The following is a 57,223-nucleotide window of genomic DNA, read 5'->3' as shown; positions in this document are numbered from 1 at the left end:
CGATCACGACAAGCCTGGGCTTGGCCGTTCGGATGCTGCGCTTTCGAAGGTTTTTGTGCCGAGCCTGGAAGGTGCGGGCGAGGGCGGAGTTCTCTTGTCCATGCCGGCCGAAGCGGTCGAGCGGTTCGGGGCGCCACGCCAGATCGCCGTGGAATTTTCGGCTGATGACAGTGCCCTGCAACTGCGTCTCTCACTGCGCGACAAGCCGGCCAATCGCATGCCGGAGGCGAGTTTCCTGTCGTTCACGCCTGATGGCGCAAAGGACTGGGCCTTCAGGAAGATGGGGCTGTGGCACCGGTCCGGCAATTTCGCCGGGTCCGGCGGCGCGCAGCTACAGGCGGTCAATGCTGTCAGCGGCGAATTTGGGGATGCAGGAGCGCTCGTCATCGAGCCCCTCGATACGCCGCTGGTTGCGCCGCAGAGCTGGGATTTCATGTCCTTTTGCAAAGGCTTGCCGGATTTCGACGATGGAATCCGCTTCAACCTGCATAACAACAAGTGGGGAACCAACTTCCCGATGTGGTGGGAAGGTGATTTCTCCGCTCGGTTCAGGATCACTCTGGATTAACCGGTGCGCGACAGCCTCTGGCGTGGGGTGGCGGTAACTGCCGGCCTGGGTGCTTGGGGCGTTTTCGGGAATTTGACGAGGACTTCATTGCCATCCGTCGAGGCACGCGTACGTTCCAGCCGTTCGCGTTCGGCTGTTGCCTGGAGCCAATGTTCGGCATCGCGGCCATACGGCCTGCCTTCCATTTCCCAGATTGCGTAGGCTCGCTTGCATATCCACTCATGCCGGGAGGTGTTGCTCATCGTTCCGTCCTTCTTGGCCGATCTTTTCCCTCCAATCGATTCCACACGGATGGCCTCCGCCGAAGCGGTACCTCAAGCTCATCTTGTAGAAGGGGTCGGCAATCTGCCGGCATTTTCGATGGGGGCGGCATGGCGTTTTGCCATGCCTACCGGAAGAACGATTTCACCTGACATGTGTTCCCGACACATTTTGTGAAATTTTGTCGCAGAGCGCGGAGACGATTGTCTGGGCCTTGCCTCATTCGCTGATGCGATCTGGTAACATTGGTGGACGGCGTTTGGCGGCCATCAGCAGGTCCAGTTCGACCGAGGAGGGGCCGAAGCGGGTGTACAGGCTTTCTGCCTGCTCGTTTCTCAAGCCATATTTGGCGGCGAATTCGTTAAGACTGTAGGGACGTCCGCGCAGCGTCCGGCTGCGTCGTTCGGGTTGGCGAATTTGCGTCATTGCATTTCTCCCCAGGCTGATTGCCGAGGTAAAACCGACCAGCACGTTAAAGGTTCCAGATTTGGCCTTCCGGTAGGAGCCTAGAGCTGAAAATGCCGGTTTTGCGCGCTGCGACTGCAAAAAAATGACTGTAAGTCTCAATGAATTTCAATCGGTTAGATGTTGCGGCCGGGTGGGGTGGGCAGAAATGGCTTTATCACACGTGTGTTACTCTATAAAATGAATCGTGTATCCGGTCCGAAGGAGGAGCCGAGCGTTGTTTCCGCGTCGATCCGGACCGGATCTTGAGGAAGCTGGCTAAATCCATCAGAGGAGACAGACATGATGAATGCACTGCCGCCACTTCACAACGGACATGCACCGTTTACCCTGCAGCAGCTCTTCCGTGAGGCGCTTTACGCCTATGAGGAATGGGACAGCGAATTGACGGAGCCGATCGTCACCTATGAAGGTAGGGTCATCCCTATCAGCTTCGTTTTCGAAGCCATGCGCGAATGCACCGATATCGTCCCAGCCAATATCGTCAGCGCCGTCACGGAACGGCTGACCAAGCCCTGGGAAGGCGAGGGACCACTGGACCAGATGACCTTCTCCACGGCGGCGCGCGTCATGCGCGTTCTGGTGCGCAAGCGCCTTCTTGCCAATGGCACGCCTGATATCGTCGCGCTTTCGGCGCGCGCATCCGAAGCGGAACCCCGCGAATAGGCATTCGGGATCGCGGCATTGGCCGCGATCCTATTCCTCGCGGGGAACCCTGCTCATTTCCAGCCGTTGAAACAGGCAGAGAAGGAATGAGCACCATGTTGAGATCCATTCTACACGAAATTATGGGAACGGGCGTTCGCGAGGCGCATCTGCCGCGATCGCTGGAACAGTTTCTCGGTGAAAAGAAAGTTCTGATCGTCTTTGCGGATGCCGAGGACGACAGGCCGATCGTTCAAGACGAATTGCTGCGCAAATCACAGATGCGGCTAATCGAAGATGATATCGAGGTTTTCACGATCGCCGGCGGCGGCGCATTCTCGTTTTTCGAGGATGGGGGCGACCTTGATGCCGACGAGCTGCGCGATGAGCTTCAGGGGCCGCTCAGCGGCGAATTCGGGCTCGTGCTGGTCGGCATTGACGGCAAAGTGAAGATGCGCTCCAGCGAGCCGATGAGCGTGGAGGATATCAGCCGCGCAGCTGATATCTCGCCGCCGAGCCACTGAGCTATCAGAGTTCGAATGCTTCCTTGAGGCCGAGGCTCTTGCGTTCGCGCAGATCGAGGTCCGCCTCGATATGAGCAATATGGTGAAGCATCAGATGGCAGGCACGGTCGAGCTCCTTGCTCTCGATCGCGTCGATGATATCGCCGTGTTCGGAATGGCCGCAGCTCGAGACCGTCGACTGGCCGTAGAGGGCAATGACCAGCGACGAGCGGGCGACCAGTTCTTCCATGAAGCGCTGCATGATGGCGTTGCCGGAGATCGCGGCGAGTGTCAGGTGGAAATCGCCTGATGCCTTGATTTCGGCCCGTCTGGCGGTCTGGCCGCGCTCGCTCATCAGCCGGCCCTCTTCCAGAAGCAATTGCTTGAGATGCTGGATATCCGAGGGAGTGATGCGGGCGGCCGCGTCCCGCAGGATGCCGGGCTCGACCAGACGGCGGGCTGCAAAAATCTGCCGGGCCTCTTCCGGTGAGGGATAGGCAACGAAGGCACCGCGGTTTTTCTCCACGCTGACGAGACCTTCGTAGGCAAGTGCCTGCAAGGCGGCGCGCGCCAGCGTGCGGCTAACATTGAAGAGATTGCCGACATCGCTTTCCGACAGTTTCGTGCCGGGTGACAGGCGCCGCTCGACGATAGCCTCCCTGATTGCATCGCGGATCTGCGGGACGCCCGTTTCCTGGGTGTCGTCGTGGCTCATGGCGCTGGCGGCGGATTTCATGAAATCGGTTTCCTTGATGTCAGCAAACCATAGCCGCCTTCGTCTCAAAAGTTAAATAGAATTTGTTCTCATAACAGAGGTCAAATTGTATACGATTTTCTGCACGAATTGAGGACGAAAGCCCATTTTGTGTGCAGTGCGAAAAGTGCCCGAGATTTCGCCGATCGGCATGCTGTCATGAAAAGTTCATGATTTGCAAGGGTTTGAGATGCGGTGATCAAATTGGCACGGCAGATGCATCGTCTTTCTCGAACAGGGGAAGACACGATGTCGAAAGCGGCAGAGATCGATATAGCATCCGTTTCCAAGGTCTATGGCGCGACCACGGCGGTCCATGCCATCAGCCTGAAAATCCCGGCCGGTTCTTATTGCTGCTTCCTGGGTCCGTCAGGCTGCGGCAAGACCTCGACGCTGCGCATGATCGCGGGTCACGAGAGCATTTCATCGGGCGATATCCGTCTCGGCAATGTCGTTGTCACCGATTTCCCGCCGGCAAAACGCGGCACGGCGATGATGTTCCAGTCCTATGCGCTGTTTCCGCATCTCGACCTCATCGACAACGTCGCCTTCAGCCTGAAGATGAAGGGTGTCGACAAGGATGAGCGCCGCGCCAAGGCGCTGGAGATGCTGAAGCTGATGCAGATGGAGGCCTATGCCAGCAGGCGGCCGGCGCAGCTTTCCGGCGGCCAGCAGCAGCGTGTCGCATTGGCGCGCGCACTGATCACCGATCCGGAGGCGCTGCTGCTCGATGAGCCGCTTTCCGCACTCGACCCGTTCCTGAAGATCCGCATGCGGGCGGAACTGAAGAAGCTGCAGAAGACGCTCGGCATCACCTTCGTGCATGTGACGCACAGCCAGGAAGAGGCGATGGCGCTCGCCGATATCATCGTCATCATGAATGACGGCAAGATCGAACAGGCGGCGTCACCGCGGCAAGTATTCGAAAAACCGGCAACCGCCTTCGTCGCCCGCTTCATGGGCGATCACAACGTGCTCTCTGGCCGCGTCACATCGAGCGAGAATGGCGTGATCGTGATGACGGTGCCGGAAGGGCAGAGCTTTTCCGTACGCGGGACGGGCAGGGAGGTCGGCGAGCCTGTTGATATCGGCATCCGCACCGACCGCGTACGCCTTCAGGTGGCGACCGAGTGGACCCTCGGCTTCAACGGCATCGTCTCCAATATCGAATATCGCGGCTCCTCGGTGAAGATCACCGTCTTTGGGGCTGGCAGCGACGATTTCACCGTCATCGCAAGCGACAGCGATTACTTCGCCAACCCGGTCTCGGTCGGCGATGCGGTGTCTTTGAGTTGGGCTTTGGAGGATGCCGTCCTCCTTGGCCGCGTTTCCGCATGAACTTCAGTATCAAGAAAAGGGGAACTGCCATGACGACTGAAACGAAAACCACCAAGGCGGAAAAGGGAATTTCCCGCCGCTCGCTTCTGAAGACGGGTGCTGCCGCCGTCGGCGCTATCGCCGGTTCGGGCGCCATCACCGGCTTCCCGACCATCTGGGCGCAGTCCAACATCACGCTTCGCCAGTTCGGTACCGGCGTTTCGAACATCAATGCGATCGCCGAGAAGTGCAAGCAGGACCTCGGCATCACGCTGGAAATGACTGCGACGGATTCCGACGCTGCTGCCCAGCGCGCCGTCACCCAGCCTGACAGCTACGACATTGCCGATATCGAATACTGGATCTGCAAGAAGGTGTTCCCGACCGGCGTTCTGCAGCCGATGGACGTCAAGAAGCTCAAGTATTTCGACAAGGTCGTGCCGATCTTCACGACCGGCAAGCTGAAGGCGGACAGCACGATTGCCCAGGGCACGGCGCCGCACACCGTCGGCTTCGTCGAGGCGCAGGACTCCAAGAAGTTCGCCAAGGAGCAGACCCAGTGGTTCACGATGATGCCGACGATCTACAATGCCGATACGCTCGGCATTCGCCCTGACCTGACCGGCCGCGAAATCACCTCCTGGGCCGACATTCTCGATCCGGCCTATAAGGGCAAGACGGCCATCATCAACGTGCCGTCGATCGGCATCATGGATGCGGCAATGATCGCTGAAGCCTCCGGCAAGATCAAATATGCCGACAAGGGCAACATGACCAAGGAAGAGATCGACAAGACGATCGAATTCCTGATCAAGACCAAGAGCGATGGCCAGTTCCGCGCCTTCTGGAAGAGCTTCGACGAGTCGGTCAACCTGATGGCTTCGGGCGAGGTCGTCATCCAGTCCATGTGGTCGCCGGCCGTTGCTGCCGTCCGCTCGAAGGGCATTGCCTGCACCTTCCAGCCGCTCAAGGAAGGCTACCGCGCATGGGGCGGCGGTCTCGGCCTTGCTGCGCACCTCAAGGGCGCGCAGCTCGATGCCGCCTATGAGTACATCAACTGGTACACGTCCGGCTGGGTCGGCGCCTATCTCAACCGCCAGGGCTATTACTCGGCCTGCCTTGAAACCGCCAAGGGTTTCATGACCGCCGACGAGTGGGGCTACTGGATGGAAGGCAAGCCGGCACAGGGCGACATCCTCTCGCCGGAAGGCAAGGTCATGGAGAAGGCCGGCTCGGTTCGCGACGGCGGCTCCTTCGAAGACCGTATCGGCCACATCGCCTGCTGGAACTCCGTCATGGACGAAGACCGCTACATGGTCCGCCGCTGGAACGAGTTCATCGCGGCGTAAGCGTCTGCCGCTTTCCCCTCCCTAACCCTCCCCACAAGGGGGAGGGAACTTGTCGAGGGTGCGGCACCGTTCTCCCTCCCCCTTGTGGGGAGGGCTGGAGAGGGGTCTTTCGATCCCTCTCATTCGGACAGGACAGATTTCCGAAGGGGGAAGAATGGCCACGATCGCTTCAGAGCAGACGATACCGGCAGCGGAGGCGCCCAAACGCTCCTTCCGGCTTGCGCCATGGGTGATCTCCTATCTGCAGGCGACGCCGCTGATCGCCATTCTGGGCTTCTTCTTCATCCTGCCGATCCTGATGATCGCGGTCGTCAGCTTCTGGGACTATGATTTTGCCGGTATCTATCCCGACTTCCTGACCATGAATTATACCGACACGCTCGGTTCATGGGTGACGTGGAAGACCTATCTCAACACGCTGAAATTCACGGTCATCGTCTGGGGGCTAACGCTCTGCATCGGCTTCTGGGTCGCCTATTTCCTGGCCTTCCATATCCGCAAGACTTCGACGCAGATGATCCTTTTCCTCGTCTGCACCGTGCCCTTCATGACGTCGAACATCATCCGCATGATCTCCTGGATTCCTGTGCTCGGGCGCAACGGCCTCGTCAATTCGGCGCTGGTGGAGATGGGCATCGTGCCGCAGCCGGTGGAATGGCTGCTCTATTCCGATTTCGCCGTAGTGCTCGCCATGGTGCATCTCTACACGCTCTTTATGGTCACGCCGATCTTCAACACGCTGATGCGCATTGACCGCTCGCTGTTCGAAGCGGCGCGTGATGCCGGTGCTTCCGGCTGGCAGGTGCTGTGGAATGTGGTGATCCCGCTTGCCAAGCCCGGCATGGCGATCGGCACGATCTTCGTCGTCACACTCGTCATGGCTGACTTCTCCACCGTGCAGGTCATGTCCGGCGGGCAGAGCGCCTCCGTGGCGCTGATGATGAAGAACCAGATGTCGCTGCTGCAATATCCGGCCGCTGCCGCCAACGCGGTCGTGCTCCTGGTGGTCGTGCTGATGATGGTCGCTGCGATCCTGCGCGTCGTCGATATCCGCAAGGAGCTCTGAGATGAACCGAGAAAAACGCTCCCTCGAATTCTACGTACTTGCCACCTTCTTCGGCCTTTTCGTGCTCTTTCTCTACGGGCCGCTTTCGGCGATCGTCATCCTCTCCTTTCAGGGGCCAGATGGCGGTTTGACTTTCCCGCTGAACGGCGTTTCGACGCACTGGTTCTTCAATCTCTTCGAAAAGCAGGCGGTCGGTGATTTCGGTGCCTCCTTCCAGCGATCCTTCATTCTCGGCCTGATGGTGATGGTGGTAACCGTCGTCGTCTCGCTGATGGCGGGCCTTGCATTTCGGCGGCGTTTTCGCGGCTCGTCGGTATTGTTTTACGCGACGGTTGCAAGCCTCGTCGTGCCATCGATTATCATCTCGCTCGGCATCGGCGTGGTTTTCCAGCAGGGTGGAATACGGCCCGCCTGGTATTCCTCGGCCTTTGGCGCGCATCTGACCTGGACGCTGCCGTTCGGCGTTCTGATCATGTTTGCCGTCTTCAATCGCTTTTCTCCAGCCTATGAGGAGGCCGCGCGCGATCTCGGGGCGACCTCCTGGCAGACCTTTCGCCATGTCGTGTTGCCGATGATCGCGCCGAGCCTGATCGGCGTCGGCCTGTTCGGCTTTACGCTCTCCTATGATGAGTTCGCCCGCACGCTGATGACGTCCGGCACCTACAATACGCTGCCGCTCGAAATCTACGGCATGACCACGAACGTCACGACGCCGGTGCTCTATGCGCTCGGYACGGTYACGACGCTCTTCTCCTTCACCATCATTCTCGTCGCACTCGGCATTATGACGATGCTTGGCCGGCGGCAGGCAAAGACCCGCTGACATGCGCATATTGATCGTTAATCCCAATACGACTGCTTCCATGACCGAGAAGGCAGCGACCGCCGCGCGTGCGGTCGCCGCTGTCGGCACCGAGATCATCGCCGCGACCTCGCGCATGGGGCCGGTTTCCATCGAGGGGCATTATGACGGGGCGCTTGCGATCCCCGGCCTGCTGACGGAGCTGAAAGAACGGCAGGAGGCCGGTTACGATGCGGCGATCGTCGCCTGCTTCGACGATACGGGGCTCGACGCCGCGCGCACCTTCGCTGATGTGCCTGTTCTCGGGCTCTGCGAATCCGCTGTCGCTACCGCAGGCTTCCTTGCCCAGCGCTTTACGGTGGTGACGACGCTGGAGCGGTCCCGGGTGCTGATCGAGAATCTCGTGCGCCGCTATGGTATGGGCAGTCGTGCGAAGGTGAGGGCATCGGATATTCCGGTGCTGGAGCTGGAAGATGCTGCGTCTGGCGCGATCGGCAAGCTGAGAGCGGAAATCGAACGGGCGCTTTCCGAAGACGGTGCGGAGGCGATCGTGCTCGGCTGCGCCGGCATGACGGATCTGGCGCGCGAGTTGCAGGATATCTACGGCGTGCCCGTCATCGATGGGGTCGCGGCCGCCGTCAAGCAGGCGGAAGCGCTTGTGTCGCTCGGTCTTTCGACCAGCAAGCGCGGCTCCTATGCCTCGCCGCTGCCGAAACATTTCACCGGCGCAATGAGCGGTTTTGCGCCGATCCGGGCGGTCGGCTGAGCATCGCACCGATGCTCTTGACGATGCATAGTGCCAAGTTTCTGCTTTACTTTTCCCCCTTGCGTGAGAATTGTCACAGCCGATCATCACGCTGAGAGGAGAGCCTTGCCATGTCGATCGACGAAGATCTGATCCGTATCGCGGAACAGGAAAAGGCACTGAGCTTCGATGCCTTCGATCTGACGACTGCATGGCAGCTTGGCAAGCTCTTGCAGGAACTCGCTACCGAGCGCGGCCTCGGCATTGCCATCGATATCACGCTGCATTCCATGCCGGTCTTCTATGCGGCCCTGCCGGGTGTGACCCCTGACAATGTCAATTGGGTCCGCCGCAAGCGCAACATGGTGTTCCGCTATTTCCGCAGCAGCTATGCCTCCGGCCTCAAGCTCCAGAAGGAAGGCAAGACGGTTGAGGACAACGGGCTTCCTCCCGCTGATTATGCCCCGCATGGCGGCAGCTTCCCGATCAATGTCAGGGGCACGGGCTGCATCGGCGCCGTCACCGTATCCGGCCTGCCGCAGCGCGACGACCACAATCTCGCGGTCGAGGCCCTGGCGCTGATCCTGGCGAAGGATCTCGAAAGCCTGCGGCTTGCGTGAAGCCTGCCGCATTTTTGACAAATAAAAGCCACGGAAACTGCAAGATCGCGATCCGTTCCCGGTGACGGTCGTATTTCGTGACGATAAGGTGCGCCCGGTTTTGTGACTTGCTGCCGGGACATCATGTTACGTTTTCTCTTTGCCTTTGCTGCCATTGGTTTCAGCCTTTTGCTCGCCTCCTGCAATACGCTTTCGAAGGAAGAATGCGTCGCCGCCGACTGGCGGGTGATCGGTGAATCCGACGGCGCTGCCGGCTACGAGCCGCAGGAGCGTTTTGCCGCGCATGCCAAATCCTGCGAGCGGGTGAAGATCGTGCCCGATCAGACGATCTGGTATCAGGGTTATCAGGCGGGTCTCGTGCGCTATTGCACGCCGATGAGCGGCCTGATGCACGGGCAGGCGGGTCACGGCTACTCCAATGTCTGCCCGCCGGAGACGGCAGCAGGCTTCCTGCGCGGCTATACGCTCGGGAACCGCCAGCATTCGCTACAATCACGGCTAAGCTCGCTGCAGGGCGACTACGGATCGAAGGAAGCCGAGATCGACGACCTGTCGCGCAAGCTCAAGGATGCGCCTGATGCGGACCGGCATGATATCCGCCGGCGGATGGATGATCTCGAAGACGATATGCGCCGCATTCGCAGAGAGCAGCGCGACGTTGAGGACGAACTCGATGACGCGAGCGCTGAGGTGCAATGGTTCCAGCAGAACCCGAACGCAGCGCCGCCGGTCGCGCCCGGCTATTGAGGCTTTCGCCTCAGAGCTTGCCGCCGGCTTCGCTGATGCCCTTGGTCAGACTGCCCGTTGCCGGGAAGAGCGGGATGAGGCAGGCCTGCAGGGCGTGGTAGATGTCGCCCTTGCCGGGGAAAAGCGAGTGTGAGGGCACGAGGTCTTCCGTCAGTTCCTCGTGCCAGCCGCCGTTCTTGTGGTCGATGAAGCTGCGCTCGATCACGTTCCAGATCTTGCGGTAGCATTCTTCGTGATAATCGCTCGGCAGGTGCTCGTTGAGGAAGTGCGCGGCAGCCGCACCCTCGCAGGCCGGCCACCAGAGCTTGTTGCGCTTAGCCGGTTTATCGGCCCAGTCGAGCGTATAGAAGAAGCCGCCCTTGTGGTTGTCCCAGCCGAGCACCATGGATTGCTCGAAGAGGGCTTTTGCCGCATCCGGCATCCATTCTATGCGCTTGCCGCCGAGCGCCCAGAGCTGCAGGATCAGGCGGGTCCATTCCAGCCAGTGGCCGGGTGTCGTGCCGGCCGGGCGGAACATTTCGTTCGGATGATAGTAATCCTTGTCGAGACTCCATTCGACATCGAAATGTTCGGCGACGCGCCAGCCGACGGAGCCAGCCGAGCGGCGGATGACGAGGTCGGCGATGCTTTCGGCCTTGGTGAGGTAATCCCGATCGCCAGTCGCTTCGAATGCGGCCATCAGCGCTTCGGTGAGGTGCATGTTGGAGTTCTGGCCACGATAGGCGCCGCCATCGAGTGGCTGCCAGTCGGCGGTGAATTCCTCGGCGATGGCACCGTGCTTGGCTTCCCAGAACTTTGTGTTCAGGACCTCGGTGATATCGGCGAGCATGCCGTCTGCCAGGGGATGGCCGATCGTCTTTGCCGAGGAGGCTGCGAGCAGCACGAAGGCGTGGCCGTAACCCTGCTTGTTGGAATCAACCGGGCCGTCATTGTTCAGCGACCAGAAGTAACCGCCATTCTTGCGGTCGCGGTGGTGGTTCCAGAGATAATCCATGCCGTGGTCGACGACATCGGCGGCACCGGGGCGGCCGAGCAAGGTGCCGATCGAGAAGCAGTGGACGGCGCGCGATGCGATATGGATCGGACGCACCTGTCCCTCGGCATTAAGCGGCTTGCCAGCGTCGTCGAGATCGTAGAAGCCGCCTTTGGGATTGATGGAGTTATGCTGGAAGAAATCAAAGAGGCCGTTGGCCTGCGAAAGCAGCCAGCCGCGATGATAGGCGCGGGTGGACCAGTTGCCGAGTGCAGGTGCCATGATACTCCTCCGAATTCGTGCACAATGCCTTTAGGAAAACGCCTATATAGAGGTCGGGCGAGTCTGTCATCCGCCAAGGCTTGCAATGGCCTAAACCGATAGGCATATGTTGACATAAAGATATCTTTATGTGATTTGTCGTTTCCGATCTTATGATCCTATGATGTCAAGGAGCCTTCCCGTGTTCGATAATCTCTTTGGTCCCGAAGGGGGCAAGCGTGATGGCAGTGAAGTGTTTGCGGCGCTGAGACAAGCTGCCAGCGAGCGCATCCTCGTTCTTGACGGCGCCATGGGCACGCAGATCCAGGGGCTGGGCTATGATGAAGACCATTTCCGAGGCTCGCGTTTCATCGGCTGCGCGTGCCATCAGAAGGGCAATAACGACCTGCTGATCCTGTCCCAGCCGGACGCGATCGAGGAGATCCATTATAAGTATGCCAAGGCCGGCGCCGACATCCTCGAAACCAATACCTTCTCCTCGACCCGCATCGCGCAGGCCGATTATCAGATGGAAGGCGAGGTCTATGCGCTGAACAAGGAAGGCGCGGAGATCGTTCGACGTGCCGCCCAGCGCGCTGAACGCGAAGACGGCAAGCGCCGCTTCGTTGCCGGCGCCATCGGCCCGACCAACCGCACCGCTTCCATTTCGCCCGACGTCAATAATCCGGGCTTCCGCGCCGTCACCTTCGACGACCTGCGCGATGCCTACGCGGAACAGATCGACGGTCTGATTGACGGCGGCGCCGACATCATCCTGATCGAGACGATCTTCGATACGCTGAATGCCAAGGCTGCGATCTTTGCCTGCGAGGAGCGTTTCGAGGCCAAGGGTATCCGCCTGCCGGTCATGATCTCCGGCACGATCACCGATCTCTCGGGCCGCACGCTGTCCGGCCAGACGCCGAGTGCCTTCTGGAACTCGGTGCGCCATGCCAACCCGTTCACCATCGGGCTCAACTGCGCGCTCGGCGCCAATGCGATGCGCCCGCATCTGCAGGAGCTTTCGGGCGTTGCCGACACCTTCATCTGCGCCTATCCGAATGCCGGCCTGCCGAACGAATTCGGCCAGTATGACGAAACGCCGGAACTGATGGCGGCGCAGATCGACAGCTTCGCCCGCGAAGGCCTCGTCAACATCGTTGGCGGCTGCTGCGGCTCCACGCCGGAACATATCAGGATGATCGCGGAGACGGTGGCCAAGTACAAGCCGCGCCCGATCCCCGAGCATCGCCCTTTCATGTCGCTGTCGGGTCTCGAACCCTTCGAGCTGACCAAGGATATTCCCTTCGTCAATGTCGGCGAGCGCACCAACGTCACCGGTTCGGCACGCTTCCGCAAGCTGATCACCAATGCCGATTTCACGGCAGCGCTCGATGTTGCCCGCGACCAGGTCGAGAATGGCGCGCAGGTGATCGACATCAACATGGACGAAGGGCTGATCGATTCCGAAAAGGCGATGGTCGAGTTCCTGAACCTGATTGCTGCCGAGCCCGATATTGCCCGCGTGCCCGTGATGATCGACAGTTCGAAGTTCTCGATCATCGAATCCGGCCTGAAGCGCGTTCAGGGCAAGCCGATCGTCAACTCGATCTCGCTGAAGGAAGGCGAGGAGAATTTCCTCGCCCAGGCACGCCTGTTGCACAATTACGGTGCGGCCGTGGTCGTCATGGCTTTCGACGAGACGGGGCAGGCGGACAGCTACCAGCGCAAGGTGGACATCTGCACGCGCGCCTACAAGCTTTTGACGGAGAAGGTCGGCTTCCCGCCCGAAGACATCATCTTCGACCCGAACATCTTCGCTGTCGCGACCGGCATCGAGGAGCACAACAACTACGGTGTTGATTTCATCGAGGCGACGCGCACGATCCGCAAGACCATGCCGCTCGTCCATATCTCCGGCGGTGTGTCGAACCTTTCCTTCTCCTTCCGCGGCAATGAGCCGGTGCGCGAGGCGATGCATGCCGTGTTCCTCTACCACGCCATTCAGGCGGGTATGGACATGGGTATCGTCAATGCCGGCCAGCTGGCCGTCTATGACCAGATCGATCCAGACCTGCGCGAAGCCTGCGAAGACGTGGTGCTGAATCGTCGTCCTGACGGAACCGAGCGGTTGCTGGAAGTGGCCGAGCGTTTCCGCGGTGCTGCCGGCAAGGAAGCCAAGGTGCAGGATCTGTCCTGGCGCGAGTGGAGCGTAGCGAAGCGTCTCGAACATGCGCTGGTTAACGGCATTACCGAATATATCGAGGCCGATACCGAGGAAGCTCGCCTGGAGGCGGCTCGTCCGCTGCATGTCATCGAAGGCCCGTTGATGGCCGGCATGAATGTGGTCGGCGATCTCTTCGGCTCGGGCAAGATGTTCCTGCCGCAGGTGGTGAAGTCCGCCCGTGTCATGAAGCAGGCCGTTGCCGTGCTTCTCCCCTACATGGAGGAGGAGAAGCGCCAGAATGGCGGTGAAGAACGCAAGTCTGCCGGCAAGATCCTGATGGCGACCGTCAAGGGTGACGTGCACGATATCGGCAAGAACATCGTCGGCGTCGTGCTCGCCTGCAACAATTACGAGATCATCGATCTCGGCGTCATGGTGCCGGCAACGAAAATCCTCGAAACGGCTATTGCCGAGAAGGTCGATATCATCGGTCTTTCCGGACTGATCACACCGTCACTCGACGAGATGGTGCATGTGGCGGCCGAAATGGAGCGGCAGGGCTTCGACATTCCGCTTCTGATCGGCGGGGCGACGACCAGCCGCGTGCATACGGCCGTCAAGATCCATCCGGGCTACAATAAGGGCCAGTCGATCTACGTGACGGATGCCAGCCGCGCCGTTGGCGTCGTGTCCTCGCTGCTCTCGCCGGAAAATCGCCAGGGCTATATTGACGATATCAGGGCCGAATATGCCAAGGTTGCTGCCGCTCATGCACGCAGCGAAGCCGAAAAGGTGCGCCTGCCGCTTTCGCGTGCCCGCGAAAATGCGCAGAAGGTCGATTGGGCAGCCTATAAGCCGACCAAGCCGAGCTTCCTCGGCGCCAAGGTATTCGAAGACTACGATCTGGCCGAGCTTGCAAAGTACATCGACTGGACACCGTTCTTCCAGACCTGGGAGCTGCGTGGCCGCTATCCTGCAATCCTCGAGGACGAGAAGCAGGGTGAAGCCGCGCGTGCTCTCTGGAACGACGCCCAGGCGATGCTGAAGAAGATCATCGACGAGAAGTGGTTCCGGCCGCGCGCCGTCATCGGCTTCTGGCCGGCTGGTACCGTCGGCGACGATATCCGCCTCTTCAAGGACGATGCGCGCAAGGAGGAGTTGGCGACGTTCTATACGCTTCGCCAGCAGCTTTCGAAGCGCGACGGCCGCCCGAACGTGGCGTTGTCGGATTTCGTGGCGCCGGTCGATAGTGGTGTGCAGGACTATGTCGGCGGCTTCGTCGTGACGGCCGGCTTCGAGGAGATTGCCATCGCCGAACGTTTCGAGCGTTCGAACGACGACTATTCCTCGATCCTCGTCAAGGCGCTCGCCGACCGCTTCGCCGAGGCCTTCGCCGAACGCATGCATGAGCGCGTGCGCCGCGAATATTGGGGTTATGCCAAGGACGAGACGCTCTCCAACGAGGATCTCATCACCGAAGCCTATGCCGGCATCCGCCCGGCGCCCGGCTATCCGGCCCAGCCCGACCACACCGAGAAGAAGACGCTGTTTTCTCTTCTCGACGCGGAAAATACCGCTGGCGTGAAGCTGACCGAGAGCTATGCGATGTGGCCCGGTTCGTCGGTGTCAGGCATCTATATCGGTCATCCTGACTCTTACTATTTCGGTGTTGCCAAGGTCGAGCGTGACCAGGTGGAAGACTATGCCAAGCGCAAGGGCATGGACGTCACCGAGGTCGAGCGCTGGCTCGGACCGGTGCTCAACTACGTGCCGCGCAAGATCAATGAAGAGATCGAAGACGCGGCCTGAATTCTGAGTCTTTCCCGTCTCTTAAAGCGGCAGGCTCAGTGGTCGATTCAATGAATGGAAAAGCCGGGAAGTGATTCACTTTCCGGCTTTATCTTTCTGAATTGAAATGAAAAAATTAGCCCGCTCCAATCGTCAGCTCGGCGACGAAGTCATAGGCATCGCCACGATAAAGCGAGCGGGTGAATTCTACCGCCCGGCCGGAACCGAGATAGGAAATACGCTCGATGGAGAGCCCGGCCTGGCCAACGGGGACGCCGAGCAGATGGGCGTCGGCTTCCTTCATGTTGGTGGCGGATATGCGCTGGACGGCGCGCACCGGGCGCACGCCCCGTCGTTCCAGCTCGGCATAGAGCGAATTGGTGACGGCAGAGGGATCGGGCAGGAATTCGCCTGACACGCTCGCATGTTCGATCGCCAAGGGCTCGTCGTCGGCTATGCGCAGGCGCGAGAGGCGCGAGACCTTGATGTCGGTGCCGAGGCCGAGGATCATCATCTCGTCGGGCGAGGGGGTGTGGATGCCCTTGTGCAGCCATTCGGAGCGGGCGGTCATGCCGCGCCGGGCCATGTCCTCGGTGAAGGAGGTGAGCTGCGACAGGCGCTGTTCGACTTTCGAAACCGGCTTTGCGACAAAGGTGCCGGAGCCGTGGCGGCGCACGAGCAGGCCGTCGGCCACGAGCTCGTCGATTGCCTTGCGTACGGTCACGCGGCTGACGGCGGCAAATTCGGCGATGTCGCGTTCGGGGGGCAGGGCATCGCCATGGGCGAGCGTGCCGGTACGCACGGCATCTTCGAGTGTGCGGCGCAGCTTCACGTAAAGTGGGCCGGTGCCGCCGGCCTGCAAGCGTTCGGGTGAAAGGATGGAGGCGAGATCGTCGGTCATGCCACACCTCTCTGCCGTTCGTTCCGAAGCTTTACGGCAAGGTCGACGGCGCCCTGCAGCGCATCGGCCTTTGGTTCTACGAGAAGGGCCTTGTGCCGATCGGCAAGCCACGGATGGTAGGCTTTGGCCAGTCCGCCAAGCAGGCAGATGGACGGGCATTCCGCCCATGAGAGTGCATCGAGGCTTTCACCGATGGCGCGCGCTGCATCCTTGACGATCTCGATTGCGGTGACATCGCCGGCCTGAGCGCCTTCGAAGACCATCGGCGCAAAACGCGCGAAGTCCGTCGGCCGGGCTGTGTGGGCAAATTCGACGACGCGTTCCGGATCGTTGCCGTATTCGGCCATGACCTTTTCCGTCAACGGTGAGGCAGTGCGAACTCTATCATAGGCAAGCAGGGATTTTTCCAGGAGATCGCGGCCAAGCCGGGCGCCGCTTGCCTGATCGCCGACGATCGAACCCCAGCCGCCGATCCCGTGCAGGTTGCCGTCCCGGCGGGCATTATAAACGGAGCCGGTTCCGAGAGCGCCGATAATGCCGTCGCCGTCTCCGAGCGCGCCCTGCAGCGAAATCAGCGCGTCGGTGACGACCTGGCCGTTTCTGAAGGGAAGAGCCTTTTCGATGCGCTTGCCGTAATCGCCGACATTGGCACCGGCGACACCGATGACCGCAGTGGCGGTGGAAACGGTTTCATTTTTAAATCCTGCATCACGCAGAGCCTGACGAGCGGATTCGACGATATTGACGAGAGAGTTTTCCAGATCGGAAAGGATGTTGGCAGGGCCGGCCTTGCCGCGGCCGATGACATTGCCCATTCTGTCCGCAACTGCGGCCCGGCAGCTTGTTCCACCACCATCTATACCGATTGCAAGTTCCGTCATCGGACCTCCGGATACGCCGTTCCCTTGTGTTTTTTAATACAATACCAAAAAAATACCATTTACCAAGCAGAAATGACCGGGAAATTCTTTGTTTTTAACATATTGATTTTAAACAATAAAATTTTTTTATGAATTTTCTCAGGTCCAGAAGTTAATTTCGGCTGGACAATTGGTATTTTTTTGGCCTTAATTCCGCAAAAGGGAACAGCGTATCGAGGCATGTGAAAACCGGCAAAGAAAAACAGCGCCGGCCAGGTTTCGAGAAAGGTGCAGGCAACGATCCGCAGGAGCCGACATGGCTCGCGGAAGCGCGCGGCATCCTTCCAAGTTTTCCCTTATTTTCTGGCGCCCGGTTCAGTGTATCGGGAGGGCGCACCGTCCGGCCGGAGGCTATCGTCTTCCGTCTCGACAGAGCTTCGGGGCCGGCAATCTTGGCGGCTCTAAAAGGGGCGTTGGGTGTTTCCTCAGACACGCCAACTGCTTGTTTCAGATCGAAAACAGCGCCTAGCGGCGCTCAAAACAGGAGAGGGAAATGAAAAACACTGCTCTGAAAAGCCTGCTGCTTGCCTCCAGCCTGCTGTCGTCAGCTGGTCTCGTTCATGCCGCCGATGTCACGCTGACGATCGAAAGCTGGCGTAACGATGACCTGCAGATCTGGCAGGAAAAGATCATCCCGGCTTTCGAAGCCAAAAACCCGGGCATCAAGCTCGTCTTCTCGCCGACCGCGCCGACAGAATACGATGCTGCAACCTCTGCCAAGATCGATGCCGGCAGCGCCGGTGACATCATCACCTGCCGCCCCTTCGACAAGTCGCTGGCGCTGTTTAAGAACGGTAATTTGACGAGCTTGAACGATCTGCCGGGAATGGAGAACTTTTCGCCGGTGGCGAAGGCCGCCTGGACGACCGACGACGGCAAGTCGACCTTCTGCGTGCCCATGGCTTCGGTCATCCACGGCTTCATCTATAACAAGGATGCCTTCGACAAGCTCGGCATCGCCATTCCGAAGACAGAAGACGAATTCTTCGCAGCCCTCGACAAGATCAAGGCTGACGGCACCTACATCCCGCTCGCCATGGGCACAAAGGATCTCTGGGAAGCCGCAACCATGGGCTACCAGAATATCGGCCCGAACTACTGGAAGGGCGAGGACGGCCGTGAAGCTCTGATCGCCGGCAAGCAGAAGCTGACCGACGCCGACTGGGTCAAGCCCTATGAAGAGCTTGCCAAGTGGAAGCCCTATCTCGGCGACGGTTTCGAAGCCCAGACCTATTCGGACAGCCAGAACCTCTTCACGCTCGGCCGCGCCGCCATCTATCCGGCCGGCTCTTGGGAAATCTCGCTCTTCAACACGCAGGCGCAATTCAAGATGGGCGCCTTCCCGCCGCCGGTTCCGAAGGCCGGCGACCAGGGTTACATCTCCGACCATCCGGATATCGGCGTTGCCCTGAACGCCAAGAGCAAGCACCAGGAAGAAGCCAAGAAGTTCCTTGCCTGGGTCGCTTCGCCCGAGTTTGCGGATATCTACGCCAATGCGCTGCCGGGCTTCTTCAGCCTGAACTCCAACCCGGTCAAGATGACGGACCCGCTCGCTCAGGAATTCGTTTCCTGGCGCGGCCCGTACAAGTCGACCGTCCGCTCGACCTACCAGATCCTGTCGCGCGGCACGCCAAACCTCGAAAACGAGACCTGGGTTGAATCGGCTAACGTCATCAATGGCACGGACACTCCGGCCGTTGCTGCCGAAAAGCTCCAGAAGGGCCTCGACAGCTGGTACAAGCCGGCCAAGTAAGCTGAAAGCATGAGAGGAGGGCGGCAGTCCGATTGCCGCCCTCATTCCTGTCTCCTCGGGCTAGCCCGAGGGATGTCATAGGAATCTAGCCACGCAAAGTCTTTCGCGTGAAAGAGTCTCCCGCGCCGCCGAGGCGGCGCTGCTCGATCCCTGTGACAAGTAGGGATGAGGGAGAGAACGAAGCCAAAAGCGAGCCAAGCGATGACCGATCAGACATCGGCAATTCCTGAACCGATCAAGCGTCCCATACGCTGGCATATCGGCATCTTCCTTCTCCCGGCATTGATCGTCTATTCGGCGATCATGGTCCTGCCGCTGATCGAAACGCTCCGGCTTTCCTTCTACAACACGGTCGATGGCGCACCGACGTTTGTCGGCTTCGCCAATTACAAGGTTCTGTTCGGCGACCAGCGCTGGGCGCACGACTTCTGGAACGCGCTCGTCAACAACCTGATCTTCTTCGCCATTCATATGTGTGTGCAGAATCCGATCGGGATTGCGCTTGCCGCACTTCTTTCGACGCCGAAGCTGCGCTTCGTCGCCTTCTATCGTACGGCGATCTTCCTGCCGACGCTGCTTTCCTTCGTTATCGTCGGTTTCATCTGGAAGCTGATCCTCTCGCCGATCTGGGGCGTTGCTCCCTGGCTGATGAGCCTTGTCGGTGCGAAGTGGCTTTTTGCGCCCTGGCTCGGCCAGTCCGGTCCGGCGCTGGTGGCTGTGTCGCTGATCTCCAACTGGCAATATATCGGCATTCCGATGATGCTGATTTATGCCGCGCTGCTGAGCATTCCTGAAGAGGTGATCGAGGCCGCGGAATGCGACGGGATCACCGGCTGGGCGCAGTTCTGGAAGATCAAGCTGCCGCTGATCCTGCCAGCGATCGGCATCATCTCGATCCTGACCTTCGTCGGCAATTTCAACGCCTTCGACCTGATCTATACCGTGCAGGGCGCGCTTGCCGGCCCCGACATGTCCACGGATATTCTCGGCACGCTGCTCTACCGCACCTTTTTCGGCTTCCAGCTGCAGCTCGGCGACCGCTCCATGGGCGCGACGATCGCAACGGTGATGTTCCTCATCATCCTTGCCGGCGTCTCCTTCTATCTTTTCGCCATTCAGCGGCGCATGCGCCGCTACCAGTTCTGAGGAGTGTGAGCCCCATGTCGAACAGAGCGCGCACATCCCCCATCCGCACCGGCCTCGTGCATCTGGCGCTGATCGGTTACACGCTGATCGCCATCTTCCCGGTGTTCCTGACGATCATCAATTCGCTCAAGGACCGCAACGCGATCTTCCGGTCGCCGCTGCAGGTGCCGACGCCTTCCACCTTCAGCCTCGTCGGCTATCAGACGGTGTTGGGGCAGGGTGACTTTGCCACCTATTTCCAGAACAGCTTCATCGTGACGATCGTTGCGATCTTCCTTGTGCTGCTGTTCGGGGCGATGGCCGCCTTTGCGCTGTCGGAATACCGTTTCCGCGGCAATACGGTGATGGGCCTCTACATGGCGATCGGCATCATGATCCCGATCCGCCTCGGCACGGTCGCCATCCTGCAGGGCATGGTCGCGAGTGGCCTCGTCAATACGCTGACGGCGCTGATCCTTGTCTATACGGCGCAGGGCATACCGCTTGCGATCTTCATCCTGTCGGAATTCATGCGCACCGTCTCCGACGACCTGAAGAATGCCGGCCGCATCGACGGGCTCTCGGAATATTCGATTTTCTTCCGCCTCGTGCTGCCGCTGGTGCGGCCGGCTATGGCGACGGTCGCCGTCTTCACGATGATCCCGATCTGGAACGACCTGTGGTTCCCGCTGATCCTGGCGCCATCCGAAGCCACCAAGACCGTGACGCTCGGTTCGCAGATCTTCATCGGCCAGTTCGTCACGAACTGGAATGCGGTTCTGGCAGCACTGTCGCTCGCGATCCTGCCGATCCTCGTCCTCTATGTCATCTTCTCGCGGCAGCTGATCCGCGGCATTACCTCGGGAGCCGTCAAGTGAGCCAATCCGAAAAGCCGATCCGCGTTCTCGTTGCCGGCCTCGGCAATATGGGCCGCAGCCATGCGCTCGCCTATCACAACAATCCGGGCTTCGAGATCGTCGGCCTCGTCAACCGCTCCAAGCCGTCGCAGCTCGCGCCCGAGCTGGATCAATACACGATCCATCCGGACTTCATGACGGCGCTTGCCGAGCTGAAGCCGGATCTCTGCTCGATCAACACCTATTCCGACAGCCATGCCGATTATGCCGTGGCTGCCTTCGAGGCCGGCTGTGACGTTTTCGTCGAAAAGCCGCTGGCAACGACGGTTGCCGATGCGGAGCGTGTCGTGGCTGCGGCGAAGAGGGCCGGCAAGAAGCTGGTCATCGGCTATATCCTCCGCCACCATCCGTCGTGGAAGAAGCTGATCGAGGAGGCAAGGAAGCTCGGTGGTCCCTATGTCTTCCGCATGAATCTCAATCAGCAGTCCAGCGGCCCGACCTGGGCGACGCACAAGTCGCTGATGCAGACGACTTCGCCGATCGTCGATTGCGGTGTCCACTATGTCGACGTCATGTGCCAGATCACTGATGCCAAGGCGGTCGAGGTGCGCGGTATGGGGCTGCGGCTGTCGAACGAGATTGCGCCCGACATGTATAATTACGGCCACCTGCAGGTGCTCTATGAAGACGGTTCCGTCGGCTGGTACGAGGCCGGCTGGGGGCCGATGATCTCCGAGACCGCCTTCTTCGTGAAGGATGTCATGTCGCCGAACGGCGCCGTTTCGATCGTCATGGACCCGAAGGCGAAGTCCGACGATATCGACACGCATACCAAGACCTCCGTCATCCGGCTGCATACGGCAGAGACCGGCCCGGACGGCAAGTTCATCCGTCCCGATCAGGACATGACGATGGAAGGCGAGCCCGGCCATCAGGCGCTTTGCGACCTGGAACAGGCCTTCGTGCTGCGCGCTGTCAGCGAAGATCTGGACCTTACTCGCCATATGGATGACGCCGTGGCCTCGCTGCGCATCTGCCTTGCCGCTGACGAAAGCGTGCGCACCGGCCGACCGGTTAGACTATAAGGAAAGACTAGTGGGATCGCTTCAACTCAAATCCATCCGCAAGGCCTATGGCACGCATGATGTGCTGAAGGGCATCGACCTCGAGGTCAAGGACGGCGAATTCGTCATTTTCGTCGGCCCTTCCGGCTGCGGAAAATCAACCCTGCTTCGCAGCATTGCCGGCCTGGAAGACGTGACCTCGGGGGCCGTCATCATCAACGGCCGCGATGAGACGCTGACGCCGCCGGCCAAGCGCGGTATCGCCATGGTGTTCCAGTCCTACGCGCTCTATCCGCACCTGACGGTCAAGGACAATATGGGCCTCGGTCTCAAGCAAGCCGGGACGGCCAAGGACGAGATCGAGAAGCGGGTGAGCAAGGCGTCGTCGATGCTGTCGCTCGAACAGTATCTGGCGCGTCGTCCGGCTGAGCTTTCAGGTGGTCAGCGCCAGCGCGTGGCGATCGGCCGTGCGATCGTGCGCGAGCCGGAACTCTTCCTGTTCGACGAGCCACTCTCCAACCTCGACGCGGCGCTGCGTGTGCAGACCCGCCTGGAGATCGCCCGCCTGCACCGCAGCCTCAAGGCGACGATGATCTATGTCACCCACGATCAGGTCGAAGCCATGACGCTCGCCGATAAGATCGTGGTGCTGAATGCCGGCGCAATCGAGCAGATCGGTTCGCCGATGGAACTCTACAACCGCCCGGCCAATACATTCGTCGCCGGCTTCATCGGCTCGCCGCAGATGAATTTCATTGCCGGCGACAAGGTCGGCGATGCGGACGCAAAAACGGTTGGCATCCGCCCCGAACACCTGACGCTGTCTCGCGACAACGGTACCTGGAAGGCGAAGACTGTACATGTCGAGCATCTCGGCGCCGACACAATCGTCTATCTGGAATCCGACCAGTGCGGCCTGCTGACCGCGCGTCTCTTCGGCGAACACAAGTATGAACCCGATGAGATTGTCTATGCGACGCCTGATGGCGGCCACGTCCATCGCTTCGATGCGAACGACCAAGCGATCCGTTGATTGCCACCTGAATGAAAAGCCCCGCCATCGAGCGGGGCTTTTTCTTTCGAGCGACAGGTAGATGGGTCAACGCCGAAAAAGCCGTCCATCGATGATGATCAGGCTCGTCATGATCAGGATCATCCCGCTGAACTCGAACGTTTCCAGTCTTTCGCCGAGAAAGACCGTGCCCAGCAGGATCGCGCTGACGGGCACCAGCAGCGTCACGAGGGAAGCATTGGTCGCTCCGGCCGAGGCGATGAGGTTGAAATACAGAATGAAGGCGAAGGCGGTTGTCAGGATCGCGAGAACCAGTACGGCCATCCATATCGGAACAGACGGCGTGACGATGTCGGCCGGGCTGTAGAAAAAGAAAACGATCGGCAGCATGAGGATGGTCGCGCCTGTCAGTTGGCCGGTCGCGACCACCGTCGGGCTTATGCCTTTGAAGCGTTTGGCGTAGACAACGGCGAAGGCATAGGAGACAGCGGCTCCGATGACTGCGAGTTTTGCCCATGTGGGTCCGCCAAGATTGGAAAGAAGTCCAGGGCCGATCATGACGGCAGCGCCTGCGATGCCGATCGCGACGCCTGCGATCTTCACGGTTGAGATCTTTTCATCCGGTGTCAGAGTATTTGCTACGAGGATCGTCCAAAGAGGTGTTGTTGCGTAGAACACCGAGGCGAGGCCGGCGCCGATTTCCGTTTGGCCAGTGAAGATCAACGAGAAGGGAATGACGTTGTTGAGCAGGGCGAGACACAGAAAAGAGCCGGGCCGGGCGAGAACGGGCGCGAAGGAAATGCCGCGCAGCTTCAACCAGAGATGCATGACCAGCGCGGCAATCGCCACGCGATAAAGCACGAGGGCCAAAGGCGGAATTTCGGATACGGCTATGCGGGCGAAGAAGAACGACCCGCCCCAAAGTGCGCCCAGGAGCGCGAGCTGGCCCCAATCCTTCGCCGACATTGATTGTGTCATCGCTTCGGTGCGCAAAGCCGTCATCCAATAGATGGAGATATGCCTTGCACTCTATCCCCGGCTGGGGCGGCCGACAGCAACGGAACAATCCGGATATCCGAATTCTATGGAATCTGGTGCTGTCTTATCCCGATCGGCCGGATTGATATGTCTGGACTGAATTCCGGGGGATCAGCCGAGAACCGGGCGCATGAAGCTGCGCTCATAGCTGATGATGCTGCGGTTGCGCTTGTCGAGCTCGAAGGCGGCCTGGCATTCCGGGTCGCTTGCCATACGGGTGCGATAGTCCTCATAGGCGGCAAGGCTCGGGAAGGAAAACAGCGCAACTGCAATGTTGTTTGCGCCCTCGGACGGCAGGAAATAGCCGTGATGGGCACCGCCCATCCTGTTGACGATGGGGATCCAGAGCCGGGCGTATTGTTCGAATTCGGCAAGCTTGTAAGGGTCGATGACGTATCGCAGATGGCAGGTAATCATTGAAAGACCCCGTTGTGGAACGACCGAGCGGATGGCCGTCCGGTCTGTATTGCTTGCCCGGATTCGAGGCAAGCCGTTGGTCAGTTCCTTTACGCTGCCTTCCGTTTCGATGCTATCTCCCTGGCCTGGATATTCAGAGGGGCAGGGGCTCATGAAAATTAGGTAGCAGGCATGCAAAAGGCGCCGCGTTGGCGGCGCCTTCGTTTGATTTCAGTCTCTTCCGATCAGTCGCGGATGACGAGCAGGTCGGCAGCCATGAAGCGGAGCGTCACGGTTTCGCCAGCGGCCGGCGGGGTGACGCCGGGGCTGTTGAACATGTCGAAGGAGATGACGTTGCCGCCGACATTCATGCGGGTGCGGATGACCGAACCCAGGAAGTGCGCGGAGACGACCTGACCGGTCAGCGCAGTGTCGCTCTGGGTGCCTTCGGCGAGCGAACCGGCTTCCGGGCGGAGCGCTAGCTGAACGGTGTCGCCCGCCTTGTATGTCTGGACCGACTGTTTCAGCGTCACACCCTGATCGCCGATCTGGATACGATTGCTATCCGGGTCAACCACCTTGGCTTCGATGAGGTTCAGCGTGCCGACGAAGGAGGCGACGAAGCGCGTTGCCGGCGTGTTGTAGATCTCGAAGGGCGTGCCGATCTGGTCTGCCTTGCCGCCATTCATGACGACGATGCGGTCGGAGATCGAAAGCGCTTCTTCCTGGTCATGCGTGACGAAAACCGTGGTGATGCCAAGCGACTGCTGGATCTGGCGGATTTCTTCGCGCAGCGACACGCGGATCTTGGCATCGAGAGCCGAGAGCGGTTCGTCGAGCAGGAGCACCTGTGGCTTGACGGCAAGCGCACGGGCGAGTGCGACGCGCTGCTGCTGGCCGCCGGACATCTGGTAGGGGAAGCGATCTGCCAGGTGATCGAGCTTGATGAGGCCGAGCATTTCCTTGACTCTGCTGTCGACCTCCGGCTTCGGAGCACCCGCGACCTTCATGCCGAAGGCGACGTTGTCATGCACCGTCATGTTCGGGAACAGGGCGTAGGCCTGGAAGACCATGCCGATGTTGCGCTGGTTCGGCTTCAGCGCACGCTGGTCCTTGCCGTTGATCGTCAGCGTGCCGCCGGTCGGCGTTTCAAAACCAGCGATCATGCGCAGGACGGTCGTCTTGCCACAGCCCGATGGTCCGAGGAAGGAGACGAATTCCCCTTTCTCGATGTTCATGTTGAAGTTTTTGACGACCTGCGTCTGGCCGAAGGATTTCTGAATGTTGGTCAGCGTAAGAAAAGACATGAGCCAAATACCTTATACCCTAGCCGGGCGGGCTTTGCCAAAGCGGGAAACGAGATTGAGCAGGCCCATGCTGAGCCAGGTGATCGAAAATGCGATGACGGCGAGCGCCGAAGGCTCATAGGCCTGGTTGGCGCCGACACGCTGCAGGTAGGGGCCGAAAGCAGGGCGGCCGAGCAAGGCTGCCATGGTGAATTCGCCCATGACGATCGCGAGCGTGATGAAGGCGCCCGAAAGCACGCCGCTCATGACGTTCGGAAAAATGCACTTGAACATGATCGTCGTCCATCGCGCGCCAAGGCTTTCGGCTGCTTCCGTCAGCGTGCGGACGTCGATGGCGCGCATGGCGGTATCGACGGCGCGGTACATGTAGGGCAGCGAGAGCGTGATGTAGGAGAACATCAGCAGGATGTTGGTGCCCGTCGTGGAGCCGGTCAGCGGCAGGTACGAGGAGGACTTGTACATTTGAATATAGCCGAAGACGATGACGATCGCCGGGATGACGAGCGGCAGCAGCGTGATGAATTCGACGACCTGACGCATCTGCGGCAGGCGTAGGCGCACCCAATAGGCAGTCGGTACGACGAGCAGCATGCCGAAGACGATGGTCAGCGCGGCCATCATCATGGAGTAGCCGAACGTCTCGCGGAAACTGGCATCGGAAAAGACAGACTGATAGGCGTCGAACGAATAGGCGTCACGACGCTTGCGCAGGGAGAATTCCAGCGTACCGAGAAGCGGGACGATGAAATAGGTTGCACCGATGATGATGGCGATCCAGGCGCCGATACGTTGTCCCTTCATTTTTGCCACCGTTCAGCGCGCATGCGCAGCATGAGATAGAGAACATTCGAAACGCCGGTGATGACGATCATGCCGAGCGCGATCGCGTAGCCGAGATTGGCGTTGTGAAGCACGTCGCCCTGGATCTGTGCGTAGAGCAGGATCGGGACGATGTTGAGCGACGAGCCGGTCAGCGCATAGGCGGTTGCAATGGCGCCGAAAGCGTTCGCAAACAGAAGCAGCGTGGTACCGAGCAGGCTTGGCCAGAGGATCGGCAGGGCAACCATTGTCCAATACTGGCGGTTGGTGGCGCCGAGGATTTGTGAAGCTTCGCGCCATTCCTTCTTCATGCCGTCGAGCGCCGGCGTCAGGATCAGCACCATCAGCGGGATCTGGAAATACATGTAGGTGATGGTGAGGCCGAAGAAGGAGAGAAGGTTAAAGCCGGTGCCGTAAAGGTTGAAGCCGAACCAGTCGCGCAGGAAGAGCGTCACAAGGCCGGTGCGGCCAAGCGTTGCCAGGAAGGCGAAGGCGAGCGGCACGCCGGCAAAGTTCGAGGCAACGCCCGAGAATGTCAGCAGCGTCGCGCGGACACTGCTCGGCAGGCCGCCGAGCACGACTGCCCAGGCGAGAAAGAAGCCGATCAGCGCACCACCAAGAGCGGATGCGACCGAGACGCGGATACTGATCCAGTAGGCGCTCATAATGGATGGGGTGAAAAGATCGCTGATATTTTTCAGCGTTAAATCGCCATCGGGCGTCAAAAACGCGCCCGCCACAAGATACAGAGTGGGGATGATCAGGAATAGCAGAGAAAAAATAATAAAGGGTGCAATGCCCAGCCAGTCGATCACACGATCTTTGTTGATCAAGGGGGCAGTGCTTACCATAGGCGTTGAAACGGTGCTCATGGAAAAGCTCATCCTGGGGCGTCGGAGTGAGAAAAGCCTCCCCGCCTTGGTAGGCGGGGAGGCGAGGTCAGATATTACTGAACGTTGGCGCCGACGACGCTATCCCACTTGGTGGTGATTGCGGTCTTGCCCTTGTCCTGCTCGTCGAGCGTCGGGAAGACGGCCTTTGCATAGCCTTCAGCCGGCGGCAGCTTGTCGAGCAGTTCCTTCGGAACCTTGCCCTTCTGAGCGAGGTCGTTGAAGCGGATCGGGTGGCAGTAGCCCTTCAGCCAAGCGAGCTGGCCTTCGTCCGAATAGAGATATTCCATCCAGAGCTTGGCAGCGTTCGGGTGCGGAGCGAAAGCGGAGATCGCCTGAACGTAAACGCCTGCGACAACGCCGGTCGACGGAACGACGACTTCAACCGGCGGGTTGCCGGCAAGGCTGTCGCGCCATGCGAGGCCGTTGTAGTCCCATGCGACGACGATCGGGGTCGAGCCCTGAGCGAGCGAAGCGGACTTGCCGATAACCGGAACGAGCGCGCCGGCCTTGTTCAGCTCTGCGAAGTAAGCGAGACCAGCTTCACCAGCCTTCGTTGCGTCCTTTTCACCGGTTGCAAGACCGGCAGCGTAAACGGCCTGAACAGCCTGGTTCGAAGCGCGCGGGTCGCCCGCGAGCGAAACCGTGTTGGCATATTCCGGCTTCTTGAGGTCAGCCCAGTCCTTCGGGACGTTCTTGACGATATCGGTGTTCACGACGAAGGAGAGAACGCCGTAGTAATCGCCGTACCAGTAGCCTTCGGCATCCTTGGCGCTGTCCGGAATGGAATCCCAGGTGGAGACCTTGTAAGGCTGGATCAGGCCGTCCTTCTTGGCAGACGGACCGAAGGAGAGGCCGACGTCGATGACGTCAGGCGCCTGCGGGCCGGTGTTGCCCTTGTTGGCCTTGATTGCTTCGACTTCGTCGCCCGAACCTGCATCCGGGTTCAGTTCGTTGATTTCGAGGCCGTACTTGGCCTTGAAGCCTGCGATGACGTCGCCGTAGCCGCACCAGTTATGCGGGAGAGCGATCGTGGTCAGCGTGCCTTCCTTTTTGGCGGCAGCGATAAGATCAGCGCTCGGCTCAGCTGCTGCGATCGCAGTCGAAGCAACGATCATCGCAGTAGAAAGCGAGAGCAGTCGAGAAATGTTAGAGATCACTGTTGTTCTCCTTCGGGTTTTCAGTGTCCGATGTGCTGTTACTGGCGTTAGATGAAGCTTGTATGACAGTTGAATGACGTTAATTTTCTCATGAATAGCAGGTGCTTGCGCCAATGTTTCATTTGCGACAGGCTGTCCTGTTTCCGCGAAATCCGTCATTGTTTTTGCCCTTTTTTTAGTTGTCCCTCCTAACCGGGTTTGCGGAAAAGCCGGGTCTGTTCGAACAGGCCTTCCAGCGTTTTCATGCGCTCCTTCGTTTCGTCCCAGGTCGAGTTCTGCACCGCCTCGATGAGCGCCTCGACGATAAAGAGTGTGACAACGGAGGAATCCCAGGCCGACGGCGCCTCGATCTGCACGCGAAAGGCGTGACGGGCGAGCTTGGCAGCGGGCGAAGCCCACTGGTCGGTGAAGACGATGATTTCGGCTCCGCGCTTACGGGCGGCAGTGGCGAGGCTCACCATTTCCTGCTCGTAGCGGCGGATATCGAAGATGATGAGCAGGTCACCCGGATTCATATTGAGGACGTATTGCGGCCAGCTCGACGAATTGGAAGAAAGCAGCGCCGTGTTCGGGCGGATGACCTGCATATGGGTGAAGAAATATTCGGCAAGTGCGCCGGTGATGCGTCCGCCGACGAAATAGAGCGTGCGCTTGCGGTCCGAGAGCAAGGCTGCGGCGTTATCAAAGGTAGCCGTATCGAGATCGGAGAGCGTCTGGCGCAGATTGCCCATGATGGCATCGGCGAAGCGGTTCAATATATGGGTGCCCGGCGCGTTCTGGGCCCAGCGGTCGTGCTTGGCGATCGGATTGGAAATCGTCGCCTCGACTTCCTGATGCAGATGCTGCTGGAAGTCCGGATAGCCCTTGTAGCCAAGCTTCTGGACCATGCGCACGACCGTCGGCGTAGAGACGCCGGCATTTTCAGCAATCGTGGTGATGCTGCCGAGGCCGGAGACGGGGTAGTTGTCGAGCAGGCTTTCGGCCAACTGCTTTTCGGCGCGTGTGAGCACGCCGAGATGTGAATGAATGACGTCCGAAACGGTCTTAGCCGCGACACTCACGTGATTTTGCTCCCCGGGATGGTCTGATGCCACTTTCCCACTGAAAGTTAACAACGCTGTCACAATCCATGTCAACAAGTGTCATGAAAAGAAATTTTCAGAACGCGCTTGACACTGTCGAGAACCTGAAGAATTCTTTTCTTGTAAAGATTTTATTAAGCGATGGAGAGGTGCTGTTGGTGCTGGCTCAGCCCCGAATTCTCAGCGAAGCGGACGGCGATTGCGTCGCAATCGAACGCGTCCACGGCAAGAGTCCCGTGCTCATCATCTGCGAGCACGCATCCCGCACGCTTCCTGAACATTTCGGTAATCTCGGCCTCTCCGAAGAAGCGCTTTTAAGCCACATCGCCTGGGATCCGGGCGCGCTTGCCGTTGCCCGCGGCATTTCGGCTGCTCTCGATGCGGCGCTCATCTACCAGCGCTTCTCCCGGCTGATCTATGACTGCAACCGGCCGCCGAGCTCGCCGGGCGCCATGCCCGAGGTCAGCGAGATCTACACGATCCCCGGTAACAAGGATTTGACCGGGGAAGAGCGCCTTGCGCGCACCGAAGCGCTTTACCAGCCGTTCCACGATGCTGTTCGCGCCWTGATCCGTGACCGCCAGGCGAGGGGGCAGGATAGCGTCATTGTGACGATTCACAGTTTCACACCGGTCTATAATGGCCAGCAGCGCGCCGTCGAGCTCGGCATCCTCCATGACGAGGACAGCCGCCTTGCCGACCGCATGCTGGTATCAGCGGCCGAGGCGCCGCTCTACCGCACCGAACGCAACGAGCCCTACGGGCCGGAGGACGGCGTGACGCACACGCTGATCCTGCACGGCATTTCCAACGGGCTTCGCAATGTCATGATCGAGGTCCGAAACGACCTCATCGCAGACGATACCGGCCAAGGGGTCGTGGCCGACTATCTCGCAAGGCTCATCCAGGAAAGTCTGGACGCCTGAATAAAACATAAGACCCCGGGGAGCAGTTTAACTGCGAACAGCCCGCAAGGCGAAAAGCCACGGGCACTATTGGCACTGGATCGGCCGCAATTCCGCGGGCGATTGTCAACAGGGGGAAGTCATGTCGGACTATACCGAAAGTGATAAAAAGCAGGATGTGCATATCCTGCATTCCATGGGCTATGCCCAGGAACTCGAACGGCGGATGAGCTCGTTTTCGAATTTCGCCGTTTCCTTTTCGATCATCTGCATCCTCTCCGGCGGTATCAACTCGCTGGCGCAGGCGACCTCGGGCGCGGGCGGTGCCGCCATCGGCATCGGCTGGCCGATCGGCTGCTTTGTTTCGCTCGTTTTTGCCGTCGCCATGGCGCAGATCAGCTCCGCCTATCCGACTGCGGGCGGCCTCTATCACTGGGGTTCGATCCTCGGTAACCGTTTCACCGGCTGGCTGACCGCCTGGTTCAACCTGCTCGGCCTCGTCACCGTTCTTGGCGCGATCAACGTCGGCACCTATTATTTCTTCATGGGCGCCTTCGGCACGAGCTATCTCGGCCTGACGGACACGACGCTGGTGCGGATCGTCTTCCTGGTGATCATCACCGGCGCACAGGCGCTTGTGAACCATATGGGCATCGGGCTCACCGCAAAGCTCACGGACTTCTCCGGCTACCTGATCTTTGCAACCGCGATCGTGCTCGCAGCCGTGTGCCTGCTTGCCGCACCCTCTTATGAGTTCGGCCGGCTCTTCACCTTTGCCAACTATTCCGGCGAAGTCGGCGGCAATGTATGGCCCACGACATCGGGCGCCTGGGTGTTCCTGCTCGGCCTTCTGCTGCCGATCTACACCATCACCGGTTATGACGCTTCCGCGCATACTTCGGAAGAAACCGTCAAGGCGGCGCATTCCGTTCCGCGCGGCATGGTCGCGTCGGTCCTGTGGTCGGCGCTTTTCGGCTACATCATGCTGTGCGCCTTCGTGCTCATGCTGCCGAACATGGACGACGCGGCAAAGCAGGGCTGGAACGTGTTTTTCTGGGCGATGGACAGCCAGGTGAACCCGATCGTCAAGGATATCCTGTATCTCGCGATCTTCGTCAGCCAGTGGTTGTGCGGCCTTGCGACCGTCACCTCGGTCTCGCGCATGATCTTCGCCTTCTCGCGTGACGGCGGCCTGCCGGCCTCCAAGGCGCTGTCGAAGGTCAGCCCGAACTACCGCACGCCGGTTGCTGCGATCTGGACGGGCTCGATCCTCTCGGTGCTCTTCGTCTGGGGCTCGTCGCTCGTCTCGATCGGCGACACGCCGGTTTACACGATCGTCGTATCCTGCACGGTCATCTTCCTGTTCTTCTCCTTCGCGATCCCGATCGCACTCGGCCTCTTTGCCTGGGGAACCTCGAAGTGGGACAAGATGGGTCCGTGGAACCTCGGTGAAGGCGTGTTCAAGCTCTTCGCGGTTCTCTCGATCCTCGCGATGATCCTGATCTTCGTTCTCGGCATTCAGCCGCCGAACAGGCCGGCGCTCTACGTCACGGTAGGGTTCCTGGTGCTGACGGGCATCGTCTGGTTCGGCTTCGAAAGCCGCCGCTTCAAGGGCCCGCCGATCGGCGACGAAGTGGCAAAACGCCAGGCCGAGATCGCAGCGGCCGAAAAGGCCGTCGGCGAAAGCTAAGAACTGAGGCTTCCCTCTCACATGGCGGGGCCGCATCACGCGGCCCCCTCACGGTTCAACGAAAAGGCATCGGGCGGGTTGATCCCGGCGGTCGCATGCCGTTTCGTTTTCCCGATTTCTCAGGTTCAATTTCAGGCGGATACATCATGAGCAGCTATACTCTCGACGATCTCAGACAGGACGTTGCCGACGGGCGCATCGATACGGTGCTTGCCTGCCAGGTGGACATGCAGGGGCGCCTGATGGGCAAGCGTTTCCAGGCGGAGTTTTTCCTCGAAAGCGCCTGGAAGGAAACGCATAGCTGCAACTACCTACAGGCAACCGACATGGAGATGGAAACCGTCTCCGGCTACAAGGCGACGAGCTGGGAAAAGGGCTACGGCGACTATACGATGAAGCCGGACCTTTCGACGCTGCGCGTCATTCCCTGGCTCGAAGGTACCGCGCTCGTTCTCTGCGACGTGCTCGACCACCATACGCATGAGGAAGTGGCCCATTCGCCGCGCGCGATCCTGAAGAAGCAGGTCAAGCGCCTGGAGGACATGGGCATGAAGGCCTATATGGCCTCCGAACTCGAATTCTTCCTGTTCGACCAGACCTACGAGGCGGCACAGGCGTCCGGATACCGAAACCTGAAGCTCGCCAGCGCCTATAATGAGGACTACCACATCTTCCAGACGACCAAGGAAGAAGAGGTAATGCGGGCGATCCGCAAGGGCCTGCAGGGTGCGGGCATCCCGGTCGAAAATTCCAAGGGTGAGGCTTCCGCCGGCCAGGAAGAAATCAATGTGCGTTATGCCGATGCGCTCACCATGGCCGACCGGCATGCGATCATCAAGAACGGCTGCAAGGAGATCGCCTGGTCGAAGGGCAAGGCAATCACCTTCCTTGCCAAGTGGCATTACAATGCCGCCGGCAGTTCCTCGCATATCCATCAGTCGCTCTGGAGTCTCGAAGAAAAGCCGCTCTTCTTCGACCATGCCGGCCATCACGGCATGACACCGCTGATGCAGAACTATATTGCCGGTCTGCTCAGCCACGCGAGCGAGATCACCTATTTCCTGGCGCCTTACATCAATTCCTACAAGCGCTTCATGGCCGGTACCTTCGCGCCGACCAAGGCGGTCTGGAGCAAGGACAACCGCACGGCGGGCTACCGCCTCTGCGGCGAGGAAACCAAGGCGATCCGTATCGAGTGCCGTGTCGGCGGCTCCGATCTCAATCCCTATCTTGCCTTCGCGGCCCTGCTTGCCGCCGGCATCGACGGCATCGAGAAGAAGCTGGAACTGGAGGCGCCCTATGTGGGCGATGCCTATTTCGGCAAGGACATCCGCGAGATCCCGCGCACGCTGCGCTCCGCCACCAAGGCCATGACGGAATCGGAGATGCTGCGGGCAGCCTTCGGCGACGAGGTGATCGATCACTATACCCGCGCTGCCGAATGGGAGCAGGAAGAATACGACCGCCGCATCACGGATTGGGAAGTGGCGCGCGGCTTCGAGAGAGCTTAAGAACGTATCCGAAGCGGAAAGCCGCCCGACTGGATTCTCCCTGCGGAAGACAAGTCGTGTCGTCTTTCCCTGCGGCTCAGAAGAAAACAGGATTTAGATCATGACAATGATCCAATGCATTTCGCCGATTGACGGCTCTGTTTACGCGGAGCGTCCGACGCTTTCGCTTGAAGCGGCAAAGGAAGCCGTGGCGCGTGCGCGCAAGGCGCAGAAGGCCTGGGCCAAGCGCCCTCTCGAAGATCGCGTCCAACTGGTGTTGAAGGGTGCCGCCCGTCTCAACGAGATGTCCGATGTCGTCGTGCCCGAGCTTGCCTGGCAGATGGGCCGGCCGATCAAGTATGGCGGCGAATATCGCGGCTTCAACGAGCGCTCCAATTACGTCGCCTCGATCGCGGCCGATGCTCTGGCTCCGCTCGTCGTCGAGGAGAGCGACAAGTTCGAGCGCCGTATCGAGCGCGAAGCCCATGGCGTCGTCTTCGTCGTGGCGCCCTGGAACTACCCCTACATGACGGCGATCAACACGATCGCGCCGGCGCTGATGGCGGGCAATACCGTCGTGCTGAAGCATGCCTCGCAGACGCTGCTCGTCGGCGAGCGGTTGGTGCAGGCTTTTGTCGAGGCCGGTATTCCAGAGGATGTGTTCCAGAACGTCTTCCTAGACCATGAGACGACCTCGGCGCTGATCGCCGCCGGCAGCTTCAACTTCGTCAATTTCACCGGTTCGGTCGAAGGCGGTCGCTCGATGGAACGCGCTGCGGCCGGCACCTTTACCGGTCTTGGCCTCGAGCTCGGCGGCAAGGATCCGGGCTATGTGATGGAGGATGCCGATCTCGACGCCGCCGTCGACACGCTGATGGATGGCGCGACCTATAATTCCGGCCAGTGCTGCTGCGGTATCGAGCGCATCTATGTGCATGAATCGCTCTATGACGCGTTCGTCGAGAAGTCGGTCGCCTGGGTTTCGAACTACAAGCTTGGCAACCCGCTCGATCCGGAGACCTCGCTCGGCCCGATGGCGCACAAGCGCTTTGCCAAGGTGGTGCGCGAGCAGATCGCCGATGCTGTTGCCAAAGGCGCCAAGGCGCTGGTCGATCCGAAGCTTTTCCCGGCCGATGACGGCGGCGCCTATCTGGCACCGCAGATCCTCGTCAATGTCGACCATTCCATGGCCTTCATGCGCGAAGAGACCTTCGGCCCAGCCGTCGGCATTATGAAGGTTAGGAATGACGACGAGGCATTGGCGCTGATGAATGACAGCCAGTACGGGCTGACTGCTTCGCTCTGGACCAAGGATGCGGAGCGGGCAGGACGGCTCGGCCGTGAAATCGAAACAGGCACTGTCTTCATGAACCGCGCCGATTATCTCGATCCGGCTCTGTGCTGGACCGGCGTCAAGGAAACCGGCCGCGGCGGCTCGCTGTCGATCATCGGCTTCCACAATCTGACGCGCCCGAAATCTTACCATCTCAAGAAGGTTACAGCATGAGCAGCGCCAACATCACCGCAAACTGGAGCTATCCGACATCAGTCAAGCTCGGCCGCGGCCGCATCAAGGAACTGGCCGACGCCTGCAAGAGCCTCGGCATGAAGAAGCCGCTGCTCGTCACTGACCGCGGCCTCGCCTCGATGGCGATCACCAAGAACGCGCTCGACATTCTCGAAGATGCCGGCCTCGGCCGCGCGATCTTCGCCGATGTCGATCCGAACCCGAACGAGAAGAACCTCGAAGCCGGCATCAAGGCCTTCCGCGACGGCGGCCATGACGGCGTTGTTGCCTTCGGCGGCGGTTCGGGCCTCGATCTTGGCAAGTGCGTGGCCTTCATGGTCGGCCAGACGCGCCCGGTCTGGGATTTCGAGGATATCGGCAACTGGTGGACACGGGCGAGCGTCGAAGGTATCGCGCCGATCGTTGCCGTACCGACCACGGCGGGCACCGGCTCGGAAGTCGGTCGCGCCAGCGTCATCACCAATTCCGTGACGCATGTGAAGAAGATCATCTTCCATCCGAAGTTCCTGCCGGGCGTCGTCATCGCCGATCCGGAACTGACGGTCGGCATGCCGAAGATCATCACGGCCGGCACCGGCATGGATGCCTTCGCCCATTGCCTGGAAGCCTATTCCTCGCCCTTCTACCATCCGATGTCGGCCGGCATCGCGCTGGAGGGCATGCGGCTCGTCAAGGAATTCCTGCCGCGCGCCTATAAGGAAGGCACGGATCTGGAAGCCCGCGCCAACATGATGTCGGCAGCCGCTATGGGCGCTGTCGCCTTCCAGAAGGGTCTCGGCGCCATCCATGCGCTCTCGCATCCGATTGGCGCCGTCTACAACACCCATCACGGCATGACCAATGCCGTCGTCATGCCTGCAGTGCTGCGCTTCAACCGCTCGGCTATTGAAGAGAAGATCGCACGTGCGGCAGCCTATCTCGGAATTTCGGGCGGCTTCGACGGTTTCTATGATTACGTGCTGAAGCTGCGTTCCGAACTCAACGTCCCTGACAATCTGACGGCGATGGGAATCACCCCCGACCGGCTCGACGAACTGGCGGCGATGGCGATCGAAGACCCGAGCGCCGGCGGTAATCCGGTTGCATTGACGCTTGAAAATACCAAGACCCTGTTTGCGGATTGCTTCTGATCAGATAAAGGCGGACCTATCAACTGGCCCGGAAAACCTTGGTTTTCCGGGCTTTTTTGTTTTTAGCGCATGCTTATTTCTGATGATGCGAAAAATGCAGGCCGCAATTTCAGCGGGTCCGTTTAACGGTTTGTTAACCACGATTGGCAAGGATGAGTTAACCGCACGATGCTCCGACAGTGCGATTAACAACGAGCGATGCCGGCTCGCGCCATTTCCCTTCGAGGACTAATAATATGCCAGTCATCACATTCGCAAATACCAAGGGCGGTGCCGGCAAGACCACAGCCGTATTGCTGCTTGCTACCGAACTTGCCCGTCAGGGCTACCGCGTCACCATCCTCGATGCCGATCCGCAGCACTGGATTTCGCGCTGGCACGAAATTTCCGGCCATGTGGCAAACATCAGCGTCATCGATTTCGTAACGACCGCCTCGCTGCCGCAGCACATCAGCGAAAACAAGCAGAATACCGACTACTTCATCATCGACCTGCCGGGCGCGCGCAATCCGCTGCTGGCAACGGCCGTCGGCCTCTCCGACCACGTGCTGATCCCGATCCAGGGCTGCGCCATGGATGCACGCGGCGGCGCCCAGGTTCTCGAATTGCTCCAGTATCTGGAGGAGAAGGCAGGCATCAAGATCGGCCATTCGGTCGTGCTGACCCGCGTCAACTCCATGGTCACTACCCGCGCGCTGCAACTCGTCAAGGCGCTGCTGAACGAGCGCCACGTGCCGGTTCTCGATACGGCGATCATCGAACGCTCGGCCTTCCGCGACATCTTCGATTGCGGCGGCACGCTGCATACGATGGATCCGATGCGCGTCAGCAATCTCGACAAGGCTCGTGAAAACGCCCTCTGTTTCGCCGAGGAAATCATCCGCAAGGTGCCGGGCCGGCTGCCGGTTGCCATTCGCCTAGCAAACGCCATGGTCCGTGCTGCCTGATTAGACTACCGGGGGGTAGGGAAATTGATGCCTCGGCTTCGACCGGGGCATTTTCCATTTGAAATTACATTTGCTCACTGGTGTAATGGTTATCAGGTTGTAAAAATCTCTTCACGCGCGAAGCAACGCATGAGCATTACCCGGCAAGTCGACGACAAGCTCATCGATTCCATCTACGGAATCGTTTTTGGCGAAGCGCGATGGGATACGTTTCTGACGGAGTTGAACGGGCTGTTGCCGGGGGCGGGAACCAGCCTTTTCTATCACGACGCTGCGCGGGCGGAAGGTTCGTCGCAATTCCACATCAACATGGATCAGTCGTGGATCGACACCTACACGCGCTATTACTGCCGGCTGAACCCGTGGATATCCGGTCTGGATAGGACACCCACCGGGCAGGGGGCAATCGGCGAGGATTTCATATCCTATGCGGAGCTTTCCAAGACCGAGTTCTTCAATGACTTCTGGCATCGGCATGAAGGTCACGGCGCTGTCGGCATGGCGATCCTGCGGGAGGGGAGCCGGTCGTTCAATCTTTCGATCACCACGACCCGCTGGACCGATCCGAATGAGAGCCGGGCCTGCGCTGCGCTTTTGACAAGGATCGGGCCGCATCTGAGACGGGCCTTCATCGCGGTCGAATCCGGCGGCCGGCAAAAGAGCCATTCGGAGATCAACGGACGACTGTTCGATGCCATTGGCGTCGGTGTGCTCCTCCTGAATTCAGAGCGGCGACTGGTGTCCACTTCTGGCTTGGGAGAGGCGGTGCTCGAACAGGGAACAGGTGTTTGGCTTTCACCGCTCGGAACCCTGCATCTCGCCGACAAGGATGCTGATGACCGTCTCACACTGATGCTGCGGCATGGATCGGAGGCGGAGCGCCAGCAGACGGTTCTGACCGATGGCCGGAAGATCACCTTGCTCAAGCTTGAAAAAAGCCACCAGCCACGCTTCTTTGAAAGGCCTGTTGTCGCCATCCTGATTGAGCCCAAACAAAGGCTCGCGGGGCTGAGTGATGAAAAACTGCGCAACGATTTCGGTCTTACGCAGGCTGAAATCAGGGTCGTCAGGGCGCTGGTTTCGGGAGGCTCGGTTGCAGGGCTGGCTGCCGAAACCAGCCGTTCACGAGAGACGATCCGCTCGCAGGTGCGGTCCGTCTACATGAAGACGGGTGCCAGGAAGCAGGTGGAGCTCTTGCGTCTCATCCAGTTCGGCGAGCGCCCGGCGGAGACACCGGGCGAATAGTGTTCCTCAGTCGACGAATTCGACCGTCACGCCGGGCTTGACCATCTTGGCAAGCTCCGTCGCATCCCAGTTCGTCAGGCGGATGCAGCCATGGCTCTGGGTGCGGCCGATCCTGGAGGGGTCGGGCGTGCCGTGAATGCCATAGGTGGGCTTGGAAAGCGCCATCCAGACCGTACCAACCGGGCCGTTCGGGCCTGGCGGGATGTCGAGGATCTTGTCGTTGGCGCCTTGCTGGAAGTTGACCTTCGGATTGTAGGTGTAGCCCGGATTGAAGGCGACGCGCTCGACCGTCACCGTGCCTGACGGAGAGGGCGTGTCGGTGGAGCCGATCGAGGCGGGGTAGGCGGCAACGAGGTTGCCGGCGTCGTCATAGGCGAAGACCTGCTTGCGGCCCTTGTCGGCGAGGATCTTCGCGACTGCGCCCTTCTTGTTCTCGCCGGGATTGACGACCTTGATGACGGTGCCTGGAATCGTGAAATCCGCGCCGGGGTTCATTTCCTTCAGGAAGTTCTCGTCCATATGGAAGCGTTCGGCGAGCGCTTCGGTTACGGAGGTGTAGGCGAGGGACGGCAGGAGCGCCTTCTGTGAATAATCTTCCGGGATCTGTGCGACATAGGGACCGGCCGCATCCGCATCCGTGATCGTGTAGTTGACGACCGGCAGGCCGCCATTCATGCGCAGTTCTTCGAGGATCGCATCCGTATTGTTTGGATCGAGCTTGGTGCCGGTCATCTGTTCATAGGCGTAGACCGCCTTGGTGACATTGGAGCCCATATGGCCGTCGATGACACCGGGCGAAACGCCGGAGCGATCCAGAAAGACCTGAAGGGCCACGATCTCGGGCTTCGACTTGTCCTTGAGGGTGATCACAGGTTCCTGCGGCACCTGACGCGGCTCATCGGCGGGTGGAATCTGCTGATCGGGCTCGATTGCGGCATAGTCGTCCTGACCCTGCTGATCGCCGGGGTAGGGCTGATCCTCGAGTGGCCGGCGCTCTATGGCAGCATCCTGCGGAATGGAACCGGTTACCGGGCCGCGCTCGGAATAGCGCGTGTCGCCGTGGCGGTTGTCGTCAGGATAATAGGGATCGTTATTGTAGGCGTCGTTGTAGACTTCGCGATTTGTGCGCGGCGAATAATAGCCGCGGGCGCGCATCTCTGTGGCGATGATGTTGCCGTAGCGGTCGACCAATACGCGATTGCCGCTGTAATCACGGGCATAGACGAAGCCGCGGCCGGGCGGGACATAGTCGAGAATTTCGCCGCCTGGCGTCACCAGCACGATATCGCTCCGGTTTCGGCCATATTGCTGGGCATCGGCCTGTGGCGCGACGGCAGCGAGCGCCAACAGCATGGCCGAAAAAGAAAAGGCCGATTTCATAAAGCGATTCACGTCTCACACCTCGATCAGTGGCTCGGCAGACACACACCTGCGAATTTTGACGCTAGTGTGGAATTTCTTAAGCCGTGCTGAACAAAACATAAAAACAACGGTGTTTTGCGTTTACTCATAAACGCTTGCGCGAAGATGACGTTCCTGTGAAGTCGCCGGTTGCGGTGCTCCCTGACCATTTCACCGGTGTCGATTGACGAGGGTGATCGCACGACCTAACCCTACCGCAACCAAGATTCCCCGGGAGGACAGCCGATGATCGAATTTGCCGCCGCAAGCGGGCCGCGCCTGATGCTGGACGAAACATCGGTGCTGGATATCGCCGGCTGCATTATCGAGGGCGTGGATATCGCGCCCAAGCGGGCCATTCCCGACGATGGCGACCCGCGAATCGATCACTCGCTGGAAGGCTTCCTCTTCACTTGCGGTCCTGATCATATCCGCCACCGGCAGCCCATTCCCGGCACTGATGGCAAGATCTATCCGCTGCACGGCTCTGCCTCCGGCCATCCGGCCAAGGTGCTGTGGACGAGGTTGGAAAACGGCGATGCCGAATGCCGCGCCGATATCGACATCACTACGGTCGAGGGCCTGCCGCAGCGCATCGAGCGGCTGTGGCGGATCGACGGGGTGACCGGCGAGGTCTCGCTCGAAGATCGCGTCGTCAATACGAGCAGCGAGACGGTGCCGACCTTCCTGATGTACCATATGAACACCGGCGGCAAATGGCTCGACGCGGCGACACGGCTCGAAGGCCGGATGCTTGATGGAGGTGGCTTTCCCTGGACCTTCGGCGAGGAGCCGGGCGGCATTTTCTGCGTCGAGGCTCCGGCCACTGAAGACGGTTTCGCCGAAGTCCGGCTCGGGCCGATTGCTGCGATCGGCGGCAAGACGCTGAGGGTGCGTTTCCGCGCCGATACGTTGCCGCATCTGCAGATCTGGCGGAACCAGAAGGCGCCGGCGCATATTATCGGTATCGAACCTGTGTCGCACCGGTGGGTGCTGCGCCATGAGCTGGAAGCGGCCGGTGAGTTCAACTGGCTGAAGCCGGGTGAAAGCCGCAGCTACGGCCTGCGTTTCGCTTTCGTCTAATGAAGGGGCGTTCGGCGAAGACGTGTTGACGCCTACGGGAGTGCGTCGTAGACCTTCAGCCCACCATTTTCGAGGAGATTGAGACGATGGATATCCGCCAGATCGACGATGAATACTCCGTTTCCGGCCAGATCACGGTTGACGAACTCGACCAGATCAAGGCGCTCGGCTTCAAATCCATCGTCTGCCATCGTCCGGACGGCGAAAGCCCGGACCAGACGCCTTTTGCCGTCATCGAAGCCCGTGCCAAGGAGCTTGGCCTGCAGGTCACCCATGTGCCGGTTGGCCCGATGGGCGTGACCGAGGAAGCTGTGCAGGGCATGGTCGACGCACTCGACGAATTCGAGCGCCCGATGCTCGGTTACTGCCGCTCCGGCGCGCGCTCGACGGCGATCTATCAGAAGACGCACCACATTCGCGCTTAGTCTTCAGTTTGGAAGGCTGAATATTCCGATGCCGCCTGAAGGCGGCGTCTTTCATTTGATGAACAGGAGAACACGATGAGCATCAAGCGTATCGACATCGGCGCCCGCATGAGCGGTGCCGTCATCCACGGCAACACCGTCTATCTCGCAGGCCAGGTCGGCGAAGGCGAAAGCGTTACGGATCAGTGCAAGTCGGCACTCGGCGAAGTCGACCGTCTGCTCGCCGCTGCAGGCAGCAGCAAGTCCAAGATCCTGCAGACGATCATCTATCTCTCCGATATCGCTTACTTCGCAGAGATGAACGCCGTCTGGGAAGGCTGGATCGACCCCGCAAACCCGCCAGCCCGCGCCACCAGCGAAGCCAAGCTCGCTGCGCCGAAGTACAAGGTCGAGTTCATCGTCACGGCTGCTCTCGACTAAGAGCGCTCAAGAGCGACCAATCAAAGCCGGTGAAGTGTGAACCAGATTGGTTCACGGCCTCACCGGCTTTTTGTTTGGGCGATTTCCGAGAGAGTGCGGGTCGGCGTGATCGCTTCGGGATCAAGCTTGATTTCGATGATCGCCGGCTTTCCGCTGTCGCACGCCCGCTCGAAGGCCGGTGCAAAATCCTCGGTCTTTTCCACCGTCTCGCCATGGCCGCCATAGGCGCGGGCAAGGGCTGCAAAATCCGGATTGGTGAGGTCGGTGGCGCTGACCCGGCCCGGATAGTCGCGCTCCTGATGCATGCGGATCGTGCCGTAGATGCCGTTGTTGACCACGACCGCTATGATCGGCAGGTCGTAGCGCACGGCGGTCGCAAATTCCTGTCCGTGCATCAGGAAACAGCCGTCGCCGGCAAAGCAGATGACTTGCCTGTCGGGAAAGAGCCGCTTGGCGGCAACGGCGGCCGGCAGGCCGTAGCCCATGGAGCCTGAGGTTGGCGCTGCCTGCGTATTGAAGCGGCGGAAGCGGTGGAAGCGATGCACCCAGGTGGCGTAGTTGCCGGCGCCGTTGGTGAAGATCGTATCCGGCTTGGTATTGGCCTCCAGCCACTCCATGATCGGGCCCATATGGACGGCGCCCGGACCTGTTGCCGGCGGCTTCGACCAAGAGAGATAGGCCTGATGCATCCGCTCGGTTCGTTCGGCCCAGCGCGGTTCAGCCGGGGCTTCCAGATCGGCGAGCGCTTCGGCGAAATCGGCGGGACTGGCGCAAATCGCCAGATCCGGGCGGTAGACACGACCGAGCTCGGACGGATCCGGATGGATATGGACGAGTGACTGAGCCGGGTAGGGGATATCGAGCAGCGTGTAGCTCGATGAGGGCATTTCCGACATGCGGCTGCCGAGCAGGATCAGCAGGTCGCTTTCCTTGATCTCTTTCGCCAGCGCCGGATTGATTCCGATACCGACATCGCCGGCATAGGAGGGATGCAGATGATCGAACAGCATCTGGCGGCGGAAGGAGCAGCCGACCGGCAGGTTGAAGCGCTCGGCAAAGGTCTGGAAATCGGCGACCGCGTCGGCATCCCAGCGGGTGCCGCCGAGGATGACCATCGGCCGCTCGGCCTTCAAGAGGCGTAGGTAGAGATCATCGATCTGGCTGCGGCCCGGATGGGCTTCGACGCGCGTATGGCGCTTGGCGCGAGGCGCTTCGACCTCGTCGCGCAGCATATCCTCGGGCAGCGTTAGTACGACCGGACCCGGACGGCCCGATGTGGCGATCGCAAAGGCGCGGGTGACGAATTCCGGGATACGGGCGGCATCGTCGATCTCACCGACCCATTTGGCAAATTCGGTGAAAGCGCGGCGGAACTCGACCTCCTGGAAGGCTTCGCGCTCGCGCGCCTCCCGCTGCACCTGGCCGATGAAGAGGATCATCGGGATCGAATCCTGCCGGGCAATGTGCAGGCCGGCAGAAGCATTGGTGGCGCCTGGGCCGCGGGTGACCATGCAGATGCCGKGTTCGCCGGTCAGCCGGCCCCAGCAATCCGCCATCATGGCGGCACCACCCTCCTGGCGGCAGACGATGACGTCGATATCGCTGTTATGCAGGGCGTCGAGCACGGCAAGGAAGCTCTCTCCCGGCACGCAGGAGAGGCGTTTCACGCCGTTTGCCTTCAGCGCCTCGACGATCAATTGCCCGCCTGTCCTCTTCATGGCCCCTTCCTTCTCATGGCGATGTCTTCCTCTCCCATTCTACCAGTTCGGTCAGAACCTCTTCATTGTGCTCGCCAAGGCGCGGGCTCGGCCGTTCGTAACGCAGCGGCGTTTCCGACAGAACAACCGGCGTGCGCACACCCGGGATCATCGTGCCCGCCGGATCTGGCAGGTCAATGCGCAGGCCGCGCGCGAAAATCTGCGGATCGGCAAACATTTCCTCGATCGTGTTGATGGCGCCGGCCGGGACGGCGTTGTCCTCGCAAGCCTTCAGGAGGTCGGCTTTTTGCCATTTCAGCGTTTCGGTGGAGACCGTCCGGCGCACTGCATCTCTGTTGGCGACGCGTGCCTTGTTGGTCGCGAAGTTCTCGTCATCGGCGATGACGAGGCCGAGGATCGTGCAGAGCCGGCGGAACTGGCCGTCATTGCCGACGGCGAGAATGAGATAGCCGTCAGCGGTCGGTACGACCTCATAGGGCGAGATATTCGGATGCGCATTGCCGAGGCGCACGGGGGCGCGGCCGGAAACCAGATAGTTCATGTTCTGGTTGGCAAGGATCGCCGACTGTACATCGAGCAGCGCCATGTCGATCAGCTGGCCTTCGCCCGTCTTCAGAGCATGAATGAGGGCAGCTTCGATCGCCGAGACCGCATAGATGCCGGTGAAGATATCGGCAATCGCGACACCCGCTTTCATCGGCTGTCCATCCGGTTCACCCGTTATCGACATGAAACCCGACATGCCCTGGACGATATAGTCGTAGCCGGCGAGACTGGCGTAGGGACCGGTCTGGCCGAAGCCGGTGATGGAGCAATAGACGAGGCGCGGATTGATCGCTCTCAGGCTCTCATAGTCGAGCCCGTATTTGACGAGGCCACCGAGCTTGAAGTTCTCGATCAGCACGTCTGCTGTGGCGACGAGGCGGCGCACCAGCGACTGGCCTTCCTCGCTTTTCAGGTCTGCGGTGACGGAGCGCTTGCCGCGATTGGCGGAATGATAATAGGCGGCGGAGAGATTTTCGCCATCCGCGCCTTCGACGAAGGGCGGCCCCCAATGCCTGGTGTCGTCGCCGCCATCAGGGTTTTCCACCTTGATGACATCGGCGCCGAGATCGGCCAGCATCTGCCCCGCCCAGGGGCCGGCCAACACACGCGCAAGCTCGATCACCCTAATGCCCGCAAGCGGCGGCTTCTTCTTCACGTCTTCCGTCATGTTCCTCCCAAATTCCTCCCAATTCCTCCTATGGGCGGCGGATTTCAGGGCGCCCTCGTTGCCTCAGATGTATCGGATACGGGTTTGGAAGCAAAGCGCCGCTCGCGCCAGATGATGTAGAGGCCCGACGCGATGACGATGAGGATGCCGAGCCATTTCAGCGCGTCCGGGAAATCGGCGAAGACCAGCCAGGCAAAGACCGTGGCCGAGACGATTTCCAGATATTGCAGCGGCGCAAGCGTGGAGGCCGGGGCGGCGCGATAAGCGTAAGCCGCGAGAATGCCCGTTATCGCTGCGGCAATGCCCGTACCCAGCAAGTAGCCGAAGGCGGGAAGATCGGGCATGGTCGTGTCGAAGATGTCGGAGCCGCTGCCATAACCGAAGAACAGGATGACGGTGCAGAAGAAGATGCCCCAGAGGCCGGTTTGGAACTGCATGGCCCAGGGATCTTCCCGGTGTGACAGCACGCGTGTCATCAGCGCGAAGACGGCGATGCAGAAGGCGCTGACGACGGGCAGCAGGGCGATATAGCCCACCTGCTCGAAGCTCGGCTGGATGATCAGCATGGCGCCCAGGAAACCGACGGCGCAGGCGCTGTAGCGGCGCCAGCCGATGGTTTCCTTCAGGAAGATGCTGCCGAGGATCGTCAGGATGATCGGCTCGACGAAGAAGATGGCGATGGCATCGGCAACCGCCATGACCTTCAGCGTTGTGACGAAGCAGATCATCGAGATGGTGACCATCGCGCCGCGGATGGCATGATACCAGCTCTGCTTCAGCGAGAACTGGATCTTTGCGCCGCGCAGGAAGATGAAAGGCAGCATGGTGAGCGCCTGGATGACGAAGCGGAAGCCGGCCACTTCAGTGGAGGAGATGGTTGTCGTCGCCAGCTTCGAGAAGATGTCGATCAGCGGCGAGATCAGCACCGAGAGCAGCATGAAAAGCAGGCCGAACGTCACCTCGGATGAGGCGGGATGGCGGGTGGAACTCAGGCTCGTCATCTCAGGTCCTTTCGCTCGGGACCGTGCGGATCGCCTCGTCGCACCAACCGGCGAAATCCGCAATTGCCGTTTCCGCGCCGATCTCGTTCAGCGTTTCATGCCGCATGTCCTGATATATCTCAGTGCTGATACGGGAGAAGCCTCGGCTTTTCAAACGCTTTGACAGCCAGAGAACGGCTTTTCCATTGTTGGTTGCCGGGTCCTTGCCGCCGCCGACCAGATGGATCGGCATGTTCTTCGGCAGGGTCTCGAGCCGTTCCTTTTCGATGCCGCGGAAGGTGAGGGCGAAGACATCGAGCCAGAGCGACACCGAAGCATCGAAGCCGCAAAGCGGATCGGCAATATAGGCGTCGACCTCGGCCGGATCGCGCGACAGCCAGTCGAATTCCGTACGGTGATCGGGAACGGATTTGCCCCAGGCGGAAAATGTCAGCCGCGGCAGCATGTCACTCGGCACGTCCGAGCCTTTCAGCATGCGCTCGGCAAGCAGGATCGCCTGTGCAGCGCGGCCGGAAAGACCGGCAGCGAAATTCGAATTCCAGACGGCAAGGGCTGCGAAACGGCCGGGGAGATCGGCGGCGGCATTCAGTGCGATCAGGCCGCCCATGGAGTGACCGAGCAAAATGACGGGCAGGCCGGGGTGACTGCCCGTGGCAAAGGTGTGCATGGCGGCGATATCGCTGATGACACTCTCAATACCGTTGCGTCTCGCAAAGCGACCGAGCGGCGCATCATCGGCCGTTGTCTCGCCGTGGCCGCGATGGTCATGCGCATAGACATGATGGCCGCTTGCAGCCATGGCCTCGGCAAAGCGGTGGTAACGACGGGAATGTTCGGCAAGACCGTGTGAAATCATCAGGATGGCGCGCGCTTGCCCCACGGCGGGCTGGTGATGATAGGCAAGCGAAGCCGCGGCGTTTCGAAGCCGCAATGTCTCGGAAAACATGCATTCCTCCCACGCCCAAAAGACCAGATATCAAGGCAAATGCAATATTGCGGTTTCGCTCATACATAAGAAAAGCATGCTTGCCCCTGCGATTCAGGGTTGCGCAAACTTCGGCTTCATGCTTGTTTGTTCCTGTATTGTTCTTTGTCGGAGCTATTTCGGGGCTAATAATGGGCAAGTTTCTACTCTCGGTTTCCATCCTGTTCCTTTCGCTGTCGTCAGTCGGTTCCGTATCCGCACAGGAAAGCGGGCGCACACGGTTCATCCTTGCGGCAAGCTGGCAGCCGGCGTTCTGCCAGACCAACCAGAAGAAGGCTGAATGCGCCAGCCAGAGCGGCGACCGCTATGACGCCACCAACTTTTCTCTCCATGGTCTGTGGCCGATGCGGAAAGACTATTGTGACGTATCCGCCGACCAGAAAGCCGCCGACAAGGACGGCCAGTGGACGAGCCTGCCTGCGGTGAACCTTTCGGCCGAGACGAAGAGTGCGCTCGACAAGGCGATGCCCGGCACGCAATCGGCGCTCGAGCGGCATGAATGGATCAAGCACGGCACCTGCACGAAAATGAGTGCCGACGATTATTTCGCCACCGCCATTCATCTGATGGGCGATCTCAATGCTTCGGCCGTGCGTGATCTCTTTGCCGCCAATGTCGGCAAGACGCTGAAGGCCGATGCAATCAAGGCGGCCTTCGACAAGAGCTTCGGCGCAGGCGCCAGCGACCGGGTGAAGATGAGCTGCCGGCGCGTCGGCAACAAGCGCGTGATCAGCGAACTGACGATCGGGCTTTCGCAGGATGCCGTTTCGGCTCAAGCGAAGGAGAAGGGCCTCGGTGGCCTCATCCAGGGGGCAGGGCAGACTTCCTTCGGCTGTGACGAAGGCATTGTGGATGCAGCCGGCTTCTGACGGAAACATGCCGAAATCCCGACGAAACGGGGTTTCGGCGTTGCCCGACGGCGTGGTTTCGCCTACATAGCGGCCACGATTTCAAGTTTCCGCCCGGAGCATCCCAGCATGGCACGCCAGTTCATCTATCATATGTCCGGCCTCAACAAGGCCTATGGCAACAAGAAGATCCTCGAGAATATCCACCTTTCCTTCTATCCCGATGCCAAGATTGGTATCCTGGGCCCTAACGGCGCCGGTAAGTCCACCGTGCTGCGCATCATCGCCGGTCAGGACAAGGAATATACCGGGGAAGCCTGGCTCGCCGAAGGCGCGACGGTCGGATACCTGGAACAGGAACCGAAACTTGATCCGAACAAGACAGTGTTTGAGAATGTCATGGAAGGCGTTGCCTCCAAGACGGCTGTGCTCGAGCGCTACAACGAATTGATGATGAACTATTCCGACGAGACGGCGGACGAGGGTGCAAAGCTCCAGGACATCATCGACAGCCAGAACCTCTGGGATCTGGAAAGCCAGGTCGAGATGGCAATGGAAGCCCTACGCTGCCCACCGCGCGACGCCGAAGTCACCAGCCTTTCGGGTGGTGAGCGTCGCCGTATCGCACTTTGCCGCCTGCTGCTGTCGCAGCCGGATCTGCTTCTGCTCGACGAACCGACCAACCATCTGGACGCCGAAACCATCGCCTGGCTCGAAAAGCATCTGCGCGATTATCCGGGCGCCGTGATGATGATCACCCACGATCGCTACTTCCTGGACAACGTCACCGGCTGGATCCTGGAACTCGATCGCGGCCGTGGCATCCCCTACGAAGGCAACTACTCGGCTTACCTGCTCGCCAAGGCCAAGCGCATGCTGCAGGAAAACCGCGAAGAGGCAGGCCGCCAGAAGGCGATCAGCCGCGAACAGGAATGGATCGCGTCCAGCCCGAAGGCCCGCCAGGCCAAGTCCAAGGCGCGTATCAAGTCTTACGAGCAACTGGTGGAGGCCGCCGAGAAGCAGCGTCCCGGCGACGCGCAGATCATCATCCCGGTCAGCGAGCGTCTCGGCCAGGTTGTCATCGAAATGGAAGGCATCACCAAGGGCTTTGAAGGCCGCACGCTGATCAACGACCTGTCGATCAAGCTGCCGCCAGGCGGCATCGTCGGCATCATCGGCCCGAACGGCGCTGGCAAGACGACGCTGTTCAAGATGATCACCGGCCAGGAAAAGCCGGATGCTGGATCGGTCCGCATCGGCGAGACTGTGCATCTCGGTTATGTCGACCAGAGCCGTGACGCGCTCGACGGCAACAAGACCGTCTGGGAAGAAATCTCGGGCGGCGCGGAAATCATCAAGCTCGGCAAGTTCGACATGAACTCGCGCGCCTATTGCGGCGCCTTCAACTTCAAGGGCGGCGACCAGCAGCAGAAGGTCGGCAATCTCTCGGGTGGTCAGCGCAACCGCGTTCACCTTGCCAAGATGCTGAAGGCCGGCGGCAACGTTCTGCTGCTCGACGAACCGACCAACGACCTCGATACGGAAACGCTGGGTGCTCTGGAAAGCGCGCTGGAAGCATTTGCCGGCTGCGCCATCATCATCAGCCACGATCGCATGTTCCTCGACCGTCTGGCCACGCACATCCTCGCTTTCGAAGGCGAGGGCCATGTCGAATGGTTCGAAGGCAACTTCGAGGACTATGAGCAGGACAAGGTCCGCCGCCTCGGCCCCGACGCCTTGAACCCGGGCAGCCAGGCCCACAAGCGCCTGACGCGCTGATCGGCTCTTTGCGCTTTTCGAAAGCCCCGGCTGGTCCGGGGCTTTTTTGATGTCTGCTGTCGTTATCACCACAGGCAAGTTCGCAAATCGGTAAAATGCCGCTTGCCTCAGCTATCCAAATCACATAAAGATATCTTTATATCTTGATTGGGTAGAATATGAGCGAACCCCTAAGGCTTGGACTGGATGCGCTGGTGGACGTCTTGAAGGCGGCCGGCGAACCGACGCGCCTGCGGCTGCTGGCGCTGCTGGCGGCGGGCGATCTCACCGTGACAGATCTTACGGAAATTCTCGGCCAATCCCAGCCCCGTATCTCCCGGCACCTGAAGCTGCTTGGCGAAGCGGAATTGATAGACCGCTATCAGGAAGGCGCCTGGGCCTATTTCCGGCTGGCGCAGGAGGGCAAGGCCGCTGCCCTGGTACGGGCCTTGCTGAAGCATGTCTCCGAAAACGATCCTGTCGTCCAGCGTGACGGCGAGCGTCTGGCGTCCGTCAAGCGCCAGCGTGCCGAGCGGGCGCAGGCCTATTTCAGCCGCAACGCCGCCGAATGGGACGAGCTTCGCCGTCTGCATGCTGCTGACGAGGAGGTGGATGCGGCCGTCATCAAGCTGCTCGGGGCCAATCCGATCGATTCCCTGCTCGACCTCGGCACCGGCACCGGCCGCATGCTGGAGCTTCTCGCCGGCCGTTATCGCCGGGCGATCGGCGTCGATGCCAGCCGCGACATGCTGAGCGTGGCGCGCGCCAATCTCGACAAGTCCCGCATCACCACGGCTTCGGTACGCCACGCCGATATCCTGAACCTGCCTTTCGAGGGGCAGGATTTCGATCTGGTCACCATCCATCAGGTGCTGCACTTCTTCGATCAGCCTGACATCGCGATCACGGAAGCCGCGCGCATGCTGCGGCCGGGCGGACGTCTCGTCATTATCGATCTGGCGCCGCACAATCTCGAATATCTTCGCGACGAACATGCCCATGTGCGTCTCGGCTTTTCGCATCAGGCCATGTCGGACTGGGTGCGCAAGGCTGGGCTCGATATAGAGCAGGTCGTCGACCTTCATCCGGGTCAGCAGGGCGAGCAGGGCCTCACGGTCACGGTCTGGCTCGCACGCGACCCGAGGCGCCTGATGGCCTCGCTGGAGACCGAAGGCGCCGTACCTACATTTGCCGGGAGAGAATAAATGACCCAGAAAAACGACGCCCGCCGCCGCGATATCAGGATCTCCTTCGAGTTTTTCCCGCCGAAGTCCGAGGAGATGGAGGGTCAGCTCTGGAACACCGTCCGCGACCTGCAGGACTGGAACCCGGAATTCGTCTCGGTGACCTATGGCGCCGGCGGCACCACCAAGGCGCCGACGCTCTCCACGGTCACGCGCTTCCTGACCGATACGCCGCTTGCGACCGCGTCACACCTGACCTGCGTCAGCGCCACGAAGGAAGAGACGCATCAGGTGGTCGACAGCTTCCGCAAGGCAGGCGTCACGCATTTCGTGGCGCTGCGCGGTGATGCGCCTGGCGGCGTTGGTGCGCCTTACCAGCCGCATCCGGGCGGCTATGCCAATGCAGCCGAACTGGTGGCAGGCCTCAAGCAGATCGGCAATTTCGAAATCTCCGTCTCGGCCTATCCGGAAAAGCATCCGGAAAGCCGCGACCAGGCGGCCGATATCGAGATGTTGAAGCGCAAGGCCGACAATGGCGCCGACCGCGCTCTGACACAGTTCTTCTTCGACAATGACAACTTCGAGCGTTACCTCGAAAAGGTGCGTGCGGCCGGCGTCAGGATCCCTGTCGTGCCGGGCATCATGCCGATCCAGAACCTGACGCAGTTGAAGCGCTTTGCCGGCGCCTGCGGCACGGTCATCCCTGATTTCCTCGATCAACGTTTTGCCGGATATGACGACAAGCCGGAGGAGCGCGCCAAGGTTGCCGCCGATGTCGCAGCCGAGCAGATCGAGGATCTCGTCCGTCGCGGCCTCCACGAGTTCCATCTCTATACGATGAACCGTGCGCCGCTGGTTTCTGCCGTTCTCGCCAACCTCGGCCATTCGCGACAGACGGCGAGAAGCGCCGGCGCTGCCGCCTGATCAGACAGATACTGTTATCAGCATATAGGAAAAGCGCATGCCGGGCGGGGCATGCGCTTTTCAATATCTGGGGCTGATTGTTTCAGGAGTTCGGTATTCAGTCTTTACGCTTCGTATCGGCTCAAATGAAGAGCATGGATACGACGAATGCGAACGCTGCACTGACCAACAGGACATTCAAGGATTGCGTAAGTCCCATGTCTGCCTCCTCGCGTTAACCAGCTAATAATATGTCGGAAATGTGTTAGTTGGGAAGCGCTTCTTGTGCTGCACTGCCGAAGAGGGCAGTGGATAAGTCTAGCAACCACCCTGCAAGCTACTGAAATATAATTAGAAAATTACGCTCTCAAAATTTAACGCTTCGTTACATACCGATAGCAGCGATTCACGCTTTTGGCGAAAGAATGGCGCACTGCAGCATAATCATTTCAGGTTACCGCGCCAGAGCGGTGGTAGATGCGACCATCCAGTATGACAAGTCCCGCGCCGATCAGCGCCATGCCGGCAATCTCGGTCATTTCCAGTCGCTCACCCAGGAACAGGAAGCCGAGCAGGATCGCGCTCGGCGGCACGAGCAGCGTCACCAGAGAGGCGTTGGTCGCGCCTGCAGCGGCCAGAATACGGAAGTAGAGAATATAACCGAAGGCGGTGGATAGCAGGGCGATTGCCAGAATGGCGGCGATGGCGTTGGCCGAGGGGATGGAGAGTGCCCAGGGACGGTCCATAACGAGCGACAGCGGCAGGGCGACCAGCGAGGATGCCGTCATCTGGCCGGCAGCGATGACGGGCGGCGCCACGCCCTTGAAGCGCTTGCTGTAAGTGGCGGCAAAGCCGTAGGAGACCGCTGCGACTACGGGTAGGAGAAGTGCCCAGAGGGGCAGGTCGCTGCCATCAGTGATACTCGGGCCTATGAGGACGACTGTGCCGAGAAGGCCGGTAAGGCAGCCGATGATCTTGGCCGAGGAGAGCTTCTCATCTGATGTCAGGTAATTGGCGATCAGCACCGTCCAGATCGGTGTCGTGGCATTGAGAATGGAGGCAAGGCCGGCGCCGATGCGCGTCTGGCCGAAGAAGATCAGCGCGTGGGGCAGGGCGTTGTTGAGGATGCCGAGAATGAGGAATTCGCGCCACCGGCTCTTCAGCAGTGGATAGATGCCGAAGCGCCCGCCGATGTAGATATGCAGCGCGACGGCTGCGATGGAGAGGCGCGCAGGAAGACGAGGGTGAGTGGCGGCACCTCCACAACAGCGATGCGCGCGAAGAAGAAGGAGCCGCCCCAGATCAGACCGAGCAGGGCAAGAAGCCCCCAGGTCAAAGCACTCATTTTCTGTTCCATGCCGATCCCTCCCATTTGCTGGGAGGTTTAACCGATCGGCGGATAGCCGCCACCCGATTCATGCAGCCGGGTGTCGAAAGAGAAAATGTGAAGTCTCAGAGCGCGTTCAGCAGGGCCGGTGTCGCCCAGCCGTCGGCCGGTATGCCGAGGCGGAGCTGTTCCTTCTGGATTGCCACACGAGTGCCGGAACCGAGGATGCCGTCGATCTCGCCGACGTCATGGCCGAGCGAATCGAGCTTCGTCTGCAGCTGCTTCATCTGGTCGTTGGAAAGGCCCTGTTCGGGCGTGCCCTTCTGATAGGTCGGGGCGCCGGAGAGGCGGGTCGCGAAATAGGCGGCAGAGGTCGTGTAGATGAACGACTTGTTCCATTCCAGATAGATCTTGAAATTGGGATAGGCGATGAAGGCCGGTCCAAGGCGACCCTGTGGTAGGACGAGATCGCCTTCAAGATTGGCGAAAGCGGTGTTGCCGTCGCGCGGCTTGACGCCGAGGTTGAACCATTCGCCAGCCGTCATCGTGCCGCCGAGGCCCGACTTTTCCCAGGGAAGGTTATCTGGCACGGTGACTTCCTGCAGCCAGGGCTGGCCGCGCTCGAAGCCGAGATGCTGGATGAACTTGGCAGCCGTCAGGATCGCGTCCGGGCCGCTCTGCTTGAGGCGAACATGGCCGTCGCCGTCGCCATCCATGCCATATGCGATGATATCGCGCGGCAGCATCTGAACCTGGCCGATTTCACCGGCCCAGGCGCCGGTGTTGGTCTGCGGGTCGAGGTCGCCATGCTGCACCATTTCGATGAGGGCGATCAKCTGCGGGCGGAAGAGTTCCGGGCGCCGGCAGTCATGGGAAAGCGTCACCAGCGCGTTACGCGTGTTGAAATCGCCCTGTACGGCGCCGAAATCCGTTTCCATTGCCCAGAAGGCGGTGATGATCCCGGCGGGAACGCCGAATTCCTGCTCGGCGCGGGCAAAAACATCGGCATATTGCTTCATCTTCTGGCGGCCGATATCGAGGCGAGCCTGGCTGACGGTGCGCTGCGAGAATTCCAGAAAGGTCTGGCGGAAGACGCCCTGGGCCCGGTCGCGGCTCAGGACTTTGGGATCGATCTCAGCGCCGGCCAACGCCTGGTCTGCTGCTTCGGCGCTCGCACCCGCTGCAATCGCCTCTTTCTTGACGCCCTGGAGGAAGGTGGAGAGATCGCCACCGCAGGGTGCTGCCGGGGCCGAAGCTGCCGCATCCGGAGCCTGCTGGGCGGCAGCGCCTGTTGCTAGGACGCAGGCAAACAGAAGGGCAAGTGCAGAGCAGCTTTTGAGCGAGCGGTGCATGAAACGATCCTCGTAAAATGACATAGAATGCCGCCGATTTCACAGATGAATGTGACGGAAGCAAGAAAGATTAGGGCACGTTACTAAGAATTTCTATCCTTGGAAACGTCAGCCACCCAGTTGTTCCAGTTTTTCGCGGAGCCGGCGAAGACATTGATATCCGTTGGCCCCTGAATGCCGGGAATGACGCCTGTCGACGTATACTGCCAGAAGGCCCAGCGTCGGTCGGCATAGGTCACGTCAGGATGTTTGGCGGTCGAGCGGACCCAGAAATGATAGTCCTGGAAATAGCCGGCTAGATTCTCGCGGTGGAAATCGACAGAGGTGTAGATGATCGGCCGCTTGCCGTAATAGGCTTCCAGGCGATCCATGAAGCGCTGCATTTCAGAACGTACGGTGGCCGGGTCGGGGCGGAAGCGACAGGTCTTCGATTCTGCATTCCACTCGACATCCAGCACCGGCGGCAGACGCATGGATTCCCTGGGAACGTTGCGGATGAACCAGTCGGCCTGGTCGTCGGCGGAGGAGCAGAAATAATAGAAGTGATAGGGCGCATGCGGAATGCCTGACGCAGCTGCCTCGCGCCAGTATTCGTCAAAGCGCGGATCGATCCTGTCCTTGCCTTCGGTCGCCTTGATGAAGGCGAAGGCGACGCCGGATTTGCGCACCGTCTGCCAGTCGATATCACCCTGCCATTTGGAAATGTCGATGCCGTGGACAGCGTTTTGCTGCGGGCGCTTGGGCCCGAAATCCTGGGGATCGGTATCCTTGAAGCGGGCCTTCGGCTTTATAGAAGCGGTTTCGAGATAATCGTAACCCGTGGAGCTGCAACCGGCGAGCAGCAGGGCAAGCGGCAGGACGCAAAACAGAAGCCGACGCATAAATGTTCCGTCGTGATGATGGATCTGCCCCACAGCCTGACCTTCGAAAAGACGCGCCCTGCAGAGGGTATAACCCTCTTTTCTAATATCAACGTAAAAAAATGGTTATTTACAAGCGAATTATGAGCGCCTGCTGATAATCGCCGCCCGCCAGGCGTAACCGCCGCCGATCGTCTCGAACGACAGCCGCGCGTTGTTTTCAGCGGATTGCGCTTCCAGAACCTCGCGCAGATTGGCACGCGGCGTGACATGGAATTTGGCGAGCCAGGCCTGCAGCAGGCTGCGGAACCAGCCGGGCAGGCCCTCCTGCTGGCCGAAATCGACGATGTGGAGCTGGCCGCCGGGATTGAGCGCGGCAATCGACGCATCCACCGCGCGTTCCCAATCCGGGATCATCGACAGTGCATAGGAAATCAGAATGCGGTCGAAACCGGTGGTGCCGAATTCGCGCGGCGTATAGGCCGTGGCATCCGCCACCCGGAAATCCGGGACCGTCGCCTTGGTGGCGAAAGTCTTGCGGGCGGAAATCAGCATTTCCTGGGAAATGTCGAGACCGTAGAGCTTGGCCGTCGGGAAATGCTTGTGGGCAAGCGCCATGTTGCGGCCGGTGCCGCAGCCGACTTCTAGGAGCGTGCCGCCCTCGGGAACGTCGAGATTGCGGATCGTGCTGTCACGGCCGAGAAGATAATATTTGCGGGTGAGATCATAGAAATGGCGCTGGTAGCGGTACATGCCGTCCATCAGGTCGGCATGTTCCTCGCTCTTGACGGTCATCTCGTCGACTTTGCTCACGCCTTCTTCCCGTAGATGTGGAAGCCGCCGTAGATTGCCGAGCGGTCCTGGGTGGTCATCTCACGCGACTGCTCTTCGAAATAATGCCACTGGTCGCGGATTTCAGGGGCAAGGCGGCCTTCGATGATGCTCTTTTCGGCGGCCGTGCGGAAGATCACGCGGGCTCCATCGCGGGCGGTGCGGGTGATTTCGCGCCAGACATCATTGAGCTGCTGGTCCGTCATCCAGTCCTGCGCGTCGAGCAGGATGTAGCGGTCGCGCGATGCGGCGGGCTCGCCGGCCAGAAGCTCGGTGAAGCTTGCGTGGTGGACGTTAACGCGGTCGACATTGGCGCGGATCACCTCATAGTGCTCCGGCTTCAGATAGGTCGGCAGCGGGCCTTCCTCGCCATCGGCGTAGCGGCGCGCAAAGGCCTGCCAGGCGAAATAGTTGTCGCGCATCGGGAAATGGCAGGCGAGCTTTTCCAGACGGTGTTTCAGAACCGGTGCGATGGAATTGTCGGCGGCAAGGCTTGCCAGCTCGTCATATTGCTGCGGCGGAATGCCAAGACCGAAAAGCGAGCTCTTGCGGTTGGTGATCCAGCGAACGACGGGCTTTTCAAAGAGAGGAGCGATCTGATCGTCGAAGAACTGGCGCTGCTCGCGAATCGTGCGGGCCTTGGTCATTTCCTGCAGTTTCACGCCATGCAGGCGGGCGAGAAGATGAGCGGCACCGATGAAGCGGCCGAGCAGGCCGGTTTCATAAATGTTGCGGTCAAAAACCGTGACGCGCCGGCGGCCGAACTTGCGGGTGTTCCAGTAGGCGCGGGTCGTATCATCGAGATTGGACGACAGATAGCGGTCGAAAACCCGGCTGTTCGACTTCTCGTTCGGCATCGCCAGGAAGCGCACGAGATCGGAATGGCCCGGCAGGTTCTTGAAGGCGGCAAGCTTCAGCCTGTTCAGCGCAATGTGGTGCGGATTGAGGTCGACCACGTCGATCGAAGCCGGCGCCTTGGAAAGGTAGGCCAGCATGTTGCAGCCGCCCGAGCCGATCGTGACGATACGGTGATTGGGCTTCAGCTCCATCGCCTGCATATCGAGATCCGGGTCTTCCCAGATCTGTGGGTATACGAGGCCGGAGAAGAGAAGGCCGAAGAGACGCTCGGAGAAGCCGTCCTTGGAAAAAGCCTTGTGGCGGAGAAGCGCTGCCTTGAGTTTCCGGTTCTTGCGGAAGCCGGTATCCGGTGCAAATTCCGACATGAGTCTGTCACCTTTTTAGCGTTCAGGGCGTGTAACGCGCCTCTGCTACAGTTTGATGACGAGCCCTGTGGGCCAAGGCTTCGAGGAGACCCGGCCAAAACTTCCGCGAAATTTGAAGTCGATTAAAACACTTCTTTTCGCTTCTCTCTTTCCGTGAGCCAAGTTTCCTGCTTCTCTCCGTTCCGTGGAGGATTGCATGCGAGTTGTTCCGCGTATCTTCAAGGGCTTGACCCTGCTCGTCATTCTCGTTGCCATAGGCGCAGTCGCGTGGCTCTCCATAAGCCCGCCGGAGCTCCTGAAGGTGGGCAATGGCTACGCAGCCAAGATCGTCTGCTCCAATGTCTTTATTGCCGGTCGTGATCCCGACGCCGTTCTTTACGACGATGTCCAAGCGCCTGGAA

General features: G+C 60.1%; 53 protein-coding genes and 1 pseudogene (2 of these 54 only partly in view). 31 read left to right on the top strand and 23 right to left on the bottom strand.

Going from position 1 to position 57,223, the window contains the following annotated elements; translation table 11 throughout:
* Nucleotides 1-568, top strand: partial view of a DUF5054 domain-containing protein gene (locus tag AC1DTN_RS24655; protein WP_007824142.1) — the final stretch only. It extends 1,361 nt beyond the left edge of the window; the window shows 568 of its 1,929 coding nt (coding positions 1,362-1,929); its start codon lies beyond the left edge, outside the window; it ends in the stop codon at nt 566-568.
* On the opposite strand, the gene AC1DTN_RS24650 is transcribed toward AC1DTN_RS24655, so the two are convergent.
* Both AC1DTN_RS24650 and AC1DTN_RS24645 read right to left on the bottom strand, forming a co-directional pair.
* The gene (locus tag AC1DTN_RS24650) at nt 565-810 is read right to left on the bottom strand and encodes a DUF2934 domain-containing protein (protein WP_113324527.1); all 246 of its coding nucleotides are present in this window, start codon (nt 808-810) and stop codon (nt 565-567) included. The two genes, AC1DTN_RS24655 and AC1DTN_RS24650, sit on opposite strands and share 4 nt — an antisense overlap.
* Before the next feature lie 238 nt (nt 811-1,048).
* Nucleotides 1,049-1,255: a hypothetical protein gene (locus tag AC1DTN_RS24645; RefSeq protein ID WP_007824135.1), complete on the bottom strand. Its 207-nt coding sequence runs from the start codon at nt 1,253-1,255 to the stop codon at nt 1,049-1,051.
* 321 nt (nt 1,256-1,576) lie between these two features.
* On the opposite strand from AC1DTN_RS24645, the gene AC1DTN_RS24640 reads away from it, so the two are divergent.
* Complete coding sequence (locus AC1DTN_RS24640) at nt 1,577-1,960, top strand: BRA0787 family protein (protein WP_007824133.1); 384 nt, start codon at nt 1,577-1,579, stop codon at nt 1,958-1,960.
* Between the two features lie 95 nt (nt 1,961-2,055).
* Complete coding sequence (locus tag AC1DTN_RS24635; RefSeq protein WP_113324532.1) at nt 2,056-2,463, top strand: DUF4174 domain-containing protein; 408 nt, start codon at nt 2,056-2,058, stop codon at nt 2,461-2,463.
* Between the two features lie 4 nt (nt 2,464-2,467).
* On the opposite strand, the gene AC1DTN_RS24630 is transcribed toward AC1DTN_RS24635, so the two are convergent.
* Nucleotides 2,468-3,178 (bottom strand): GntR family transcriptional regulator, encoded by a 711-nt coding sequence (locus tag AC1DTN_RS24630; RefSeq protein ID WP_007824129.1) that lies wholly within the window; start codon nt 3,176-3,178, stop codon nt 2,468-2,470.
* A gap of 267 nt (nt 3,179-3,445) precedes the next feature.
* Here AC1DTN_RS24630 and AC1DTN_RS24625 point away from each other — a divergent pair, with 267 nt between their 5' ends.
* From AC1DTN_RS24625 to AC1DTN_RS24595, 7 genes are all read left to right on the top strand, one after another.
* The gene (locus AC1DTN_RS24625; RefSeq protein ID WP_113324528.1) at nt 3,446-4,534 is read left to right on the top strand and encodes an ABC transporter ATP-binding protein; all 1,089 of its coding nucleotides are present in this window, start codon (nt 3,446-3,448) and stop codon (nt 4,532-4,534) included.
* 29 nt (nt 4,535-4,563) lie between these two features.
* Nucleotides 4,564-5,862 (top strand): ABC transporter substrate-binding protein, encoded by a 1,299-nt coding sequence (locus AC1DTN_RS24620; protein WP_442206190.1) that lies wholly within the window; start codon nt 4,564-4,566, stop codon nt 5,860-5,862.
* 154 nt (nt 5,863-6,016) lie between these two features.
* Complete coding sequence (locus AC1DTN_RS24615) at nt 6,017-6,928, top strand: ABC transporter permease (protein WP_113324566.1); 912 nt, start codon at nt 6,017-6,019, stop codon at nt 6,926-6,928.
* Nucleotide 6,929: 1 nt separating this feature from the next.
* Nucleotides 6,930-7,751 (top strand): ABC transporter permease, encoded by an 822-nt coding sequence (locus AC1DTN_RS24610; protein ID WP_477922997.1) that lies wholly within the window; start codon nt 6,930-6,932, stop codon nt 7,749-7,751.
* Between the two features lies 1 nt (nt 7,752).
* Nucleotides 7,753-8,496 (top strand): aspartate/glutamate racemase family protein, encoded by a 744-nt coding sequence (locus tag AC1DTN_RS24605; RefSeq protein WP_477922996.1) that lies wholly within the window; start codon nt 7,753-7,755, stop codon nt 8,494-8,496.
* A gap of 110 nt (nt 8,497-8,606) precedes the next feature.
* A complete protein-coding gene (locus AC1DTN_RS24600) occupies nt 8,607-9,095 on the top strand; it encodes a heme-degrading domain-containing protein (protein WP_007824116.1) in 489 nt (162 codons plus the stop codon).
* Between the two features lie 123 nt (nt 9,096-9,218).
* Entirely contained in the window at nt 9,219-9,842 is a 624-nt protein-coding gene (locus AC1DTN_RS24595; protein WP_477922994.1) for a DUF2799 domain-containing protein, read from the top strand.
* 10 nt (nt 9,843-9,852) lie between these two features.
* On the opposite strand, the gene AC1DTN_RS24590 is transcribed toward AC1DTN_RS24595, so the two are convergent.
* On the bottom strand, nt 9,853-11,097 hold the full coding sequence (locus AC1DTN_RS24590) for an AGE family epimerase/isomerase (RefSeq protein WP_477922993.1): 1,245 nt from the start codon (nt 11,095-11,097) through the stop codon (nt 9,853-9,855).
* A gap of 181 nt (nt 11,098-11,278) precedes the next feature.
* Here AC1DTN_RS24590 and metH point away from each other — a divergent pair, with 181 nt between their 5' ends.
* Nucleotides 11,279-15,052, top strand: coding sequence for a methionine synthase (gene metH, locus AC1DTN_RS24585; RefSeq protein WP_477922991.1), 3,774 nt, complete (start codon nt 11,279-11,281; stop codon nt 15,050-15,052).
* 115 nt (nt 15,053-15,167) lie between these two features.
* Here metH and AC1DTN_RS24580 read toward each other — a convergent pair whose 3' ends face one another.
* On the bottom strand, nt 15,168-15,932 hold the full coding sequence (locus tag AC1DTN_RS24580; protein ID WP_113324559.1) for a GntR family transcriptional regulator: 765 nt from the start codon (nt 15,930-15,932) through the stop codon (nt 15,168-15,170).
* A complete protein-coding gene (locus AC1DTN_RS24575) occupies nt 15,929-16,813 on the bottom strand; it encodes a glucosamine kinase nucleotide-binding domain-containing protein (RefSeq protein WP_477922989.1) in 885 nt (294 codons plus the stop codon). Before AC1DTN_RS24575 ends, AC1DTN_RS24580 begins: the two co-directional genes overlap by 4 nt.
* A 532-nt stretch (nt 16,814-17,345) precedes the next feature.
* On the opposite strand from AC1DTN_RS24575, the gene AC1DTN_RS24570 reads away from it, so the two are divergent.
* The 5 genes from AC1DTN_RS24570 (at nt 17,346) to AC1DTN_RS24550 (ending at nt 22,684) form a co-directional block, all read left to right on the top strand.
* Nucleotides 17,346-18,605, top strand: a complete 1,260-nt coding sequence (locus AC1DTN_RS24570; RefSeq protein ID WP_439015967.1) for an ABC transporter substrate-binding protein — start codon at nt 17,346-17,348, stop codon at nt 18,603-18,605.
* Between the two features lie 201 nt (nt 18,606-18,806).
* Entirely contained in the window at nt 18,807-19,751 is a 945-nt protein-coding gene (locus AC1DTN_RS24565) for a carbohydrate ABC transporter permease (RefSeq protein ID WP_439015966.1), read from the top strand.
* Nucleotides 19,752-19,765: 14 nt separating this feature from the next.
* Nucleotides 19,766-20,608, top strand: a complete 843-nt coding sequence (locus AC1DTN_RS24560) for a carbohydrate ABC transporter permease (protein WP_439015965.1) — start codon at nt 19,766-19,768, stop codon at nt 20,606-20,608.
* Nucleotides 20,605-21,672: a Gfo/Idh/MocA family protein gene (locus AC1DTN_RS24555; RefSeq protein ID WP_477922987.1), complete on the top strand. Its 1,068-nt coding sequence runs from the start codon at nt 20,605-20,607 to the stop codon at nt 21,670-21,672. Before AC1DTN_RS24560 ends, AC1DTN_RS24555 begins: the two co-directional genes overlap by 4 nt.
* 10 nt (nt 21,673-21,682) lie before the next feature.
* Nucleotides 21,683-22,684 (top strand): ABC transporter ATP-binding protein, encoded by a 1,002-nt coding sequence (locus AC1DTN_RS24550; RefSeq protein ID WP_477922986.1) that lies wholly within the window; start codon nt 21,683-21,685, stop codon nt 22,682-22,684.
* Between the two features lie 66 nt (nt 22,685-22,750).
* On the opposite strand, the gene AC1DTN_RS24545 is transcribed toward AC1DTN_RS24550, so the two are convergent.
* The 7 genes from AC1DTN_RS24545 to AC1DTN_RS24515 form a co-directional block, all read right to left on the bottom strand.
* Nucleotides 22,751-23,629, bottom strand: a complete 879-nt coding sequence (locus AC1DTN_RS24545; protein WP_477922984.1) for a DMT family transporter — start codon at nt 23,627-23,629, stop codon at nt 22,751-22,753.
* Between the two features lie 183 nt (nt 23,630-23,812).
* Nucleotides 23,813-24,118 (bottom strand): NIPSNAP family protein, encoded by a 306-nt coding sequence (locus tag AC1DTN_RS24540; RefSeq protein WP_439015962.1) that lies wholly within the window; start codon nt 24,116-24,118, stop codon nt 23,813-23,815.
* Nucleotides 24,119-24,342: 224 nt separating this feature from the next.
* Complete coding sequence (locus AC1DTN_RS24535; RefSeq protein ID WP_477922982.1) at nt 24,343-25,404, bottom strand: ABC transporter ATP-binding protein; 1,062 nt, start codon at nt 25,402-25,404, stop codon at nt 24,343-24,345.
* A 12-nt stretch (nt 25,405-25,416) separates the two neighbouring features.
* Nucleotides 25,417-26,205, bottom strand: coding sequence for an ABC transporter permease (locus AC1DTN_RS24530; RefSeq protein WP_113324551.1), 789 nt, complete (start codon nt 26,203-26,205; stop codon nt 25,417-25,419).
* Nucleotides 26,202-27,095 (bottom strand): ABC transporter permease, encoded by an 894-nt coding sequence (locus AC1DTN_RS24525; protein WP_477922981.1) that lies wholly within the window; start codon nt 27,093-27,095, stop codon nt 26,202-26,204. The genes AC1DTN_RS24530 and AC1DTN_RS24525 overlap by 4 nt, the downstream gene beginning before the upstream one ends.
* A 74-nt stretch (nt 27,096-27,169) precedes the next feature.
* Nucleotides 27,170-28,273, bottom strand: a complete 1,104-nt coding sequence (locus AC1DTN_RS24520) for an ABC transporter substrate-binding protein (RefSeq protein WP_439015960.1) — start codon at nt 28,271-28,273, stop codon at nt 27,170-27,172.
* Between the two features lie 188 nt (nt 28,274-28,461).
* The gene (locus AC1DTN_RS24515) at nt 28,462-29,334 is read right to left on the bottom strand and encodes a MurR/RpiR family transcriptional regulator (protein WP_113324548.1); all 873 of its coding nucleotides are present in this window, start codon (nt 29,332-29,334) and stop codon (nt 28,462-28,464) included.
* A gap of 176 nt (nt 29,335-29,510) precedes the next feature.
* Here AC1DTN_RS24515 and AC1DTN_RS24510 point away from each other — a divergent pair, with 176 nt between their 5' ends.
* The 7 genes from AC1DTN_RS24510 (at nt 29,511) to AC1DTN_RS24480 (ending at nt 38,290) form a co-directional block, all read left to right on the top strand.
* Nucleotides 29,511-30,281 carry an N-formylglutamate amidohydrolase gene (locus AC1DTN_RS24510; protein WP_477922980.1) on the top strand — a complete coding sequence of 257 codons (771 nt, stop codon included), beginning with the start codon at nt 29,511-29,513 and terminating at the stop codon, nt 30,279-30,281.
* Between the two features lie 121 nt (nt 30,282-30,402).
* Nucleotides 30,403-31,950, top strand: a complete 1,548-nt coding sequence (locus AC1DTN_RS24505; protein WP_477922978.1) for an amino acid permease — start codon at nt 30,403-30,405, stop codon at nt 31,948-31,950.
* A gap of 146 nt (nt 31,951-32,096) precedes the next feature.
* Nucleotides 32,097-33,461: a glutamine synthetase family protein gene (locus tag AC1DTN_RS24500; protein ID WP_310389264.1), complete on the top strand. Its 1,365-nt coding sequence runs from the start codon at nt 32,097-32,099 to the stop codon at nt 33,459-33,461.
* Between the two features lie 100 nt (nt 33,462-33,561).
* Nucleotides 33,562-34,947 carry an aldehyde dehydrogenase family protein gene (locus AC1DTN_RS24495; protein WP_477922977.1) on the top strand — a complete coding sequence of 462 codons (1,386 nt, stop codon included), beginning with the start codon at nt 33,562-33,564 and terminating at the stop codon, nt 34,945-34,947.
* Nucleotides 34,944-36,098, top strand: coding sequence for an iron-containing alcohol dehydrogenase (locus tag AC1DTN_RS24490; protein WP_477922976.1), 1,155 nt, complete (start codon nt 34,944-34,946; stop codon nt 36,096-36,098). The genes AC1DTN_RS24495 and AC1DTN_RS24490 overlap by 4 nt, the downstream gene beginning before the upstream one ends.
* A gap of 236 nt (nt 36,099-36,334) precedes the next feature.
* Entirely contained in the window at nt 36,335-37,045 is a 711-nt protein-coding gene (locus tag AC1DTN_RS24485) for a ParA family protein (protein WP_113324543.1), read from the top strand.
* 129 nt (nt 37,046-37,174) lie between these two features.
* Nucleotides 37,175-38,290 carry a helix-turn-helix transcriptional regulator gene (locus AC1DTN_RS24480; protein ID WP_477922975.1) on the top strand — a complete coding sequence of 372 codons (1,116 nt, stop codon included), beginning with the start codon at nt 37,175-37,177 and terminating at the stop codon, nt 38,288-38,290.
* A 6-nt stretch (nt 38,291-38,296) separates the two neighbouring features.
* On the opposite strand, the gene AC1DTN_RS24475 is transcribed toward AC1DTN_RS24480, so the two are convergent.
* Nucleotides 38,297-39,682: a L,D-transpeptidase family protein gene (locus AC1DTN_RS24475; protein ID WP_477922973.1), complete on the bottom strand. Its 1,386-nt coding sequence runs from the start codon at nt 39,680-39,682 to the stop codon at nt 38,297-38,299.
* 255 nt (nt 39,683-39,937) lie between these two features.
* Between AC1DTN_RS24475 and AC1DTN_RS24470 the strand changes: the two genes are divergently transcribed.
* The 3 genes from AC1DTN_RS24470 to AC1DTN_RS24460 all read left to right on the top strand — a co-directional run bounded on the left by AC1DTN_RS24470 (nt 39,938) and on the right by AC1DTN_RS24460 (nt 41,619).
* Complete coding sequence (locus AC1DTN_RS24470) at nt 39,938-40,774, top strand: DUF4432 family protein (protein WP_477922972.1); 837 nt, start codon at nt 39,938-39,940, stop codon at nt 40,772-40,774.
* 86 nt (nt 40,775-40,860) lie between these two features.
* Nucleotides 40,861-41,199 carry a protein tyrosine phosphatase family protein gene (locus AC1DTN_RS24465; RefSeq protein WP_113324539.1) on the top strand — a complete coding sequence of 113 codons (339 nt, stop codon included), beginning with the start codon at nt 40,861-40,863 and terminating at the stop codon, nt 41,197-41,199.
* 75 nt (nt 41,200-41,274) lie between these two features.
* Entirely contained in the window at nt 41,275-41,619 is a 345-nt protein-coding gene (locus AC1DTN_RS24460) for a RidA family protein (RefSeq protein WP_220336754.1), read from the top strand.
* Nucleotides 41,620-41,678: 59 nt separating this feature from the next.
* Here the strand turns inward: AC1DTN_RS24460 and AC1DTN_RS24455 are convergent, their stop codons facing one another.
* Genes AC1DTN_RS24455 through AC1DTN_RS24440 form a run of 4 tightly spaced genes read right to left on the bottom strand, consistent with a single transcriptional unit; the run spans nt 41,679 to nt 46,497 of the window.
* Nucleotides 41,679-43,337, bottom strand: coding sequence for a thiamine pyrophosphate-binding protein (locus AC1DTN_RS24455; protein WP_477922971.1), 1,659 nt, complete (start codon nt 43,335-43,337; stop codon nt 41,679-41,681).
* A gap of 13 nt (nt 43,338-43,350) precedes the next feature.
* Nucleotides 43,351-44,550, bottom strand: a complete 1,200-nt coding sequence (gene caiB / locus AC1DTN_RS24450) for a succinate--glutarate CoA-transferase (RefSeq protein WP_477922970.1) — start codon at nt 44,548-44,550, stop codon at nt 43,351-43,353.
* 44 nt (nt 44,551-44,594) lie between these two features.
* On the bottom strand, nt 44,595-45,551 hold the full coding sequence (locus AC1DTN_RS24445; protein WP_113325781.1) for a DMT family transporter: 957 nt from the start codon (nt 45,549-45,551) through the stop codon (nt 44,595-44,597).
* Nucleotide 45,552: 1 nt separating this feature from the next.
* Entirely contained in the window at nt 45,553-46,497 is a 945-nt protein-coding gene (locus tag AC1DTN_RS24440; RefSeq protein WP_477922969.1) for an alpha/beta fold hydrolase, read from the bottom strand.
* Nucleotides 46,498-46,667: 170 nt separating this feature from the next.
* On the opposite strand from AC1DTN_RS24440, the gene AC1DTN_RS24435 reads away from it, so the two are divergent.
* The 4 genes from AC1DTN_RS24435 (at nt 46,668) to metF (ending at nt 51,250) form a co-directional block, all read left to right on the top strand.
* Entirely contained in the window at nt 46,668-47,405 is a 738-nt protein-coding gene (locus AC1DTN_RS24435) for a ribonuclease T2 family protein (RefSeq protein WP_310389292.1), read from the top strand.
* Nucleotides 47,406-47,513: 108 nt separating this feature from the next.
* A complete protein-coding gene (ettA, locus tag AC1DTN_RS24430; RefSeq protein ID WP_113322247.1) occupies nt 47,514-49,163 on the top strand; it encodes an energy-dependent translational throttle protein EttA in 1,650 nt (549 codons plus the stop codon).
* Nucleotides 49,164-49,321: 158 nt separating this feature from the next.
* Complete coding sequence (locus AC1DTN_RS24425) at nt 49,322-50,347, top strand: ArsR/SmtB family transcription factor (protein WP_113181102.1); 1,026 nt, start codon at nt 49,322-49,324, stop codon at nt 50,345-50,347.
* Nucleotides 50,348-51,250 carry a methylenetetrahydrofolate reductase [NAD(P)H] gene (gene metF / locus AC1DTN_RS24420; protein ID WP_477922968.1) on the top strand — a complete coding sequence of 301 codons (903 nt, stop codon included), beginning with the start codon at nt 50,348-50,350 and terminating at the stop codon, nt 51,248-51,250. It begins immediately after the preceding gene.
* A 428-nt stretch (nt 51,251-51,678) separates the two neighbouring features.
* Here the strand turns inward: metF and AC1DTN_RS24415 are convergent.
* The 5 genes and pseudogenes from AC1DTN_RS24415 to AC1DTN_RS24395 all read right to left on the bottom strand — a co-directional run bounded on the left by AC1DTN_RS24415 (nt 51,679) and on the right by AC1DTN_RS24395 (nt 56,822).
* Nucleotides 51,679-52,586: pseudogene (locus tag AC1DTN_RS24415) on the bottom strand (DMT family transporter).
* A 95-nt stretch (nt 52,587-52,681) separates the two neighbouring features.
* Nucleotides 52,682-53,908, bottom strand: coding sequence for a lytic murein transglycosylase (locus AC1DTN_RS24410; RefSeq protein ID WP_477922967.1), 1,227 nt, complete (start codon nt 53,906-53,908; stop codon nt 52,682-52,684).
* 83 nt (nt 53,909-53,991) lie between these two features.
* On the bottom strand, nt 53,992-54,789 hold the full coding sequence (locus AC1DTN_RS24405) for a glycoside hydrolase family 25 protein (RefSeq protein ID WP_113322243.1): 798 nt from the start codon (nt 54,787-54,789) through the stop codon (nt 53,992-53,994).
* Between the two features lie 120 nt (nt 54,790-54,909).
* On the bottom strand, nt 54,910-55,563 hold the full coding sequence (locus AC1DTN_RS24400) for a class I SAM-dependent methyltransferase (RefSeq protein ID WP_439017256.1): 654 nt from the start codon (nt 55,561-55,563) through the stop codon (nt 54,910-54,912).
* A gap of 14 nt (nt 55,564-55,577) precedes the next feature.
* Complete coding sequence (locus AC1DTN_RS24395; protein WP_439015946.1) at nt 55,578-56,822, bottom strand: BtaA family protein; 1,245 nt, start codon at nt 56,820-56,822, stop codon at nt 55,578-55,580.
* Between the two features lie 196 nt (nt 56,823-57,018).
* Between AC1DTN_RS24395 and AC1DTN_RS24390 the strand changes: the two genes are divergently transcribed.
* A protein-coding gene (locus AC1DTN_RS24390; protein ID WP_477922966.1) for a serine hydrolase domain-containing protein crosses the window boundary here: on the top strand, nt 57,019-57,223 show its start. The gene runs 1,199 nt beyond the window's last position; only the first 205 of its 1,404 coding nucleotides appear in the window; its start codon is at nt 57,019-57,021; its stop codon lies beyond the right edge, outside the window.

Source organism: Rhizobium sp. 01T444 (assembly GCF_056398305.1).
This window is presented reverse-complemented; position numbering and strand designations above follow the sequence as displayed.

Bases quoted from the DNA above. Each gene is read 5' to 3' on its own strand.
- AC1DTN_RS24650 (WP_113324527.1), bottom strand. From the start codon at position 810: ATGAGCAACACCTCCCGGCATGAGTGGATATGCAAGCGAGCCTACGCA.
- AC1DTN_RS24645 (WP_007824135.1), bottom strand. From the start codon at position 1,255: ATGACGCAAATTCGCCAACCCGAACGACGCAGCCGGACGCTGCGCGGA.
- AC1DTN_RS24640 (WP_007824133.1), top strand. From the start codon at position 1,577: ATGATGAATGCACTGCCGCCACTTCACAACGGACATGCACCGTTTACC.
- AC1DTN_RS24635 (WP_113324532.1), top strand. From the start codon at position 2,056: ATGTTGAGATCCATTCTACACGAAATTATGGGAACGGGCGTTCGCGAG.
- AC1DTN_RS24630 (WP_007824129.1), bottom strand. From the start codon at position 3,178: ATGAAATCCGCCGCCAGCGCCATGAGCCACGACGACACCCAGGAAACG.
- AC1DTN_RS24625 (WP_113324528.1), top strand. From the start codon at position 3,446: ATGTCGAAAGCGGCAGAGATCGATATAGCATCCGTTTCCAAGGTCTAT.
- AC1DTN_RS24620 (WP_442206190.1), top strand. From the start codon at position 4,564: ATGACGACTGAAACGAAAACCACCAAGGCGGAAAAGGGAATTTCCCGC.
- AC1DTN_RS24615 (WP_113324566.1), top strand. From the start codon at position 6,017: ATGGCCACGATCGCTTCAGAGCAGACGATACCGGCAGCGGAGGCGCCC.
- AC1DTN_RS24605 (WP_477922996.1), top strand. From the start codon at position 7,753: ATGCGCATATTGATCGTTAATCCCAATACGACTGCTTCCATGACCGAG.
- AC1DTN_RS24600 (WP_007824116.1), top strand. From the start codon at position 8,607: ATGTCGATCGACGAAGATCTGATCCGTATCGCGGAACAGGAAAAGGCA.
- AC1DTN_RS24595 (WP_477922994.1), top strand. From the start codon at position 9,219: ATGTTACGTTTTCTCTTTGCCTTTGCTGCCATTGGTTTCAGCCTTTTG.
- AC1DTN_RS24590 (WP_477922993.1), bottom strand. From the start codon at position 11,097: ATGGCACCTGCACTCGGCAACTGGTCCACCCGCGCCTATCATCGCGGC.
- AC1DTN_RS24580 (WP_113324559.1), bottom strand. From the start codon at position 15,932: ATGACCGACGATCTCGCCTCCATCCTTTCACCCGAACGCTTGCAGGCC.
- AC1DTN_RS24575 (WP_477922989.1), bottom strand. From the start codon at position 16,813: ATGACGGAACTTGCAATCGGTATAGATGGTGGTGGAACAAGCTGCCGG.
- AC1DTN_RS24570 (WP_439015967.1), top strand. From the start codon at position 17,346: ATGAAAAACACTGCTCTGAAAAGCCTGCTGCTTGCCTCCAGCCTGCTG.
- AC1DTN_RS24565 (WP_439015966.1), top strand. From the start codon at position 18,807: ATGACCGATCAGACATCGGCAATTCCTGAACCGATCAAGCGTCCCATA.
- AC1DTN_RS24560 (WP_439015965.1), top strand. From the start codon at position 19,766: ATGTCGAACAGAGCGCGCACATCCCCCATCCGCACCGGCCTCGTGCAT.
- AC1DTN_RS24545 (WP_477922984.1), bottom strand. From the start codon at position 23,629: ATGTCGGCGAAGGATTGGGGCCAGCTCGCGCTCCTGGGCGCACTTTGG.
- AC1DTN_RS24540 (WP_439015962.1), bottom strand. From the start codon at position 24,118: ATGATTACCTGCCATCTGCGATACGTCATCGACCCTTACAAGCTTGCC.
- AC1DTN_RS24535 (WP_477922982.1), bottom strand. From the start codon at position 25,404: ATGTCTTTTCTTACGCTGACCAACATTCAGAAATCCTTCGGCCAGACG.
- AC1DTN_RS24530 (WP_113324551.1), bottom strand. From the start codon at position 26,205: ATGAAGGGACAACGTATCGGCGCCTGGATCGCCATCATCATCGGTGCA.
- AC1DTN_RS24525 (WP_477922981.1), bottom strand. From the start codon at position 27,095: ATGAGCACCGTTTCAACGCCTATGGTAAGCACTGCCCCCTTGATCAAC.
- AC1DTN_RS24505 (WP_477922978.1), top strand. From the start codon at position 30,403: ATGTCGGACTATACCGAAAGTGATAAAAAGCAGGATGTGCATATCCTG.
- AC1DTN_RS24500 (WP_310389264.1), top strand. From the start codon at position 32,097: ATGAGCAGCTATACTCTCGACGATCTCAGACAGGACGTTGCCGACGGG.
- AC1DTN_RS24495 (WP_477922977.1), top strand. From the start codon at position 33,562: ATGACAATGATCCAATGCATTTCGCCGATTGACGGCTCTGTTTACGCG.
- AC1DTN_RS24490 (WP_477922976.1), top strand. From the start codon at position 34,944: ATGAGCAGCGCCAACATCACCGCAAACTGGAGCTATCCGACATCAGTC.
- AC1DTN_RS24485 (WP_113324543.1), top strand. From the start codon at position 36,335: ATGCCAGTCATCACATTCGCAAATACCAAGGGCGGTGCCGGCAAGACC.
- AC1DTN_RS24480 (WP_477922975.1), top strand. From the start codon at position 37,175: ATGAGCATTACCCGGCAAGTCGACGACAAGCTCATCGATTCCATCTAC.
- AC1DTN_RS24470 (WP_477922972.1), top strand. From the start codon at position 39,938: ATGATCGAATTTGCCGCCGCAAGCGGGCCGCGCCTGATGCTGGACGAA.
- AC1DTN_RS24465 (WP_113324539.1), top strand. From the start codon at position 40,861: ATGGATATCCGCCAGATCGACGATGAATACTCCGTTTCCGGCCAGATC.
- AC1DTN_RS24460 (WP_220336754.1), top strand. From the start codon at position 41,275: ATGAGCATCAAGCGTATCGACATCGGCGCCCGCATGAGCGGTGCCGTC.
- caiB (WP_477922970.1), bottom strand. From the start codon at position 44,550: ATGACGGAAGACGTGAAGAAGAAGCCGCCGCTTGCGGGCATTAGGGTG.
- AC1DTN_RS24445 (WP_113325781.1), bottom strand. From the start codon at position 45,551: ATGACGAGCCTGAGTTCCACCCGCCATCCCGCCTCATCCGAGGTGACG.
- AC1DTN_RS24440 (WP_477922969.1), bottom strand. From the start codon at position 46,497: ATGTTTTCCGAGACATTGCGGCTTCGAAACGCCGCGGCTTCGCTTGCC.
- AC1DTN_RS24435 (WP_310389292.1), top strand. From the start codon at position 46,668: ATGGGCAAGTTTCTACTCTCGGTTTCCATCCTGTTCCTTTCGCTGTCG.
- ettA (WP_113322247.1), top strand. From the start codon at position 47,514: ATGGCACGCCAGTTCATCTATCATATGTCCGGCCTCAACAAGGCCTAT.
- AC1DTN_RS24425 (WP_113181102.1), top strand. From the start codon at position 49,322: ATGAGCGAACCCCTAAGGCTTGGACTGGATGCGCTGGTGGACGTCTTG.
- metF (WP_477922968.1), top strand. From the start codon at position 50,348: ATGACCCAGAAAAACGACGCCCGCCGCCGCGATATCAGGATCTCCTTC.
- AC1DTN_RS24405 (WP_113322243.1), bottom strand. From the start codon at position 54,789: ATGCGTCGGCTTCTGTTTTGCGTCCTGCCGCTTGCCCTGCTGCTCGCC.
- AC1DTN_RS24400 (WP_439017256.1), bottom strand. From the start codon at position 55,563: ATGACCGTCAAGAGCGAGGAACATGCCGACCTGATGGACGGCATGTAC.
- AC1DTN_RS24395 (WP_439015946.1), bottom strand. From the start codon at position 56,822: ATGTCGGAATTTGCACCGGATACCGGCTTCCGCAAGAACCGGAAACTC.